Here is a 56483-nt window from a genome sequence, read left to right as displayed (position 1 = left end):
CACAAGCCGCACTTGAAAAAGCACAGCTTGATTTAGAGCGCACCCAAATTACTGCGCCTTACGCTGGGCGTGTGCTTAGTCGTAATGTAGACCTTGGTCAAGTGGTAAGCGAAAACACAGAACTTGCAACTATTTATGCCATAGACAGCGTTGAAGTGCGCTTACCAATTAAAAATAAAGACCTCTCGTATATTAGTTTGCCAGAGCAATACAGAGATGGCAGTAAAAACCAAGCCGGCTCAATCGTTAAGTTTAAATCTGACTTAGTGGGCGAGCAAACATGGCAAGGGCAAATAATACGTACTGAAGGCGCTATCGATGAAGGCGCACAGCAATTGTATATTGTTGCGCAGATAAATGACCCTTACAAAGCCACGGCTAATAACCAATACCCAATTAAAATTGGGCAATACATTACTGCGCAAATTAGCGGTAAAACAGTGCCTGGTGCGTTAATAATCCCTAATAGTACTATTTACCAAGGCAGCTACGTGTATGTGGTTGAAGAGGGGCTGTTAAAGCGTAAAAACATTACGCTTGCATGGCAAAATGCTACACAAGCTATGGTAAAAACAGGCCTTAATGCAGGCGATAAGTTAGTAATTACACCGCTTGGGCAAGTAAGTTCAGGCACAGCAGTAAGCATTTTAGGCGAAACCGATACGCAAAATATGCGAGCAAAAGGCCCAAATGGCGCAGGTAAAGGTAAGCGTCCATCGCGTGAGCAGCTAGAAAAAAAAGCGCAAGAAATGGGAATTAGTGTTGAAGAGCTAATACAAAAACGCCGCGCTGCACAAGGAGATAAGCCATGATTGCTTGGTTTACAAAAAACCATGTAGCAGCCAATTTATTGCTTATTACGTTACTGCTATCGGGTTTATTTAGTTTATCGAGTCAAATACCGCTTGAGGTGTTTCCATCGTTTGAAACAGATCGCATAAGTGTAAGCGTTACTTTGCGCGGCTCAACCCCTGAGGATGTAGAGCAAGGGGTTACCATTCGAATAGAAGAAGCCGTTCAAGATTTAGAAGGTATAGAGCAAATATCTAGCCGCTCATCAGAGGGCTCTGCGTCGGTAACCATAGAAGTAGAAAGTGGCTACGACCCGCGCGAGTTATTAGCCGATATAAAAAGCCGTGTAGATGCTATAAACACTTTTCCGGCCGATGCTGAAAAGCCCATTGTGGCGCTTGCCGAGCGAAAACGCGAAGTAATAGCTGTTACCGTAGCGAGCGATTACGGTGAAAAAGAAACCTTAGAATACGCCGAGCAAGTACGCGACGATATTTTACGCCTTCCGAATGTTACGCAGGTTGAGCTAAGTGGTGTACGCGATTACGAGCTCGCCATAGAAGTAAGCCAAGATACACTTCGCCAATACAACTTAACCCTTGCGCAAATATCTACCGCTGTGGCTAAGTCGAGCTCTGATATTTCGGCTGGTAATTTAAAAACAGAAGGGGGCGATGTACTTATAAGCTCAAAAGGGCAAGCTTACCGAAAAGATGAATTTGCAAACATTGTCGTTAAAAATCAGAGCGACGGTACAGTAATACGCTTAGGTGATATAGCAAGCATTAATGATGACTTTGAAGAGACCCCAGTACGTACACGCTTTAATGGTAAACAAGCCGCCTTTATAGATGTATACCGCATAGGGCCGCAAAGTGCGATAGATGTCGCAGATGATGTAAAAAACTACATAGAGTCCAAGCAAAGCTCCTTACCACAAGGTTTTGAATTAAGTTACTGGGATGACGACTCTCAAGTTGTAAAAAGCCGTATTGCTACGCTAACCAGCAGTGCCCTACAAGGGGGCATTTTAGTACTGGCTTTGCTAACCCTATTTTTACGCCCAGCCATCGCATTTTGGGTGTTTATTGGTATTCCGGTTTCGTTTATGGGGGCATTTATTGCGATGCCTATTTTTGGTGTAACCCTTAATATTATGAGCTTATTTGGCTTTATTTTAGTACTGGGTATTGTGGTGGATGACGCCATAGTAACGGGGGAGAACGTTTATACTCATTTAAAAACCGCAGAGTCGGGCGAACAAGCTGCCATTTTAGGCACGCAAGAAGTTGCAACACCAGTTACCTTTGGGGTACTAACAACCGTAGCGGCCTTTTTACCTTTAGCGTTTATTGAAGGCGCACGGGGTGCCTTATTTGCACAAATTCCGGTGGTGGTTATTCCGGTATTACTGTTCTCGTTAATTGAGTCTAAGTTTGTGCTGCCAGCTCATTTAAAGTACATAAAACTACGTAATCAAAAAACAAAATCATCAAAGCTTGAAGTACTTCAGCAGCGTTTTGCAGACGGATTTGAAAGCGCTATTTTAAAATACTATCAGCCTATTTTAGCTAAAGCATTGCGCTATAAATTAGCGACGGTGAGTTTGTTTGTTGGCGTGTTTTTTATAATTTTAACTTTAATAACTAGTGGTTGGACTAAGTTTGTATTTTTTCCGCGTATCCCAAGCGAAACCGTACGAGTAACATTAACCTTGCCAACAGGCACGCCGTTTGAAGTTACCAATAAGTATGTAATGGATATGTCGCAAAAAGCGCAGTTATTGCAAGACAAATACCGCGATGAAGATACCGGCGAAAGCGTTATATTAAATATTTTAGCCTCAACCGGTGGCCGTGGTGGCGTGTCTAACTCAGGCAGTGTGCGCTTTGAAATAACCCCTGCAGAGAGCCGCGACTCAGACATTGGCTCACGTGAGCTGGTAAGTGAGTGGCGCGATTTAATAGGGATTATTCCTGGCGCCGAAAGCGTAACCTTTAGGGCCGAAATAGGACGCAGCTCAGACCCTATAGATGTGCAGCTAAGTGGTACATCGCTCGATACGTTACAAAAAATTGCCGAAAGCGTTAAAGCGCGCTTAAGTACTTACCCAACCGTATTTGATATTGCCGATAGCATGTCTGATGGTAAAGAAGAGTTGCAAATAGAGCTTACCGAGCAAGGCTTTGCTTTGGGCTTAAACCGAGTTGATGTAGCAAACCAAGTACGTAACTCGTTTTTTGGCTCGCAGGTGCAGCGTATTCAACGCGGGCGTGACGATGTACGCGTTATGGTACGCCTACCTATTGAAGAGCGCCGCTCTGTAGCCGACTTACAAAATATACTTATTACTACGCCTACGGGCGGCTCGGTGCCACTTTCGCATGTAGCTACATTAATTGCAGGGCAAAGCCCATCTACGATTAACCGAATAGACCGCTACCGCACACTTAACGTGACTGCCGACATAGAAAAAAGCAATACCAACATGACCGCGCTGCAAGCCGACCTAACTGAGTATTTAGATGAATTAATGCAGCAATACCCAGGTGTTGATTACAAGCTAGAAGGTGAAGCTAAAGAGCAAAGAGAGTCGTTTGGCTCGCTCGCTTGGGCATTGTTATTTGTATTTTTTATTATTTACTCACTATTAGCGATACCGCTTAAATCGTACATGCAGCCAATTATTGTAATGAGCGTTATTCCGTTTGGCATGATAGGCGCTGTAATAGGGCACTGGGTTATGGGGATGGAGTTAACCATTATGAGCTTACTTGGTATGTTGGCACTTATTGGGGTGGTGGTTAACGATTCACTTGTGTTGGTTGACTTTATTAATAAAAAACGCAGTGAAGGCGGCAAGATTATTGATGCGGTTAAACTTGCAGGGGCTGCACGTTTTCGCCCAGTAATGCTAACAAGTTTAACCACCTTTATTGGTTTAATGCCGCTACTATTTGAAAAGGCGACACAAGCACAGTTTTTAATTCCAATGGCAGTAAGCCTTGGCTTTGGTATTGTGTTTGCTACGTTTATTACGCTTATATTAGTGCCAGTAAACTATATGCTGATGGAGCGTTTTCAAAGCTGGTTTAGATAAATAACGAAATGTGTTCTAGGACTAAGCTGTGGTTGATTAATATCAATTGCAGCTTTTTTTTGCTAAAAATTTATAGAGTAATAAGCGGTATTAAAAACAGGAAAGTAGCAAAAAGATAGGTAAGAAAAGTGTTCCCCAAGCGTGCGGTGTCCGGCGTCAGTCCTGAAACCAGAAGGTTTCAGGGCGGAAAGCTGCGGTCTACCGTAGGCTTCTCGGTACATGCCGAGCTTGCACAATAGTAGACGAACAGAAATCCTGGTATAAAATTTATCGGCTCAGGGACTTAACCAAACTCCGGCACCCCAGGGAACAAGTTCAGTATATAAGACATAATCCATTCCTTAAACCCCAAACGTAAAAAATTGAACCGTTCGAGCAGTTTTTGCCCGCTGGTAACTCGCTATTTACTTATCATGCTACTTTTTGAGCAGGATCATACAATTAATTGGAGTTGCTTTTTATCGAGTGGTAGCATTGCCTTAACTAGCAAAGCGAAGATATAAACATGAGCGACTTACCAGATTACCAAAAAGCCCAGCTGCTTTTAGAAAAAAACGAAATTTTTGTCTCACCGGCAGAAGCGCACGGCGTAATTAGTGGATTACTAGCGTGTGGTTTAAGTATTGATGACAAAGAATACTTAGGCCTATTAAGTGATGTATTTAATGATGGCCAAGCGTTTAGCAACGACCTAAAGCAGTTTTTTGGCACCATTTATAAGCAAGTGGTAGCAAGTTTTAACGATGAAGCTTTTGCGTTCGATTTATTTTTACCAAGCGATGATGAAACACTCATCGATCAAGCCAATGGCCTCGTATCATGGGTTGCAGGGTTTATGCTTGGATTTGGTTTAAAGCAAAAAGATTACGGTAAGTTATCGGCAGATGTAAAAGAAGTTATTAGCGATTTTAGCGAAATTACACGCCTAGATACCATGTTTGACGAAACCGAAGAAGACAGCCAAGCCCTACATGAAGTGATTGAATATGTACGTGTATCAGCATTACTTTGTTTTGCCGAGCTTGGCAAAGAAAAAGCACCTAAAAAAACACTACATTAATCTAAATAAAACGGGTTGTTAAAGCATGGTTGAAATACAAAAGTCAGAATTTAAAGCACGCCGTGAGCGTTTACTTGCGAAAATGGATGCAAATAGTGTGGCCATTATTCCTGCGGCCAGTGAAGTAACTCGTAGCCGCGATACGGAATATGCATTTAGACAAGACAGCGACTTTTATTACTTAACCGGCTTTAACGAACCCGATGCCGTTTTAGTGCTGTGTAATAACAGCGATACGCCAAGTACGTTATTTTGTCTTGATAAAGATAAACTGGCCGAAATTTGGCACGGCCGCAGAATTGGCTTCGAAAAAGCTAAAAATGAGTACTTATTCGACGAAACTTACGCATTAAGTGAGCTAACTGAACAATTATTAGATTTGGTTAACGGTCAGCAGATTTTATTTTATGCACAAGGCGCTTACCCAAGTTTTGATACCAAAGTATTTACCTTGTTAAACACACTTCGCAGCGCGCCTAAAAAAGGCTATCAGGCACCGAGTACGATAAAAGATGTGCGTGGTCTTATTCACGAAATGCGCTTGTTTAAATCGCCAAGCGAAGTAAACATTATGCGTGAAGGCTGCGAAATAAGTGCCCGTGGGCATATGCGCGCAATGCGTTATTCGCACCCTGGTGCTACAGAGTTTCAGCTAGAGGCAGAGCTGCATCATCATTATGCAATGAACGGAGCCCCGCACCCAGCGTACGGCACCATTGTTGGTAGTGGCGATAACGCTAATATTTTGCACTACACGCAAAATAGCGATGTGCTAAAAGATGGCGACCTAGTATTAATTGACTCAGGGTGTGAGCTACAAGGTTACGCTGCCGATATTACGCGTACCTTTGCGGTTAATGGCAAGTTTAGCGAACCTCAAGCTGCGCTTTATAACATTGTACTTAAAGCGCAAGAAGTGGCCTTGGAAGAAGTTAAACCCAGCGGGTTTATGTCGCATGCCAATAAACGTGCAATGGAAGTAATGACTCAAGGATTACTTGATTTAGGTATTTTAACCGGCGACTTTGATGAGTTAATGGCAAAAGGTGCCTGTAAAGAATATTACATGCACGGCCTTGGCCACTGGTTAGGCCTTGATGTTCATGATGTAGGCGATTACAAACAAAACAACGTTGAGCGCGCATTTGAGCCAGGCATGGTGTTAACCATAGAGCCTGGGCTTTACATTAGTGAAGATTCAAACGCACCGCAGCAATATAAAGGCATTGGTATTCGTATCGAAGATAATTTACTTATTACTGAGTCAGGGCATGAAAACCTCACCCTGAGTGTGCCTAAAACCATAAACGATATAGAAGCACTTATGCAAAGTGCAAAAAGCGCATAAGCTTGGAGAGATAAAGTGGCTAAGCAGTTTGATGTCGTTGTTATTGGGGGCGGGCTTGCAGGGGCAAGTTGTGCGTTAAGCATTGCTAAAACAAACCCTTCACTCGCTATTGCGGTAGTAGAGGCAAACCAAGTAACGGGTGATTACCACCCAAGTTTTGACGACAGAAGTATTGCCCTTGCACAGCAGTCGGTTGAGTATTTACAGCAGTTAAATTTATTCGAGCCACGTGCGCCATACACAGCAGCAATAAAAAAAGTAAGCGTGTCGGATCGTGGTCACTTTGGTAAAGCGCATATTAGTTGCGACGAGTTTGCTAAACCTTCATTAGGTTACGTGGTTGAGGTAAACCCGTTTGGCCGCGCACTGTATCAGCGTTTAACGCAAGCGAGTATTGCACTTTATTGCCCCGATAGCGTAAGCGCTATAAAGCAAAGCCTAAACAGTAATGAGGTTACTTTACAAAGCGGCGAGCAACTTAATACTAAGCTACTGGTTATTGCCGATGGTGCGCAATCTCCAACCCGTAACTTACTGGGTTTAGGCTTTAATACTCAGCCCTATGAGCAAGGCGCTATTATAGCCAATGTTGAAGTAGCAGGCGGGCATAACAACCATGCGTATGAGCGCTTTACCGAGCACGGCCCGATGGCACTTTTACCAATGAGCAATAGCCGTTATTCGTTAGTGTGGTGCATGAAGCAACAGCACGTTGAGCAGCATACAGCCTTAAACGAAAATGATTTTTTAAACGCACTGCAAAGTGCATTTGGTTACCGGGCAGGGCAATTTACAAAAGTGGGCACACGCACAAGCTACCCGCTAGTATATGGCCAAGCTGAATCATTAACAGCGCATCGTACGGTAGTCATTGGTAACGCTGCTCATGCTATTCATCCCATTGCAGGGCAGGGCTTTAATTTGGGCCTGCGTGATGTACAAGTACTTAGTAATTTAATTGCAACAAGTAAAAACGAGTTAGGCAGTTATGCGTTTACCCGTGAGTATTCACTAAAGCGTAGCAACGATATAAATACCGTAATGAGTTTAACCGATGCACTGGTTAGGCTTTTTTCAAACTCGTCACGGGTATTAGCGCTTGGGCGCAGCATTGGGCTTTTCTCAATGGATTTATTTCCCGCATTAAAAGCACCGTTGGCCAAGCAGCTAATGGGGCAAGTTAAACAAGGTACACGTTTATGAAGCAAGCACAGGTTTGTATAGTGGGTGGTGGCTGCGTAGGCTTAACCCTCGCGTTAGGACTCGCTAAAGCCAATGTAAGTGTTGTGGTGCTAGACGCCGCGCCAAAGCAATTACCGCCAAGTGATGAATATGCCTTGCGCGTAAGTGCGCTGAGTATTGCAAGCCAAAACCTGTTTGAGCAATTAAACGTATGGCCACACATAATGGCAGAGCGAGCGTGCGCATATACGCATATGGACGTACGCGACGCCGACAGCTTTGGTAAAATAGCCTTTAATAACGAGCAACTTGAGCTTGAACACTTAGGCCATATAGTTGAAAACGATATTATTCGTTTTGCACTTATAAAAGAGCTAGAGCAACAACCAAGTGCCACACTGATGTTTGATACCGAGTATCAACAAGTACACCAAAGTGAGTCTGATGTATTTATAACCCTTAAAAGCGGCGAGCCTATTATTGCTAAGCTGCTGGTGGCGGCCGATGGCGCAAATTCGGCTATTCGTAAACAATTTAATATGGCGCTAAGCTTTAAAGATTACGACCATCATGCATTGGTTGCTACGGTTAAAACCAAAGAGCCACACGCAAACACCGCACGCCAAGTGTTTTTACCAACTGGGCCACTGGCATTTTTACCCCTTAGCGATGACAACACCCATTCTATTGTGTGGTCTACCAGCCCTAATCATTGCGATGAATTGCTAGCAATGGACGACACTACTTTTAATAAAGCTGTAATGGCAGCCATAGATGGCCAATGCGGGCTTTGTGAAGTGCAAAGTAAACGCGCAGCATTTCCACTTAAAATGCGCTACGCCCAGCAATGGGTGAGCGGCAAAGTGGTATTAATGGGCGATGCAGCCCACACCATTCACCCACTTGCAGGGCTTGGTATGAACCTAGGCCTAAAAGACGCCGCGTATTTAATTGAGCTACTGACAAGTGATAGTAAAGAGTTTGCGAGCACCCGTACCCTTCGCGATTACGAGCGCACCCGTAAGCTCGACGCGCAAAAGCACATAGCCATGATGCAAGGGCTTAAAGAGTTATTTGAAGGGGCCAACCCGGTTAAAAAGCTGATACGTGGAGTAGGGCTATCATTCGTTGATAACCTAGGCCCAATAAAACACCTATTCGCCAAAGAAGCGATAGGCAAATAACGTAGGTTGGGAAGAGCGAAGCGACACCCAACGTATAAAGTAAAGTGGTTAGTTTTTAGCTATCAGCTTTCAGTAAAGAAAAACCGATGTTTAGTTTAAACATCGGTTTTTTGTTTTTAAGTGGCTTTAAACAGATTAAAAGCTGCGCTTTTCACGCGAGCAAGCTTTGCGTCTACATGCAAAGTTTAACACTGAGCTTAATTTTACCTGTAGGCGTTTAGCTTGCTGACGCGACGAGCGTAGCTCGTAATTACTATCGTTAGTTAAAAAGCGCTTTGCGTTAAATCAGTTACAAATTGGCTTGGGCTTCATTCACCATATCTTGTAGTGCATCAATTAACAGTGGGTCGCGCGAGTTTTGTTTAGCAAGTTTTAGTGCGTGTTTCATACTGGTAACAGCCTTCTTAAATTGTTTGTCAGCCGTGTACCCTTGCGATAACCGCATGTGGGAGTAAGCAGCATTAGGGTAATCACGAGTAAAGTGTTTAAGTGTAGTTATCGCTTTTTTAGTGTTATCAAACTTTTGCTGCCTGTGGGCAAACTCTACGTACACATCTTGTGGAATTTTAAGCTCAAATCCGTACTTATCGCTCAGTGCTTGGTAGTAACCTGTGATAAGTGATACATCGGCAAACTTTCCGTGCTCGTCAGTCACTTTAAAAATTAGGTCACTAAATAAGTGAATTAGGCTATCGCTAAGGGCTGGCAGTATAGTGCCCATATGAGTAAAAGTAGGGTAATGCTTATATTCCCATTTTAGCTGTGTGGGCATTTGTTGTTCTAAATTTACTAACGTATTTAATGCGCCTGTATAAAAACGTGCGCCTTCACTCGCTACACTTATAAATAACTCTTGAGTGCCTTTAGGGTTTTTAGTGTATTTAACAATATTATTTTTTAACTCTTCATCACTCCACCAACTATTTGGGCTTATAGCTATGTAGTTGTTAAATAATTCCGGCTGATTAACTAAAGTGTAAAGCGCTAATGTACCAGCATTAGAGTGACCAATTAAGGTGTTGTAGCCGTTAGTTGAGTAATTGCTGTTTATATAGGGCATGAGCTCGTCAGACACAAATTTTAAAAAGCTGTCGGTTTGCCCAGCATCGGGCCATTTATTTTTTACAAAGGTTTGAAACTCAGTTTTCGGCTCACCTTGTACTTTAGGTAAGTAATCACGCACGCGGTTTGTTGTATCAATACCAACAAGCATGGCATTAGGTATTTGTTCGTAATCAACTAAGGATTTTATAACACCTGACGCCGTATGAAAGTGCTCAACACCATCAAGTAAATAAATAACATAAAGCGGCTGATCGTCTTTTACAGTGTCAGGTATGAAAATTCTGATAGGCCTGTCTTCGTTAAGTATTTTTGATTGTAAAATGACTTTTTTACCAACGGTTATGTCGGTTGTAGCAGTGTCTGCGTGGCATAAAAAAGAGGTACTAAAAGCAAATGCAAATACAAGTGATAGTAAGAGCTTCATAAATATCCTTATTAAATAATGTGTTGCTTAATAATTGCACGGCTTTAGGTTTGAGTAAATGTTTATATTTTAGGCGCAAATGGAGGGGGTAAGTAATTAAAAGCTGCGCTTTTTACGCAAGCAAGCTTTGCGTTTACACACAAACCCAACGCACTTATCGTAATTCTGCTTGTTGATATAAAGCGGACGCATATTAATATCCCCCTGATAGCTGATAGCTGATAGCTGATAGCTGATAGCTGATAGCTGATAGCTGATAGCTGATAGCTGATAGCTGATAGCTGATAGCTGATAGCTGATAGCTGATAGCTGATAGCTGATAGCTGATAGCTGATAGCTGATAGCTGATAGCTTTAACACTTATCTATCAAAGCTTAAAAAACCTGCTTGCTTAATTATCCATCTAAGCGTAAAATGCGCGCTCATTTCGGCTTTTACACTATTAATTCCTTGCCTTAAACCGACCGGCCGAAACGGTAGAAGGCTCTATTAACCGTAAGGAATATCCATGCGTCATTACGAAATCGTATTCATGGTTCACCCTGATCAGAGTGAGCAAGTATCTGGTATGATCGAACGTTATACTGGTTCTATCACTGAAGCTGGTGGTACTATCCACCGTCTTGAAGACTGGGGCCGTCGTCAACTGGCTTACCCAATCAACAAGCTTCACAAAGCTCATTATGTTCTTATGAACGTTGAAGCACCTACTGAAGTAATCAGCGAGCTAGAAACTACTTTCCGCTACAACGATGCAGTGCTTCGTAACTTAGTTATGCGTACTAAAAATGCAGTAACTGAAGCGTCTCCTCTTGCAAGAGAAGAGAAGAAAGAAGCACCAGCTGCTTAATTGTTTTGAGTCCTAGCATGGCACGTAGTCAGCAGTTAATGTAATGGTTAGCCCATATATGAATCAGCTGGTTATATCGGGGGTTGTTTGTAAAACACCCAAGTTTAGCCAAAGCCCTGCAGGCATACCGCATTGTATTTTTGTTGTAGAACATAAATCGATGCAAACCGAAGCAGATCTTAACCGTAATAGTTACGTTAGGCTTCAGGTTGTTGCCAGTGGTAAGCAAATGCAACAACAGACTCAACATTTGCACGTTGGGCAGGCATTGCAAGTGAGTGGTTTTTTAAATCGCCACGAAGGTCGTAACGGCCTTAGCCAATTGGTTTTGCATGCTCAGCATATAGAAAGAATTATTTGAGGAATTAATCTCATGGCACGTTATTTCAGACGTCGTAAGTTCTGCCGCTTTAAAGCGGAAGGCGTACAACAAATCGATTACAAAGATCTAGCTACTCTTAGAAACTATGTTACAGAAAGTGGCAAAATCGTACCTAGCCGTATTACAGGTACTAGCGCTAAATACCAGCGCCAGCTAGCAACTGCTATTAAGCGTGCTCGCTACTTAGCCCTTCTTCCATACACTGACTTACATAAGTAAGCAGCGGATTAACAGTTTTTAAAAGGTGTAGAAACATGCAAGTTATTCTACTAGATAAGATCGCTAACCTAGGTGGCCTAGGTGACCAGGTTGTTGTTAAATCTGGCTTCGCACGTAACTTCCTTTTCCCGCAAGGTAAGGCAGTTCCTGCAACTAAAGCAAACATTGAAACGTTTGATGCTCGTCGCGCAGACTTAGAAGCGAAAATCGCTGAACAGTTAACTGCAGCACAAGCACGCGCTGATAAACTAGAAGCATTAGCAGAAGTTACTTTAGTATCTAAAGCTGGTGACGAAGGTAAGCTATTCGGTTCAATCGGTACTCGTGACATCGCTGACGCTATCTCAGCTGTTGGTGTTGAAGTTGCTAAATCAGAAGTTCGTTTACCTCACGGTACTATCCGTGAAACTGGCGAATTCGACGTTGCAATCGCAGTACACTCAGACGTAACAGCTACTATTAAAGTAATCGTTATTGCTGAAGCTTAATTTTTAATTAAGCCCAAAAAGCCGTGCTTTTAGCGCGGCTTTTTTGTATCTAAAATTCCTCTTTAATACCCATCTAATAGCTCTATATAAAATTATTTAACTATTTTTATTATTAGTTTAAACCTTTCTTGTCTGTCTTTGCGTCTTAGTAATCAATACACTCATTAATACACGTTTTTAAATAAAAATAATTAAAAGGCGACATCACGGATGTTACACACAAAACCCGAGCACACGCCCCTATGCGACCTTGCACTCATTGAGCGTGTTAAAGCGGGGGATCAAAATGCTTATAAGGCATTATATGAGCTGCATATAAAGCGTGTTTACGGTTTATGTTTGCGCTTATTGGCCGATGAAGCGCACGCTGAAGATGCCGCCCAAGAGGTGTTTGTGCAGGTGTGGCATAAAATAGCGCAGTTTGACGGGCGCTCACAATTTTCTACTTGGCTATATAGCGTAGCAAGCAACATTGCGATTAGTTATGTACGCAAGCATAAAAGCTGGTTAAACAAAGTTGTGAGCATAGAACAAAGCGGTATGGATGAGCAAAGCGCGCAAAGTTGTAAGGGATTAAACGGGTTAGATAAATTAATTGTTCGCCTACCAGAGCGCGCCCGCATGGTGTTTGTTTTATATGCCATTGAAGGCTACCGCCACGAAGAAATAGCCCAGCAATTGGGAATGGCAGTGGGGTCGAGTAAGTCGCAATATCATCGTGCAAGGCAGTTATTACAAGAGTGGTACGAGTATGAGTAAACAAAATTTTGATGACTACTTAAACGAGTCTTTAAACAATTTAAATAAAGACATAGCGCCCAATAAAGCACTTTGGCAGGGCATTGAACACGCCATAGTGACAGCTAAGCCACCAGCTGTTAAAGCGCCATTATGGCCTAAATTAAGCGCTATTGCTGCGTGCAGTGCAGCGGCGTTATTAGCAATAAATATATTTATGAGCAATAACGAGCCAAGCCAAGTGGTTGCTATGAGCGATTATTTTAAAGCGCAAAAGCAAAGTTTATTAGTGCAGTACAAAAACCAGGATGCACTTACCAATAACTGGCAAGCACAGTTACAAGAGCTTGAAGAAGCAGAGCAAGCAATTAAACAGGCACTTGAAAACGAGCCGCAAAATCAGGCATTACTGACCATGTTGGCGCAAGTTTACCAGCAACAACTCGACTTAATTAACAAGGTGCATGCACCGCGTTGGCAGCAAATATAGGGGAATAACATGAAAGCAATTTTACTTGGGCTAAGCCTATTACCACTGAGCGTTTTAGCGGGCGAAAAAATAGATAAGCAAATAGAGGTGCCAAGCGGCGGCACTATTTTTATTGAAAACCAACGCGGCGATGTAAACATAACCGGCTGGGATAAAAACGAATTTAAAGTCTCCGGCGAGCTTGATGATAAAGCACAAGGGTTTGATCTTAAAACGACAGGCGATAAAACCGAATTTATAGTAAAAATGCCACGCAATTTGGGATGGGGTAACAATGGAGATGGCTCTAACTTAACGGTATTTATGCCAAAAAGCAGTCGCTTAGAATTTGCTGGCGTAAATGTGTCAGTGACTGCAAAAACACTTAAAAAAGGCGCTGAGGTTGATGTTGTTAATGGTGAAATTACGGTAGATGACATTAGCGGCACTGTTAAATTAAGCACCGTAAATGGCGATGTAAACGCACAGAACTTAAGCGGCAATATTCAATTTGAAACCGTAAACGGTGAAATAAACGATAAGCAATCAAGCGGAGAGCTGCGTTTTAGTGCCGTAAATGGCGATATTAAATCAAGCACAACCGCAAACGACGTACGATTAGAAAACGTAAATGGCGATATCGATTTTACATTATCGAGCATAAAAAGCTTACGTATTAATACTGTAAACGGTGAAGCTGAAATACACATCAGCGAACTGCTAAAAGGGGCTGATGTTCGCTATGAGTCGGTAAGTGGTGATGCTGATTTTTACTTCCCGCAAAGCGTGTCGGCTCAGTTTGAGATTAAAGCGCACGCCAACGGTAAAATTATTAATAAAGTTACCAGCGATAAAGTTACTAAAGCTAAATATGGCCCTTCTAGTGATTTAGAGTTTAGTGCCAATGGTGGCAACGCAAGTGTTGAAATGGATACTATAAGCGGGCGAATTGAGCTGCGAACTAAATAACGCTAATGATTACAAAAAGCAGGAAAAGATTTCCTGCTTTGCTATTTGCACAGCCCCGCCAAGTCGATAGAATAGAGCCATTCAATTTTAGTACTGTGAAGTTATGGCCAAACCAGATAAGCAAGTCGATACCCTTAAAGTTCCTCCCCATTCAATAGAAGCTGAACAATCTGTTTTAGGTGGCTTAATGCTTGATAACCAAGCTTTTGACCGCGTAGCAGAGCTGGTTGTTGCGCAGGACTTTTATACCCGCACCCATAAGCTTATTTTTGAAGCCATGACCGCGCTTGCTGAAGTGGGCGATCCGATAGATTTAATCACAATTTCAGAAAGTCTTGAAAAAAATAACCAACTAGCAGGCATTGGTGGTTTTGCGTATTTGGCCGAAATAGCTAAAAACACCCCAAGTGCTGCGAATATCGATGCATACGCCAATATTGTGCGTGAGCGTGCGGTAGTACGCGAAATGATTGGCGTAGCTAATGAAATAGCCGAAGCTGGTTTTAACCCAGAAGGGCGCACCAGCCACGACTTATTAGACTTTGCCGAGAGTAAAGTATTTAAAATTGCTGAGCAACGTACAAAAAGTACCGAAGGCCCGCAAAGCATTCATAACATTCTTGAAAAAACCGTCGATAAAATCGAAGAGCTATACCAGTCGCCGCAAGACGGTGTAACCGGTGTAAGCACTGGGTATGCTGATTTAGATAAAATGACAGCAGGTATGCAGCCTTCTGATTTAATTATTGTTGCAGCACGTCCTTCAATGGGTAAAACCACCTTTGCGATGAACCTTGCTGAGCACGCCGCAATGACGCAAGACAAGCCTGTGCTTATTTACTCATTAGAGATGCCCTCTGAACAAATTATGATGAGGATGTTGGCATCACTTGGTCGTATTAACCAAACTAAGGTACGTACTGGCCAGCTAGATGATGACGATTGGGCACGCCTTTCATCAACTATGGGGCTGTTGATGGAAAAAGGCAAAATGTATGTTGATGATGCATCGGGGCTTACACCTACCGATGTGCGTTCACGTGCAAGACGTATAGCGCGCGACCACGGTGGTATTAGTATGATCATGGTCGATTACCTTCAGTTAATGCGCGTACCTAGTTTATCAGATAATCGTACTTTAGAGATTGCCGAAATATCGCGTTCATTAAAAGCGCTCGCTAAAGAGTTACAGTGCCCGGTTATTGCGCTTTCGCAGCTAAACCGTACGCTAGAGCAACGTGCCGATAAACGCCCAATTAACTCAGATTTACGTGAGTCGGGTTCAATAGAGCAAGATGCCGATTTAATCATGTTTATATACCGTGATGAGGTATACAACGAAGACAGCACTGAAAAAGGCATCGCCGAAATCATCATAGGTAAACAGCGTAATGGCCCAATTGGTAAAGTGCGCTTAACCTTCCAAGGGCAATTTTCTCGCTTTGATAATTACGCGGGGCCAGCAGTTGATGATGAATACTAATGCGCCTAGCCACTGCCGAAATTAACCTAACCGCCCTTGCGCATAACTTATCGCAGGTAAAACGTTTTGCGCCAAATAGCAAAATAATGGCGGTATTAAAAGCCAATGCGTATGGGCATGGTTTAGTAAAAATTGCCCAGTACTTAAATAGTGCTGATGCATTTGCTGTTGCCCGAATTGATGAAGCCCTCGCACTGCGCGCCGGTGGTTTAACAAAGCCAATAGTACTGCTTGAAGGTTTTTTTAATAAAGCCGACTTACCTATTTTATTGGCTAATAATTTTCAAACTATTGTGCACGACGAAAACCAGCTTGCAGCAATAGAAAATGCCACCTTAGATGCGCCAATTACTTGCTGGCTAAAAATAAACACCGGCATGCACCGATTAGGCATAGCACCGGAGCAGTTTGACGCGTTTTATAGCCGCTTGCAGCGCACACCCAATGCTAAAAGCACCATTAATTTGATGACCCATTTTTCGTGTGCCGATGATACGCACAATACTAAAACGGCGCAGCAAATTAGCTTATTTGATACGCTTGTAAAGGGCATAGACCAAGCACATTGTTTATCAAACTCGGCCGGTATTATAGCTTGGCCTGCAGGACACGGTGATTGGATACGCCCAGGACTTATGCTTTATGGGGTGTCGCCAATGGCAAACTGCACAGGGCAAGAACACAATTTAAAGCCGGTCATGCGTTTAACCACAAAGGTGATTGCAGTGCGTGATGTTGCCGCACACGAGCGTGTAGGGTACGGAGGCCGTTGGCAAAGTGATAAACCGACCCAATTAGCCGTAGTGGCTATGGGTTATGGCGATGGCTATCCGCGTCATGCCAAAGAAGGCACACCGGTTATGATTGCAGGGCAGCGTTACGGTATTGTAGGCAGTGTGTCTATGGATATGATAAGCATTGATATAGGCGAAAACGAGCACAATGTTAAAGTAGGCGACAGCGTTACAATGTGGGGGCCGGAGCTTCCTGTTGAAGAAATAGCCCACTGCGCCGATACTATCCCTTACGAATTACTGTGTAATATTACACCGCGCGTAAGTTACGAGTACCAGCGATAGTTAATAAGTGATATTTATTCTTTAATAAAGTAAATATCACTAAAGCCCATACGGGCAAATTCTTGGTCACGAAAGTTACGTACAGCCGAAGAGCCTTTTGAGGTCATTTCTATTTGGCGTACCATGTTTAAGTAGTTGGTTAAATCAATACCTTCGGCAGCGGCAATAGCTTGATACATGTCGTGGTATTTGTCTTTTGCGAAGTTAATTTCGCGCGGTTGGTTTTTAAATGTATAGGTTATTCTGCGTGCCATAATAAGCTCAGCTAATTGAGTGTGAGTGTAATTTTACACTGTATTGAACTGGCATTGAACGATTTGTTGAAATCAAATAATTAAAAGTAGAGTTTAAAATGAAATTATCAGTAGAGATCAGTAAATACCCACTTCATCAAGATTACATCCCGTTTATTAAGGGCTTTATTGACCGTTTAAACGAATACGACAACTTAAAAGTGATCACCAATACGCTTTCTACGCAAATTTTTGGCGATTATGATTTAGTAATGCAAGTGCTAAACACCGAGATTAAACGCTCGTACGAAGAGTTTGGTAAGGCTATTTTTGTTTGTAAGTTTTTATCTGGCGATTTATCTCCAGAGTAATCGCCTTTATTTAACGTGTATTAAAAACGGTAACCGCACACATGGATTTTTTAACACAAACCTTAAGTGGTTTTACAGCAATGTCGCATTGGGAATATATTGCGGTAGGGTTGTCTATTGCTTATTTATTACTGGCAATAAAAGAAAGCCTATGGTGTTGGCCTGCCGCTTTTTTTAGCACGCTTATTTACACCATAATGTACTGGAATGGCGCGCTGCTTATGGAGTCGCTACTCAATTTTTATTACATGTACATGGCTGTATTTGGCTGGATGGTATGGCGCAAAGGCAAAGCAGATAATATTAGTATTACCTCATGGTCTACACAACGCCACGCCATTCTTATAGGCGCTACGAGCTTAGCGGCCATTGTTATTGGCTATGTAATGCAAAACTACACCCACGCCGATTTTGCCTACCTAGATAGCTTTACAACCTGTTTTGCGGTGGTAACCACGTATTTGGTTGCTAAAAAAGTACTCGAAAACTGGCTGTATTGGATTGTTATTGATGCGGCCTCTATGTATTTGTATTACGAAAAAGGCTATTACCCAACGCTCGCGCTATTTATTTTTTACACTATTATGGCCGCGTGGGGATTTAAAACCTGGTACGAAGAGTACGAGCAAAGCCAAGCTAAGCCATTAGCGCAATTATAACGCATGCACCGTAACCCAAATATTGCCGCGTTATGTAGTGAGTTTATGGCACCTGAGCACGTGCTACAAACCACTAAATTAGTGAATGGTTTAAGTAACGACAATTACCTAATAAAAACTGCACAGCAAAACTACTTATTAAAATGCTATAAATCGCATTGGCCTAAAATAGGGCTACAAGCCCAAACTGCACTTAGCCAGCATAACGTTTGCCCTAAACCCATTTGGCTCGATAAGGCTAACAGGCGAGCTGCATTTCGCTATATTTGTGGTGATATTGCTACTAATAATTACAGTATTGACCTAGTTGAGAAGTTGGCACGCGTTCATAGTTACCCTCTAGCTACACAGCCAATGGATATTGCAAAAGAGCTTGCGTATTACGCTACTAGCAATATATATCAACAGCACAGCCGCTTAATTGAAGATACGCTAAGCGCCATTAGTGACATGCCCTACAACAGTGGCTTTTGTCATAACGATTTAGTTAAAGATAACCTAATAGTAAATTCAAGTGGCATGTATTTAATTGACTTTGAATATGCGCAAACAAACGACGTGTATTTTGATTTAGCGGCACTTGCGGTTAGCTTAGAGCTAAATGCGCACGCAGAGCACACTTTGCTTGAGCAATACAGTGCCCAGCAAGCAATACCCAGTGAGTTTTATTGCGCTTATGACAAGCTACGTTACTTTAAAGTGGTGTTTTTGGTGTTATGTATAGGGTGGTATGAGCAGCGCGACATAAATAATAAGGCAAGCACATTACGCGCGCAGCTAAATAAGTTATTAAGCGAGATAAAAGATTAAAGCCCGCCAAAACGTGCGGCAAGCTCTTTGTACTTTGCTACTTCGTCAGCATCAAATTGGGGCTCACCGTTTTCATCTTCAGACTTGGCAATAAGCAAGCTCTCACGAGCAAGGCGTTTTACCCGCTCGGCTTTTACACCTAAAAACTCAGCCACTTGCTCAGTCGACATTAAACTCATAATTACATCCTCTATATAATCCGTAAGCATTCAGAACATGTTGCCAAACGGTTACTATTTTTTTATCGAATACCAATAAATAGCTTGTTTTTGGCAAGTTGTGAAGTGTTTTATCAAAAACAGTTTGATTTATAGGCATATAACTCAATGATGCTGGTATTTATTTAAAGATCTCTTTATTATTGCCAGTGCTAAAGCATTGATATCGCGAGTTAGTGTTTTGGCAACAAATGTGCTCTTGTGGTGAAATGGATATCACGTGGCCCTCCGGAGGCTGAGTTCTAGGTTCGATTCCTAGCAAGAGCGCCATTTGCTTTTTATTGTTTTCCTGTTTACGTCTACCTTCATTTTAGTAGTCCTTTATAGTTATATGGTATTGCCCTCAACTCAAAAAGTAGACTTTTAGGGTTAAATAATGCTATTTAGTAGGCATATTTAATTGTAGAAAACGCTTCTGCCATGCTCATCGCGTTACCCATTTCAGAGCTCACCCCAGGTATGTTTGTTGACAGTGTTACCAAACAGCATGAAGGGCTCAACAGTATAAAAATAAAAACCAGTGGCTTAGTGCGAAACCAGGCAATTATAAAACGCTTAGTAACCGAAGGCGTTTTAGAACTGCTTATCGACTTTACCAAAGGCGATGCCGCCATACCCGATAAGTACAAACCTAAGAGTGCGCCCCCACAAAAGAGCACCACTTCAAGCAGCAAAACAAAGCCACCCGCGGTAAAACCTGCGATTACCCTTGAGCAAGAATTTGCCAAAGCCAGCATCAACTTTGAGCAGCATAATCGCAAGCTGCAAGCTTTGTATGGCGATGTAACCACAGGGTTGTCGGTTAATTTAAAGGTGATTGATGAAATGGCTAACGATATAGTCAGCTCGGTATTTAGAAATACCAGCGCAATGACCATTTTAACCCGCATAAAAGACAAACATAGCTACAATTGGCGCCACATGATTAACTGCGCTATTTTCACCGCCGTATTTGCTAAATATTTAGGATATAAAGAAGAAGCCGTGCAGCAGCTTGCTATGGGCGCATTACTTCACGACTTAGGGCAAGCTAAACTCCCGCAGGGGATTATTTCTAGGCCAAGTAAACTCACTAGCAGCGAAATGGATATTATTAAACGCCATGTGGCTCAAGGTTTAGGTTTGGTTAAAGGTGAAAAAGGCATTACCCCCCTAATACTCGACATGATAGTTAACCACCATGAACGATTAGATGGCTCAGGCTATCCGCGTGGTATAACAGCTGCAAAGCTTAGTCGCCCAGCGCGCATAATGGCAATTGTTGATGTGTACGATGCGCTAACAGCCGATAGGCCCCATCAAGAAGGGGATGAACCCATTAATGCGCTGCGTTATTTGTTGGCTAACAAAGAGCTATTTGATGCAGAGCTAGTACAGCACTTTATTAAATGTTTAGGTGTGCACCCAGTAGGCACTATTGTTAAATTAACTAATGAGCGATTAGCTCTCGTGCTCGAGGGCAATAAATCAAATCCCATCAAGCCTAAAGTTAAGCTATTTTATAATGCTAAACACGGGCACCACGTCACTCTTAAAGACTTAGACTTAAATGAGCCTGATCAAAGTATTAAAATAGTGTCGAGTATCAAGCCACTCGACTATCAAATTAATTTGGCTCGTTTGTTAAAAGAGCACTTGTTGAATTAGCTTTTTTACAGCGCTTAAGTTTTTCGCGTTTAGCAGAAATATAAGCGCCTAAAAAACAACTCGCCATTAACGTTAGCCATAATAATGTTCCTTGCTGTACATGCAGTGCAATACAGCAAAAAGCTAACGACACTAATGCATTTAGCATGGCCCCTAACCAGTAATGGTTTACGGGGTTATCGCATTGGCCGGCTTGTGTGCAGGCACAATAGTTTGCTTTATAAAAACAAAACACACTGGCGCCACAAAAAATGAGCCCTGCAATAATAAGTAAAATGATCACCTATTTGCTTCCTTTGTGATTTTGTAATGAGTTTAAAATGCAGGGAATTACAAGTCAATCTAAATGATAATTAATTACAGTTAGAGTATAAGCTCTAATAACACATTTCTGCTCCGATGAGTTTTAAATAGTTGTTAAAATGCAGTTAAAAAACGTGTTTTTTGGTGTTTTTTGTCGCTTTGTTACAGTTTTTTATAAAAAATTAAGGTAGTGTAGCCAAGTTTAAAATCCTAATAACAACACATAGATACCCAAACGCTTGTTTGGTTAAGGACACAACAATGAAATTTTCTAAAACTCTTATTGCAGCTTCGCTTGCATTTGTTTCGGCTGATAGTTTTGCAGCCGCGTTTCAATTAGCAGAGCAAAACGCGTCAGGTTTAGGCCGTGCATACGCAGGTGAAGCATCTATCGCAGATGATGCGTCTGTTGTTGCTCGCAATCCTGCATTAATGACTTTATTTAAAGATAAGCAACTTAGTGTTGCTGCTATTGGTGTAATTCCAGATGTGAGCTTAGAAGGGACGCAAACCAATAACGGTATTGATTCAAGTGCCCTAGATGATGACAGCATAGCACCAAGCGCAGTTGTACCTGCCGCTTACTTTACTATGCCGTATAACGATAAAGTATCACTAGGTTTTGGCGCGTTTTCTAACTTTGGTTTATCTACAGAGTTTAACGATGACTACGTAGCGGGCCAAATTGCAGGCGAGACAGAAATTTTCACCGTTAACCTTAATGCAAGCGTTGCTTATAAAGTAACTGAGCAATTTAGCTTTGGTATTGGCTTAAACTACATTTATGCAGATGCAACCGTAATCCGTAAAGTAGGCGCTAATACAAGCGGCTTTGATTTTGGTGCTGATGCAGTAAACCTTCAAGGTGACGACACAGGCCTAGGTTTAAACGTTGGTTTAATGTACCAACTAGACGAAAATAGCCGTTTTGGTTTTAACTACCGCAGCGAAACAGACATCACATTTGAAGGTGATTTCTCAAATGACTTACCAGTAGCTGTAGGCGGCACTGGTGGTGCACAACTACCGGGTTCTGTAGAGCTAACGTTACCAGCTATTGCTGAGTTTTCTGGTTCTCACCAGTTAGATGAAAAACTTGGCTTACACTACAGCGTATTATGGACAGGTTGGAGCAGCTTTGAGTCACTAGAAGCGCAAGTAACTGCACCAACAGGCGACAAGTTTGTTGCTTTTGAAAAGCAAGAGCAGTTTGACGATGCGTTTCGTTACTCTATCGGCACAGATTATCAATACAACGAAGACTTACTACTTCGTGCAGGTGTAGCGTTTGATGAGTCGCCAGTATCGCAAACTCACCTTTCTATCTCTATCCCTGATACAGACCGTTTTTGGTTCTCGTTTGGTGGTAACTACACTATCGACACGCAATCAAATGTTGATTTAGGTGTGAGTATTATTCGTGGTAAAACACAAACATTTACTGAAGCTGATGAGTCAGGCAGTGAGTGGGGCTTTGAGTCTAAAGGTCACGCTGTACTTGTTGGCGCTCAGTACAACTACAAGTTCTAATGTAGCTGTGCCTTGTGGTTAATCGCAGGGCACAAAAAAGCCGCTCACTTTAACAGTGAGCGGCTTTTTTAATGCCTGCTAAATTGCTTTAGCAGGCAACTAAAATTATAAGCTTTCTATTTTAGTTTTTTGCTCAAGTAGCTTGGTTTTGGCATCAGTGAATTCAGCTAATTTAGCATTTTCTTTTGCAAGTACGGCTTCTGGTGCGTTATTTACAAACTTTTCGTTAGCCAGCTTGTTTTGCACTTGGGCTAGGCCTTTTTCTGCTTTTTCGAGTTGCTTGTTAATACGTGCAAGCTCTGCTTCAACGTCAATTAAGCCCGCCATAGGGATCATAATTTCAAGGTTGCCAACATAGGATGTTGCACACGCCGGTGCATCGTCTTTGTTTTCAAGCAGGGTGAACGATTCAAGTTTAGCAAGCGAGGCAATAAATGACTCGTTCTCGTTAATACGGCGCACATCATCGCTCGATGCGTTAGCTAGCAACACGTTAAGTGGTTTACTAGGGCTAATGTCCATCTCACCACGAATAACACGAATTGCTAAAATAAACTGTTTAACCCACTCTAAGTCGTCCATAGCTTGGGCATCAACGTTTGCTTCATTATAAACAGGGAAACCCTGTACCATGATGCTGGTGCCTTTAGTTTCAAGCCCTGCCAGTGGTGCAACGCGCTGCCAAATAGTTTCGGTAATGTATGGCATCATTGGGTGCATTAAGCGCAGTAGGCTTTCTAGTACCGTAATGAGTGTATTACGTGTACCACGTTGCTGTGCTTCATTGCCTTTAAATAATACCGGCTTAGTCAGCTCTAAGTACCAATCACAGAACTGGTTCCAAGTGAATTCGTAAAGTGTATTAGCCGCTAAATCAAATCGGTAGTTATCAAGGTGCTCAGTGTAGGTTTTAACCGTTGCTTCAAATTGACCTAATATCCAACGATCGGCTAACGAGAACTCTTTTTGTGCATCGTTGAAGCCACAATCTTGCTCTTCTGTGTTCATTAATACGTAACGGCTTGCGTTCCATAGTTTATTACAGAAGTTACGGTAACCTTCTAGGCGGTTCATATCCCAGTTGATATCACGACCGGTTGATGCCATTGCTGCAAGGGTAAAGCGAAGCGCATCGGTACCGTGTGCTTCAATACCATTTGCAAATACTTTGCGCGTGTCTTTTTCAATTTTAGCGGCAAGTTTAGGCTGCATCATGTTGCCAGTACGCTTTTGTACTAAATCTTCAAGCTCGATGCCGTCAATCATATCTAGTGGGTCAAGTACGTTACCTTTTGACTTAGACATTTTATCGCCGTTGTCATCACGTATTAGGCCAGTAACATACACTGTTTTAAACGGCACTTGTGGCTTACCATTTTCATCTTTTATAAAGTGCAGCGTCATCATGATCATACGCGCAACCCAGAAGAAAATAATATCAAAGCCCGTTACTAACACGTCAGACGGGTGGAAGGTTTTTAAATCATCCGTGTTCTCTGGCCAACCTTGCGTTGAGAACGTCCACAGCGCAGATGAGAACCAGGTATCAAGTACGTCTTCGTCTTGGCTTAGCGTAACATCATCGGCAATGTTGTTGTCGCGGCGTACTTCAGCTTCATCGCGGCCAACGTAAACGTTGCCTTCGCTGTCGTACCAAGCTGGAATACGGTGACCCCACCAAAGCTGGCGTGAAATACACCAATCTTGTACGTCGTTCATCCACGAGAAGTACATGTTCTCGTACTGTTTAGGCACAAACTGAATGTCGCCATTTTTAACGGCATCTTTTGCAGGTTCTGCAAGTGGCGCAACACGTACATACCATTGGTCGGTAAGGAGTGGCTCAATGACCACACCAGAGCGGTCGCCGTAAGGTACAGTTAACGCATGGTCTTCGATTTTTTCGAGTAAACCAAGTTCTTCAAATTCTGCGATAATCGCTTTACGTGCAGCAAAACGGTCTAGGCCGTGTAAGCGCTCAGGAATTGGCGCATCAAACTCAAGTTCTTTACCGTCAAAGGTGTATGTTTCACCTTGGCTTAGAATAGCAGCGTTTTTATCGAAAATATTGATCATTGGCATTTTATGACGCTTGCCAACTTCGTTATCGTTAAAGTCGTGTGCAGGGGTGATTTTTACACAACCCGTGCCTTTGTCTTTATCAGCGTGTTCATCTGCAACAATTGTGATACGACGATTTACGATAGGCAGTAAAATCTCTTTACCAATTAAATCTGTGTAGCGCTCGTCTTCTGGATTAACCGCAACACCTGAGTCACCTAGCATGGTTTCTGGACGTGTTGTTGCTACGACAATGTAATCTTTGCCGTCTTGTGTTTTAACGCCATCAGCAAGAGGGTAGCGCAAATTCCACATGTGGCCTTGTTTGTCTTTGTTTTCAACTTCAAGGTCTGAAATAGCTGTGTGTAATTTTGGATCCCAGTTTACTAGGCGCTTACCGCGGTAAATTAGGTTTTCTTTGTGAAGACGTACAAAGACTTCTTTAACCGCTTCAGATAAGCCATCGTCCATCGTAAAGCGTTCACGGTCCCAATCAACCGATGCGCCAAGACGGCGAAGCTGTTTAGTGATAGTACCGCCAGATTCGTTTTTCCATTCCCAAATTTTATTAATAAAATCTTCGCGGCCTAAATCGTGACGTGTTTTACCTTCTTCAGCGTGTAGTTTACGCTCAACCAACATTTGCGTTGCAATACCCGCGTGGTCAGTACCTACTTGCCATAATGTGTTGTTACCTTGCATACGCTTAAAACGCGTAAGGGTATCCATTATTGTATCTTGGAAGGCGTGGCCCATGTGCAAGCTACCGGTGACATTTGGCGGCGGGATCATGATCGAATACGGTACGCCTTGGCCAGATGGCTTAAAGTAGCCTTTTTGTTCCCAGTCTTGGTATAGCGACTGTTCAATATCTTGCGGATTGTAGGTTTTATCCATTACACAGAACCTTAAATAAGTACTTAAATTAGTTGGTTAGCTTTATCCTAAACGGCTAGCTATTAATCTCTTGCGTGCTGATATTGGCACCAAGTTGGCGCAGCTTTTTAAAGCGCTCACGAGCGGCTTGTTTAGCTACAGACTCTACTGGTACAAAATCAAAAACTTGGCTAAAACGCCTAATAAAATCAGGCAGGTTATTAGCTAAGTTAATTAAAACGTTACGTTTGCCAACAGGAGGCGTGGTGCCTATTTCTACTGGTGCGCCGGCTTTAGGGCCTTCGCCTTGCAGGTTATGCGGCACAAAACTGTCGGGATCAAATGCCCAAATGGTTTCGTCAATGGCATAGGCGGTGTGTTCGTTATCTACAAAAATAAATACACGATGCCCTAATCGATACTGCTCTGCGGCAATTTGAGCTGCTAAAGCAAAATGATCATCAGCCTGCGCTTTAGATTCATCTTGTTGCTTTAGAACGAAAAATTGAGCATTCATGTTCATTGTATCGGGGTTTCCCATGACATTGAATGTGCACATAGTTGATACACATAAATTAAGAGGCAGATTTTGCCATATAACGGGGTTTGCTTCAATTAATACACAGATAATTACAGCAATAAAAAAGGCGCCAAATGGCGCCTTAATACAAGTTAAATAACCTAAGCTCTGGTTAAATATATTTGGCCTATGGCAAATAAATTTAACGCTGTTAGTGCTAAAAATACCTACTGAGTGGCTTTTCTAAATAAGGCTCAGGTTAATTAGGTTATTAGTCGTGCGTAGCTTCGCTTACACCCGCTCGGTTTAATAAATACTGAGTAAGCATAGGAACAGGGCGACCCGTTGCACCTTTTTTAGCGCCACTGCGCCACGCGGTACCGGCTACGTCTAAGTGAGCCCAGTTATACTTTTTAGTAAACTTAGATAAGAAACACGCTGCGGTAATAGTACCAGCAGAGCGCCCACCTAAGTTTGTAAAATCGGCAAATGGGCTATCGAGTTGATCTTGATAGTCATCCCACAGTGGTAACTGCCATGCACGGTCGCCACTTTGCTCAGACGCTTTTAATAAATCATGCGCAAGTGGGTTGTGGTTTGACAGTAAACCTGTTGCGTGTGCACCAAGGGCAACAATACATGCGCCTGTTAGTGTTGCTACGTCAATTACTGTATCTGGGTCAAAACGCTCAACGTAAGTTAACGCATCACATAATACTAATCGGCCTTCAGCATCAGTATTAAGCACTTCTACGGTTTGCCCCGACATGGTTGTTAAAATATCGCCAGGGCGATACGCGTTAGAGCTTGGCATGTTTTCACAGCCGGCTAAAACGCCAATTACGTTAATAGGCAGCTGCATTTGTGCCAGTGCGCGCATAGCGCCAATTACACCGGCTGCGCCGCCCATGTCGTATTTCATTTCATCCATGGCTTCGCCTGGCTTAATTGAAATACCGCCTGAGTCAAACGTTAAGCCTTTACCTACTAGCACAATAGGCGCTTGCTCATCGCTTGCACCTTTGTAGTTAATAACCGACATAACCGATTCGTTATCACTGCCGCGACCAACCGCTAAGTACGAGTTCATACCTAGTTCGGCCATTTTTTCTTCGCCAATAATATCAACGGTGATGTTGTCAAAATTGCTAGCCAGCTCTTGCGCTTGTTCGCCTAAATAAGCAGGGTTACAAATATTAGGTGGCATGTTGGCTACGTCTTTACATAGCTTACTACCTGCGGCAATGGCTAAGCCATGCTCAATAGCGCTTTCACCAATGGTCAGCTCGCGACGCGTTGGTACGTTAAACACAATTTTACGAAGTGGACGACGAGGGTCTACTTTTTTGCTTTTTAGCTGATTAAATGTGTATAGGCAATCTTGTGTTGTTTCTACCGCTTGGCGAACCTTCCAGTAGGTATCACGACCTTTAACGTGTTGCTCTGTTAAAAAGCACACCGCTTCCATTGAGCCGGTTTCGTTTAAGGTATTAATTGTTTTAGAAATTATTTGCTTATATTGCTTATCATCAAGCTCGCGCTCTTTACCACAGCCAACAAGCAATACGCGCTCGCTTAAAACGTTAGGTACATGATGCAATAATAACACTTGCCCCGGCTTACCTTCTAGGTCGCCACGGCGTAGTAAATTTGAGATATAACCATCGCTGATTTTATCGAGTTGTTCACCAATGGGGGATAACCTACGTGGTTCGTAAACGCCAACGACAATACACGCGCTGCGTTGTTTTTCTGGGCTACCACTTTTTACGTTAAATTCCATTGTTACTCCTGGTTGTGAGTCATATACGTTATTAATTGGGGCTAAAAAAATAAAATCTAGTCTTCGCTACGTAACTTATGTAGAGATAATCTTAATTTTAGCTGATTTTTTCTGACTCTTACTGTGTAATTGAACTTTATATGTTTAAGGGCTACTAATGCAACAATATATCGTGCACTTAGGTAGGATAATTAATTTTGTTAGCTTATAATAACGACTTATTTACCAGATAAAACTGGGTAAAATAGCTACTTTATTATCAAATTATCACTATTGTAGTGAAATTCTATGTTTAACAGGGGCGAGCATTGCTTATTTTTCGTTATTTGACCGCTGAGGTTTTAAAATCGCAGGTCGCCGTATTTTTAACTTTAATGACCATTTTTGTGTCACAAAAGTTTGTGGTTATTTTAGGAGATGCTTCTGAAGGGAGCATTCCTGCCAAGTTAGTATTATCGATGATTGCGCTTAAACTGCCGCAATTAGCTTCGCTGATCCTGCCATTGAGTATATTTTTGGGTATTATTTTAGCCTACAGCCGTATTTACGCCGACAGCGAAATGACCGTTCTTAAAGCCTGTGGGGTGAGTGAATGGTATGTGGTACGCGTTACTTTAATTTCGAGTGTGGGTTTGGCTATATTAGCAGCCTCTCTCACCATGTACCTTGCGCCGTGGGCGAGTGAGCAAGAGTACCAATTAAAAGAGCAAGCCAAAGCCGATGCGGGTTTATCTGCGTTAAGGGCTGGGCGGTTTCAACAAACCGGTAATGAAAAAGCCGTAGTGTTTATTCATAACATTGAAAACGGTGGTAAAGAGCTAAACAAAGTATTTGTAGCGCAGCTGCCGGATACCGAAAAAGATGACCTTGCACGTTTAGTGTATGCCGAACAAGGCGTGGTGGTAGAGGCAATAAATGGCGAGCAACAATTAGTGCTAACCGATGGCAAACGCTACGAAACCGATGGCAAAACACCGGCCCTTAATTTAACGCAGTTTGATGGCTACAGCGTACAAATACGCGAGCAAGAAATAGAGCATCAGCGCCGTAAATTAGAAGCAATACCTACTAATCAACTATTGCCACTCAATACCTCTGAATCTATAGCCCAGTGGCAGTGGCGTATTGCAATACCGCTTTCTATTCCGTTACTAACGTTAATAGCAGTACCGCTAAGTGTGGTTAATCCGCGCCAAGGTAAGTTTGCTAAATTAGTGCCAGCCATTAGCTTGTACTTAGGTTATTTTATCTTACTCAATGCTGCAAAATTTGCCGTAGAAGATGGCAAAATACCGCCTTCAATTGGTTTGTGGTGGATTCACTTAAGCGCTTTATTTATAGGTAGTTTATTAATTATAAAAGGTCGCCCATTGGGCGCCTGGCTTAAAGCCGTTGTAACAAAACGGGAGTTAAGCGCATGATGAAAACACTCGATTGGTACTTAGGCCGCAGCATTTTACAAACCACCGGATTTGCTTTGTTGGTGCTAGTAGGGATTAGTACATTAATTAAGTTTATTGATCAGCTAAAGTCGGTTGGTCGTGGCAGTTACGATTTAATGACCGCAACGCTTTACACCTTTTACAGTATGCCGGGCGATTTAGTTATATTCTTCCCGATGGCCGCGCTTATTGGTGGCTTAACAGGCTTAGGTGCATTGGCTTCAAACAGTGAGCTGGTGGTAATGCAAGCTGCGGGTATGTCGCGCTTGCAAATTATAGGCTCGGTAATGAAAACCGCCGTGTTTATGGCTGTGTGTATGATGGCTCTTGGTGAGTGGGGCGCACCAGAGGCGCAACAACACGCCAAAGAAATGCGTAATCAGGCAATTTATGGCGGCGATGTATTCAATGCACAAAAAGGCGTATGGGCTAAAGATGGCAACAACTTTATTAATATTGAAGATGTAGATCAAAACGGCCGTTTAAACGGTGTGCACATGTATCAATTTGATAAGTCACTCGATTTAACTCAAATAACCAAAGCTAAAGTGGCCATTGGTCGTGATGAAGGTTGGCTATTACGCGATGTAAATAAGGTTCATATTAGTGATGAGAAAATAAGCAGTGAACACATTGATGAAGAGTTTTACCCTTCGCAATTAACGGGCGAAAAGCTTGGTGTTGTATCGGTAAAGCCTGAGTCGCTTTCCTTTACAGGGCTTTGGTCTTACTTAGGGTACTTACAGCAAAATGAGCAAGATACCAGCACCTATGAGCTGGCCTTGTGGCGTAAGCTAATGCAGCCTGTGTCTGTTGCCGTAATGCTACTGGTTGCACTGTCGTTTATATTTGGCCCGTTACGTACCGTTACTATGGGTGCGCGTATCATTATGGGTGTAGTAACGGGAATTGTATTTCACTTAATAAATGAGATATTTGGCCCTGTGGTAATGGTTTATCAAATACCCGCTATTATAGGCGCGGTACTGCCAAGTATACTATTTATAGGCTTTGCTACGTACATGATGAATAAGCGGGTATAGCCGTTATAAGCGCTTATTTAATACTAAAAAAGGTGACCTATGGTCACCTTTTTTGTTTCTATAACGCGTTATTTAAAAACTATTACCAATCAGCTTAATTAAGTGATCAAGTTGAGGCTGGAAAAACGTGTTGATAGCTAGGCAAAAAATCGCTATTTAGTTGCCTTGGCAATTGCTCCTGCATTGCTCTACCTTCTGCATCCATGCAGTCGTAAATGAGAATTTTTTACGCAGGTAGCGACAAGTTAGCCCCGCAAAATGATTAAGTATTATTGCGCATTGGTATAAATAGGTATTAATCTAGCTCGCGGTAAATACGTTTGTTTTCTTCTTTTGTAAGAGTAATTACCTCAGTTTTTGAGATATAGTCTTGCAGCGCTTTTTTGTTTTTAAAATCAATTAATACCACAAGGTTACCTAAGCCAAGCAGGGCACTTAGGCTGCGAACAATAGACTGCGGCCAACTAATTAAGCTTCCTTCATTAGTTTGTACTTTTAAACGCCATGCGCGCATGCCAATAGTTTGCCCGCTTTTAGTCCAAAAATAGCCAAAAAATACGAAAGTAACAATAACAAGTAAGGCACTTCGAATACTCGACAGCAGCAGTGACTCTTGAATAAGTGCCGATACATCTTCAGCACCATTTAAACTAATAACATCAAGTGAAATAAGCCCTTGTACGGCAAACAAATAGAGCACAACCGTTAACATAGCAAACGCAATAATAGCTATCGTATCATAAACTAACGACGCAAAACGACGCCAAAAACCAGCTCGTGGAAACTCACCCGACATAAATACACTCTCACTGTTAATATGCGCGCTAGTTTAGCAAAAAAGCTCACAAATACTAAGCGCTATAGTTCAGTGATATACCTTGGCGTTATTATTAGCTGTATTTAATACTTCAACCAGTAAACGACATTTTGCACAGGCTGTCTAAATGTTAAGCGGTTGATCAGGCTAATGTCATAAAACGCTTGCTGCCACCCCTATTGTTTGTATAATGCTTGGCATAGAGACGAAGGCACATAAATAATCCTGAGCTCTAAAGTGGTTTTTCTTTATCTTCTCGTGTTTAGAAGGTTAAAGAAAAATGACGCCAGCGTGATGAAATTGGTATACATGGGGGATTCAAAATCCCCTGCCGAAAGGCGTGCCGGTTCGAGCCCGGCCGCTGGTACCACTTTTTATGACCCTAACCAAATTGGTTAGGGTTTTTTTATGCCTAAAATTTGTGTCGGGGCGCGCTCGAGGCCACTCAGACTGGCGATAATATCAGTGGTAGTCCGCCCGCTAGGTAAGAGTGAACCGAAACGAAGTTCCGCAGTTACTCGAAGTGAGTTAATGGATTAACGATGGATACTGCATCAAGGATGAGCTAATTACGCTTACTACATTTAAATGGGCTTATATGAGCTTTACTTAGCACTGCGCACGCTTATTTAGCTTCTAAAAACGCGATGAACTCTCCAGCCGATACATACCAAATATCATCTTTATTTGAGATTGTTTGAACGAGCTTTTCGGCGTAATCCCAGTTATTATTTTTAGTGTTTTTGTCATATTCCCACGAATGACCCCAAATCATCATTACAGTGAGCTTATTGCTTTTAAGCGCAATATATTGCTCTATTAATGGCATTGCTTTTGAGTGGTGAACGGTTGGGTTCCATGCCATGTAGTTGGTAGGGAGCTCAAAATTAAGGGCGTCGTTTACTGTTCGGGCATTAGTAAAGCCCGCTTGCTTTACTAATTTCATAGCGGTTTTATCGTAAGACCCTAAAGGGTATGCAAAAGAGTGTAAGGAGCTGCTTTTTAAGGGCGATAAAATGTGCTTATCGCGGGCTAATTGTAATTTTAATTCTGCTGTATCTAAGCCCGCAAAGCCCGGATGTGAGTAACTGTGGCTTGCTATTTCATGGCCTTTATAAAGTGTTTTTACTTCACTTTGCTTTATATATTCGCCTTCTTTACCGGTAAAGGCTTTCATCCACGGTAGCTTTTTAGCAAATAAACCTGAGTTTAAGTTAAACGTACCAACAACCTGGTACTTATTAAATAGTTCCACAAGCTTTCTGTCTTGTATAACGCCATCGTCGTAGCTAAAAATAACAGCTTTAGTCGCGCCGGTAGGGTAGCTTTTTAAAGGTGCTTTACTGGCTTCACACGTAAAGCTTGCCGCCATTAATATAGCAATTAATAAACTCTTCATTTTAAGGTTTTCATTATTGGTGCAAGCTGTTTAGCCCAAAGATCATAGCCTGCCTTGTTTAAATGGGTGCCATCGGTAGTGAGCGTTTCATTAAGCATGCCTTGAGGGCCTAAAAATGCGGGATGCAAGTCTATATAGGTAAAATTTGCGTGCTCAATTGCTTTAATTTGTTGGTTAACGGTTTGCGTCATTTGCGTTATAAAATCGCGATGAACGGGCAAAATACTTTGTACATAAATTTGTGTATTTGGGAGTGATTTATTGAGCTGAGTCACTATTTTTTCGATATTTTCACTCACCGACGCTAAGTCTTTAACTTGCTTTATATAATGGTAATTAAAAATATCGTTAACGCCAATTTTTAAAAATATAGCTTTAGGCGGGGCTGCTTTTAATTCGTTTAAACGCGCTAAAACACCGTAGGTCATATCGCCACTAATACCGCGGTTTCTTACGCGTAGGTCGTTAAACCGAATGCTCCAATTTAGCCCTTGCTCTGTAATGCTATCGCCAATAAATACAATATCGCCTTTGCGTAAAGGTTGTAGCTTAAAATGGGCTATACGCTCAGCATAGTGGTTTTTTAGCCATTGCGATTGAAAAGGAATTGCCTTTTCGGCATTAGCTTTAAAGCTTATTAATACAGCACCTATAATTAATGTGCCAAGTAGAAAAGTGATGTGTTGGAGTGTGTAATTACTTGGTTTATAACTCATAAAAACCTGCGCTTATAGACATACTAACTTAGCAATGTATCTATAAACGCCGGTTTTTGATACGTGTTGCATTCGTATTCAGACTTTGTTTTTAACCATCCTTTTTATTAAGCCTAATAGTTTAGCAATCCCTAAAGTAAGTAACATAGGTACGCCTATTAAAATAAGCTCTTTTACAAAGGGTAAAATGTACATCAAAATAGGGGCTATTTTCGGCTTTTCACACTCAGCTGTACCGTGGGAGTATCCCTGCTGATTTATTTGTGCGGCCCAGTCGGTGAGCTCTAAACTAACCAGTAAAAGGCTCACTAAAACAGATACAACTAACACAATGCTGGTGCGGGTTTTCCACTGTTGTTTTAGGTGCTTCATTATTTAGCCTCTTTGGCAAACATGCGTTTAGTCAGTTTTACTATCCAAGAAAAATTAAGCGCTAAATGCACACCTAGCATGGGCATAATAAAGGTGGCTGAATCGTGATGTATTTTCGACCAAAAGTCTTGAATGTTTAAACTAATATTAAGTGCAGGTAGTAGAGCCACCGACACTAAAAAGCCACTCACAAATACTAATAACATCATTATATAAAGTAGGTAATCCCACACTATATTAAAGCGCTCGCGTGCTGTTATATTGGCAAATAAACGGCTAAAGCTGCGTGTTACCCAATCCCAGTGCAGTAGTAAGTGAATAACAAAAGGGATAATAAAAAATAGGCTAAACCATTCGTGTAAAGGGATGCCAGTGGCTTGAGGTGCACTTACTAGCATAAAGCTAATAAGCAGTAAGGTGTCCATTACATAACGGAACTTTTGTAAGTTTTGTTTCCAATCAGACATTATTGACCCTGAAATAATTTATTTATAATACCAATCCGCATAATTAAGTGAACTATTTTGAGGATGGAAAAACGTGTTGATAGCAAGGCAAAAAATTCGCTATTTAGTTGTTCTCGGCAATTGCTCCTGCAGTGCTCTATCTTCTGCATCCATGCAGTCGTAAATGAGAGTTTTTTAACGCAGATAGCGACACGTTTAGCCCCTAAAAATGATTAAGTATTATTGCGGATTGGTATGGTTGACGCTATTTAAGGTACGCCCCCCTTAAACAGCAAAAGGCTCAATAAAATATTGAGCCTTAAATCATGAGCAAGTTATTAAATTAAAAAACGTAAGACGCGCTTAATTTAACATTACGACCCGCTTCGTAATCTTGCACTGTGTCGCTTGAGTATGAAGCGTGAGAGTAATACGTTTTATCAAAAATATTCTCAACACCTAAGGTCATGCTTAGTGCTTCAAGCTGGCTTGGTAGCCACTGCATGCTGATGTTATGAACCTGATAACCCACTTTATGAATATCAGCACCGCTTGATACTGAGTCATCAGTTCTGTTAACTAGGCTGGTCCAGTTAAATTTTAAGTCGTATTTTGGTACTTCGTAGCCAAGGTTTAGTGAAATGCTATCACCTACTTCATAACGCAGTTGCTCGCCTGTCTCTAGTTGTTCAGAGTCTGACTTAGAGTAACTTAAACGTGCACTAAATAGCGCTTTACGCAGTGAAAGCGTTGATTCAAAACCATCTATATCGTAATCACCCGAGTTTTCATAGGTACCAATTGGGCGACCTTTACCAATTGCCCAGTTGTCTATGTAATCTTCAATACGGGTTTTAAACAGGTTTAATGAAAAACCAAATGAGTCTAAGCCCATAATGTTTTGATCTTTAAAGGCAAAACCAATGGCGTTATTAACACCGGTTTCTGCTTTTAGGTCTTTATCAAAGTTAGTGCTGTAATCAACATAGCTTTCGCGCAGGCCAGGACCTTGAAACAGCTCTGTTGAGCTTGCGTTAACACTCCAGTTATCGTTAATTAGGTATTTAGCCGCTAAACCAAACGTTAACTCGTTCCACGATTTATCTAACGAATCGTTAGTACCGGCTGAGTACATATCTACTTTAAAGTAGTTGTAACGCACGCCAGGGGTTACAAATAACTGATCGGTTACAGCGATTTCGTCTTCAATATAAATAGCGTGAGAGTCGGCAGTGTCTTCATTGGTTTGTACGTGGTTTTCGATACGTTTTGATACTTGCTCATACCCTTCGCCGCCGTAGCGTAATGTATGGTTAAACCCAGCAAGTGCAATTTTAGATGTTGCAAGGGCAGTGTAGCCCGTATGCTCAGAGTTACCCTCAGTTCCTAGTGCAATATAGCTTAGTTCGTTGCGATAAACGCTAGCGCGTAGGGTAATGGCATCGCCTTTATCTAGCTCGTAGGCAAGTGAAGTGCTGGTACGTGTGTAGTCAATATCTTCTGTTTGCGCGTCTGAATCTTCAGCAAAGCCAGCACCAAAGTTGGTTTTTACGTAGTAATCGCCTTCATCGTTATATCTGTCGTATGAGAACACTAAACGGTTACTCTCGTTTACATCCCAGCCGAGCTTGAAGATGCCATCTACCGTGCGGCCTTCGTTACCTGTAACTTCTTTACCATTGCCGTTTTCAAAGTTATTTCTGTCGGTGTAGGTGTAGTAGGCAAGGGCGTCTATGTTGTCGGTTAGCTGACCATATACCGCAGCAGAGCCACCTGCGTAATCATTGGTACCTAAGTTTGTGTATAAGCGTGCGCCAAAATCTTCACCTGGCTCTAGTAAATCTTTAGCATCTTTGGTTTCAAAGGCTACACCACCAGAAAGGCCGCCAGTTAGCACCGAGTTAGTGCCTACTTTTATATCTACTGCTTTTAAAATATCAGCATTAATAAGTAAGTTTCCTGAGTGGTGGAACATATTATTGTTTTGGCTAATACCATCAACAGTAATGTTGAGGTCTAAATCGTCAACACCACGAATATTAATACCTTGTACAATAGAGTGCGAGCCACCTACGTCAATACCAGCTTGGTCACGCAGTAAATCACTTAAATGGTTGGCTTGTTTTCTTTCAATATCGTCTTGTAGTAGCGAGTCATTAGTAATTGTTGTGCCCCATACTTCAATGGTTTCTGAGGTGTCGGGAGCTTGTTCCGCTAAGCTTATGAATGACATACCAGTACACAAAGTACCAATAACAACGTTAAGCGCGTGCTTATTAAATGGGAGCGTGTTTTTCATGGTGAGTATGTTTATCTAATTTTAATATTATTAAGAATGATTCGTATTAAACCGTTCGCCGCCTTAAATGGCAATTTAAAATACATACCCTACATGAATAACAGTTATTTAAACTTCAAATACTTTATTTTTTACAAGCTCTCTAAACCATTGACATACAGGGTCATTATGGTGGCGTTGATGCCAGTATAAAGCCACTTGTGCATACTCTGAGCTAAGCTCTGGGGGCGGGGTTCTGGCAACTACGTCATGCTGTTGGCACACATCTGCAGCAAAATGATTGGGCACATAAAATATTAAATCAGTGTTTTCAGCAATGCTGCCAATACTGTAAAAGTTTTTTAAGCGTATTGGCGTCGCTATATTATCAATGCCTAGCGCGGCAAAATTTTGTGCAATAGTTAATGCTTTTTCACCCTGAATTGATATTTGCCCAAAATTACAATCACGCAATAAATCAACGCTTAATTCTTGTTTAGCCAGCCTGTGGGAGCGAGCCATTACTAATTTAAACTCGCGCTCAAACAACGGTTGTTGATATAACTTACCCTCTGAATTAGCGGGCTTGTGGCCAGTAATCACAAAGTGAGTATCGCCTTTAAGCAAATCAGAAAACTGCGGCTTAGGCAGGGTGTCTATTTCAAGGGTGATATTAGGCGCTTGCTCGCGAACATCTTTAATTATTGTTTTTATAAATAAATGCATTTGCGGCGGTAGGCCAAACAGTTTAATGGTGGCTGTGCTGGTTTTAGGGTCGAAGGTTTGCTTATTAACCAGTGTTTCTACCATATTTAAAATAGAATTTAGGTCTTGCTGAATTGATTGCGCTTTTGGGGTTAGCTCATACCCTCCAGCCATTCTTATTAATAATTGATCGTCAAACAAGGAGCGCAATTTACTTAACGAGCGGCTTATAGAAGGTTGGCTCATGCCTAAAGTTAAGGCGGTATTGCTAATATGTTTTTCGTTTAAAAGCTGCTTTAAAATAATAAGAAGGTTTAGATCGAGCTGATTTAAATTCATAGTTAGGTTTGCAAGTTATCAGTATTTCAAGCCATTATCCTAGCACTTAATTAGTTAGGTAGGTAAAGATGTTTATTTTTCAGGTGCTGAAATAGGCTTAATTGTTTTAATATGATCTAAAAAATTTTAATTGCCTTATAAACACGGTTGTCGCTAACGCAAAGCGTTGGAGTTATAGGCTTGATGGTAAGAATACCATTGTAAAAGTATCAGGTAGTTTAGAGGTTAACGACTCGCAAAGTTTAAAAGCGTTTGCTTTAGCAAGCCAAGGTGTAGCGCAATTACCTAATTTTTACGTTAACCAAGCACTTAAAAGCGGTGAGCTGGTAGAGGTGCTAAGTGAATACGCGCCAAGCCCGCTGCCTATTAATTTACTTTATCCGTCTCAACGTTTGTTAAGCCCAACTGTTAAAGCTTTAGTCGATTATTTAGTAAACCACTTATCTCAATATAAAAGTAATTGGTAAGCTAGTTTCTAAACCAGTTGGTGGTAAATTTAATAAAATGGCTAATACGTGCTGATTCGTTAATTAGCTGAGGGTGAATTAAATACACATCAGATTGCGGATACTGTAACTGCGTTAATAGCGGCTTTAAAGTGTGCGCGTTAATTTCTAAATCTACTAAATACTCCGGGGTGTATATAATTCCTTGACCTTGCAGCGCAAGGTTTTTAAGCATGTGGTTATCGTTAATGCTTAGTTTTCCTTCAAGCTCAATGGCCCTATCGGAAAAATGCCACAGGCTAAATTGCGTGCTGGTTAAACAGCTATGCTTTAATAAATCTTCAACGTCGCTTGGCTCACCATTTTTAGCAATATAACTAGGCGAGGCACAGCACACCTGTTTATAACTAAATAGCTTTTTGGCAATCATGTTTTGGGGCGGATTAAGGGTTGATCTAAATGCAATATCGTAATTGCTTTGAATCAAATTGTGAGGGGTGTAGCTGCAGTCTATATTAAATTTAACATCAGGGTACTCTTGGTTAAATTGCTCGCAAATAGTTAGCAGGTATCTATTGGTAAATTGGCTCGGCGCGGTAATTCTAATGTTGCCGGCAATAGCCTCGTGTTCATGGGCTAAGGTTCGTTCAAGCTCTAATAATGTGTTTTTAATATTTCCCATACAACTAAGCACATGCTTTCCCTGCGGGGTGAGCTTTACACTGCGGGTTGTGCGAATAAGTAGGGCTCTTTGGTATTCTTTTTCGAGCGCTTTTATTTGCTCAGACAAATACCCTCGGGAGATCCCAAGCGCTAAAGCTGCCTTTGAAAAGCTTAAGTGTTTGGCTACTTCGTTAAACAAAAATAACCGTTCAAATTTTTTATGTTCTCTCAGCATTTAAATGAGCACTGTGTTTTTATTGTTTGTTATAGCAAATAATGAGTTTTATTTTTAGTATTTAGTTGAATAATTTAATCGGTAAACTACAAGTCACTCTTTTTTAATACCGATAACTCATGACCAATAAAACTATTTCTCAATTTATACCCAATGCTAGCGAACTTATTTATGGCTGTATGGGCTTGGGTGGTGGCTGGAATAACAACCCAATAACCAAAGCCGATATAAACCAAGCACATACAGTAGTAGAGGCAGCGCTTGAAAATAACATTAATTACTTTGACCATGCTGATATTTATACTTTTGGTAAAGCAGAGCAGGTATTTGGTGAAGTTTTAAAAACGCGCACCGACCGTGATAAGTTAATTATTCAATCTAAATGCGGTATTCGCTTTGAAGATGAGCATGGCCCAAAGCGTTATGACCTTTCAGGACAGTGGATAGAGCAAAGTGTAAATAAAAGTTTAGCGCAGCTAAAAACAGACTACTTAGATGTACTTATTCTGCACAGACCCGACCCACTCATGTGCCCTCAGGAAATTGCTAGCACTTATAAAAAACTAAAAAGCCAAGGCAAGGTACGTTTTTTAGGGGTGTCTAATATGCAGCAACATCAAATAAAAGCCATTCAACAAGCCCTGTCAGAGTCACTTATTTTGAATCAAGTAGAAATGAGCTTATTAAAAAATGACTGGGTTGAAGAGGGCATATATGCTGGTAACGCGAAAGGCGCAAATATTAACTTTACGCCGGGCTTAATCGAGTTTTGCCAGCACGAAAATATACAGCTGCAGGCGTGGGGAAGTTTATGCCAAGGGTTGTTTTCGGGTGCTGATATAACCGGCGCTGAAACCCGTATTAAAAACACGTACCAATTAGTACAAAGCTTAGCTGCGCAGTACGAAACAAGTGCAGAAGCCATTGTACTGGCATGGTTAAACAGGCACCCTGCAAACATTCAATCTGTTATTGGGACTACTAACACTGCGCGTATTAAAGCGTGTGCACAAGTAAACAAAATACAATTAACGGCCGCTCATTGGTATGCACTTTACGAAAGTGTAAAAGGTTGCGAGCTGCCATAGTTTAGTAAAGGAGCACTAAAATGATAAAAAACACACTAACAACATTTTTACTAAGCACTGTAGTGGCATTAACGGCCTGTAAAAGTAATCAGCCACCAGCGGCCGATAACGCAAACACTGCAAGCACTGATAATTATTTACAGCGCGATGTACGCGACGATATATTTTATTTTGTATTACCTGATCGTTTTAATAATGGCGATCCGCAAAACGATAATGGCAGCAATGAGCATGCTATTTCGGCTGGTGGGTTAAATTTAACAACCACCAGTGGTTTTCATGGTGGAGATATAACAGGCATTGAACAAAAGCTCGACTATTTAGAAGCGCTAGGGGTTACAGCAATTTGGATGACGCCTTTATTACGCAACCAAGCGATTCAATCAGATGGTGTTGCGCACCATGGTTATTGGATTGTCGATTTTAGCGAAATAGACCCGCACTTTGGTGGGAATGCTTCTTTAAAAAAGCTAATTGATGCAGCTCATAAAAAAGGCATTAAAGTATTTTTTGACATTATTACTAACCACACAGCCGATATTATTCGTTACGACGAATGCCACATGCCAAACGGTCAATTTAAAGCAGGTTTAACGCATTGTGAGTATAAAGCGCTAAATAACCCTAAGCCGTATAGCCCATTTATTCCTGAGCACTTAAAAAATGTTAAGTACCCACAGTGGCTAAACAATGTCGATTATTATCACAACCAAGGCGACAGCACCTTTAGTGGTGAAAGCTCACTTAATGGTGATTTTAACGGCCTAGACGATTTAAAAACAGAGCATCCGCAGGTGGTGAGCGGCATGGTCGATATTTATCAAAATTTAATAAAAGAGTTTAAGCCCGACGGCTTCAGAATCGATACCGTACGCCATGTTAATCTCGAGTTTTGGCAAACATTTACACCCGCTATTATTGATTACGCTAAAGCGCAAGGGATTCCAAATTTTCATGTGTTTGGTGAGGTGTACGACCCTAATCCTAAAAACCTAAGTGTATTTACTACAGAAGGTAAAATTCCATCGGTGCTTGATTTTGCATTTCAAAAAATAGCGGCCGATGTGTTTTTTAAAGGACAGAACCCAAGCGCCATTAGCGAGCTATTTGCACAAGACTCACTATACCAAGATGAAGACAGCCAAGCCGATTTACTTATGACCTTTTTAGGGAACCACGACATGGGCAGACCTGGCTTATTTATAAACCAAACATTTGATCACGAAAGTGATGAGCTTAAATTAAAGCGCAGCCAATTAGCGCATGCATTTATGTTTTTATCTCGCGGTATACCGGTTATTTATTATGGCGATGAACAAGGTTTTACAGGCGATGGCCACGATATTGATGCACGCGAAGATATGTTTGCATCAAATGTTGCAAGCTATAACGACAATAACCTTATAGGCACCACGCAAACAACGGCCGATAATAACTTTAACCAGCAGCACCCATTATTTAAAACTATTGCGCAATTAAGTAAGTTACGAAAAAATCACGAAGGGCTTCGCCGCGGTGAATACAACGACTTATTTTTTGCTAAAAACACTGGCATGTTTGCGTTTTCACGCACAGTAAAAGGTGCAGAGCAGGCGTATATTATTGTGTTTAATAGCGAAAAAACGCCACAAACAATAGAGTTTAATAGCCCGTATAAACACTTTTCGCCGCTTGTAGCTGCCGAGCAACTTGAGCAACAAAATGGCAAGTTAACGGTCACTTTAAAAGGGCTAAGCTATAGTGTGTATATTGCTAAATAATTAAGGGTTTAGGTTAAGTAAAAGCCAGCTGCTAAGCTGGCTTTTTTATGCCTTAAAGGTTATTGCTTTAAATCTATACTGTATAGCGCAAAACCATTTTCATCTGTTTTAAGTGGTGAGGTAGGCGCAACAGCAGGGAGTGTTTGTGCAATAGTAGCTACCTCATCAAGCGGTGATGTTCTAAACACAACGTTTAGCTCTGTGCTGGTGGTCACGGTGCTAAAGCGCCAGTTATTATCGGCCGAAGGGTCAATACTGCCTGTGCTACTTTTAGCGGCTTCGCTAATAATATAACTACGCAGCACACCGCGGTTTTCATCTGGGCCTTCAAATGTTTCACGGCTAGTACCGTCAATCGCTGGGAAATTACCGCCGCCCGATGCACGATAGTTATTAGTTACAATTAAAAACTCTGCCTCTAAATCTATCGCTTCACCTTGGTATTGCAAGTTAGTAATTCGCGAATTGTTTTCACTTATTAATACGCCATCGTTGTCGTATCGTTTTGGCTGAGTGACGTCAATTTCAAAGGTAACGCCGTCAATAATGTCAAAGTTAAAAGTAGGAAAGGTGGTATCGAGTAGGTTTTGCTCAGCGCTGCTGTTTACATCAATTTGATTAAACTGACCCGCAGAGCGTTCAAGCCACTCTTTAACATCGCTACCTGTTACTTTTACCATACGAATAGTGTTTGGAAACACATATAAACTAACGGTATCTAGTAAGGTAATATCGCCTGCTTTTACATTGGTGTAATCTTCAATACCATTGCGGCCAGCTCTAAAAGGGGCTGCTGCCGAAAGCACGGGTAAGCCATCAAGCTCAGTGCCTTGAATAAATGCTTTACCCCACGCTATTTGTGCATCTGATACTATTTGAATTGACGGGTCGTCTTGCACCAAAGCAAAAAAGCTATAAATTGGATTTGAAATTTCAGCAAATGGTTCGCTCACCCAATCAATCGTTGCTTGGTGTTCAAGCTCAATTGCGGCAGCTACATCGGTATCTACAGCAGCTAAATCAACAAAGTCGCCGTTTTCATCTGTACCACTAATGGCGCGGGTTTCTACTTTTGAGCTGGTTACTTCCCAGCCGCCTTCATCGTTTGGCTCAACAATTAAATCAATAACCCCTAAGTTATTGCCAAAAAAGCCAGGCATAACAGCCGGTACGCCATTAAGTTTACCGTTTACGTTATCAATACCCGCCGATTCATAGCCATCGTACGACGAATCACCCGGAAACAAACGGTGGTTATGACCAAACAATATGGCATCTACGTCATCTACTTTAGACAGGTAAAGGGCCGTATTTTCAGCAAGGTCTTCTTGGGCGCTGGCTGTTAACCCAGAGTGAGGAATGGCAATAATAATATCGGCGCCTTGTGCTTTCATTTGTGGAATGAACTTTTCAGCAGTAGCAACAATATCTTTAGCAATTACCTTACCTTGTAAGTGAGCGCTATCCCATTGCATAATTTGCGGTGGGGTAAGGCCTAAGTAACCAATTTTAATTGTTTGTTCGTTGCCGTTTATATCGAATACAGTTTTATCTTGAAGGTAGTACGGTGTGTAACGGTTTTCATCGTTGCTGTCGTCATCATCCCCATCATCAACGTATACATTGGCATTAATATACGGGAAGTCGGCACCACTTAATGTGGCATCTAAAAACTCTAAGCCAAAGTTAAATTCATGGTTTCCTAAGTTAGCAACATCGTAATCAAGCAAGTTCATTGCTTTAAAGGCCACATGGGTTGCGCCATTTAAAATATCGTCTTTACGTACAATCGCTTCGTAATCGCCAAGCGGGCTGTTTTGAATTAAATCACCATTATCAACAAGTACACTGTTTTGCACTTCATTGCGGGCTTCTTTTATAAGGGTAGCGGTATTAACAAACCCTAAGGTTTCTGAGGGGGCTTGTGCAAAGTAATCGTAGTTAGATAAATACATGTGTATGTCGGTTGTTTCCATCACGCGCAAAGTAACCGGTGCAGGCTCTGGTGTTTCTACAACGACAGGGTCGTTATTATCGTCATCATCAATGTCGCAGCCACTCAATGCGAGTGCAATAGTCAGTGCCAATGTTGATTTTAAAACGTGCTTTTTAGCGATTCGATTTTTCATAGTCATTCCGTGTAATTTAAAAAGAGTACAGTAAAAAAGATTTATTAAAGTATGATGAATTAAAATGTGAATCCTGATTTACATTTTTAGGTGGTGCATTTATAGTAATGTCTTCTACCAAGATGAGCACACACTATGAGTATATCTATGTACGCATTTAAAAAAATTAAAAAATCTTTATTATTAATTACTTGCGCTTTAACTAGCTTTACAAGTTATGCAGTTGATGAGCAATTTGTACGTTATCAAGCGGGGCGTTATGCAATTAAAAATATCACGTTAATTGATGGCACCGGCAAACCGGCACAAACTAATCAAACGGTTGTAATAAATAGAAATAAAATTGTGAATATAGGCGCCACAGCAGAAGTAGGCGTCGCTAAAGGTGTGAATATTATTGACGGTAGTGGAAAAACATTAATTCCGGGATTGGTGATGATGCATGAGCACATGTTTTATCCAACTGGCAAGGCTCATTACACCGAAATGCTTTACAGCTTTCCTCGCCTTTATTTAGCAGGCGGTGCAACCACAATTCGTACTGCAGGCACCACTGCACCATATGCTGATTTAAAATTAAGAGATGATATAAACGCAGGTAAAAGTTTAGGCCCAGATATAGATGTAACGGCGCCGTATTTAAATGGCCCCGGTTTACCTATTTTAAAAATAAAGTCGCTACGCGATGCAGACGATGCTAAAAAAATGATGGACTACTGGGGCTTAGAGGGGGTTACCTCATATAAAGCGTATATGCATATTAATCAAAATGAGCTTGATGTTGTTATTAAAAAAGCGCACGAGCAAAATAACAAAGTAACGGCTCATTTATGTTCAGTTACATACCGCGAAGCAGCCGCTTTAGGTATTGATAACCTAGAACATGGCTTTTTTGCCGCCACCGACTTTGTTAAAAACAAACAAAAAGATGTATGCCCAAGTAATAAAGACGTACAGCAATCGTTTGTTGAGTTAGATATAAACTCGCCAGAAGTAACGAGTCTAATAAATTACTTAGTGGCTAAAAATGTAGTACTTACCTCTACACTTACTGTATTTGAAACCTTTACTAAAGGTCGCCCTAAAGCCTACCCAAAAGCACTTGATGCATTAATACCGCAAGTACGTGCTCAATACGAGTCGCGCTTTGAAAAAATAGCAAAGCAGAGCGAATCTAGTTGGCCTTTAGTATTTAAAAAAATGATGCAGCTAGAAAAAATGTTTGTAGCCGCTGGTGGTAAATTAATGGTGGGCACTGACCCAACAGGTTATGGCGGCGTTATTGCTGGCTTTTCCAACCAGCGTGCAATTGAATTACTCGTAGAGGCTGGGTTTATGCAGCCACAAGCAATAAAAATAGCTACGTTAAATGCAGCGCAGTATTTAAATAAGCAAAATACAATAGGTAGTATTGAAGTAGGTAAACATGCCGACTTGGTTATTGTTAATGGCGACTTTGCTAAAGATGCGTCGGCTATCCGTAATATGGAAACTGTATTTAAAAATGGTGTAGGCTATAACTCAACAGCACTTTTCGATAACACTAAATCGGTTGTTGGGCTTCATTAAAATAATAAAGGAAATCAGGATGAAAAAATCACTACTTTCGGTGGCATTAGGTTTTGCTGCACTTGGTGCGTTTAACGCGCAGGCAAACCTTGATCAACACGTTAAAAATGTAGAGCAGCAGGTAATTGAATGGCGACGCGACTTTCACCAAAATCCTGAGCTTGGTAATCGCGAAACGCGTACCGCAGGCATTGTGGCTAAACACTTAAAGTCGTTAGGTATGCAAGTACAAACCGATATTGCTTACACAGGGGTTGTTGGTATTTTAAAAGGCACAAAGCCTGGCCCTACAGTAATGCTACGCGCCGATATGGATGCACTACCGGTAACAGAAAAAACAGATGTGCCATTTAAATCAACCAAAACCACAAATTTCCGTGGCGTTGATGTAGGCATAATGCACGCTTGTGGCCACGACACGCACGTAGCTATGCTAATGGGCGCAGCCGAAGTATTAGCAAATATGAAAGATGAATTGCATGGCAACATCATGTTTGTGTTTCAGCCTGCTGAAGAGGGCGCACCTTTAGGCGAAGAGGGCGGTGCAGAGCTAATGCTTAAAGAAGGTATATTTAAAAAATACAAACCTGACGTAGCCTTTGGCCTGCATATTACATCGAGCCTACATACGGGTAAAATTGGCTATCGAAGTGGGCCGTTTATGGCCAGTGCCGATCGCTTTGAAATAACCGTACACGGTCGCCAAGCACATGGCTCAGCACCGTGGACAGGCGTTGACCCTATTGCTGCCGCAGCGCAAATTGTAACGGGCGTTAACCATATTGTGAGCCGCCAAGTAAATATAACCAAAGAGCCTGCTATTGTGTCGTTTGGTAAAATAGCGGGTGGTGTGCGTAATAATATTATTCCTGAAGAAGTTGAAATGGTTGGCACTATTCGTAATTTTGATATGGATAACCGCGCGCAAATCTTTGAAAATATTAAAACAACCGCTACACATATTGCTAAATCGTCGGGGGCTACGGCCGATGTGCATATTCACGAAGGTTACCCGGTAACGGTTAATAACCCTGAACTTACTGCGCAAATGTTACCTAGCCTTGAAAAAGCAGCCGGTAAACAAAACGTGCAAGAAATGGGTAAAATAACCGGCGCAGAAGACTTTTCGTTTTATGCCCTAGAAATACCCAGTGTATTTGTGTTTTTAGGTGGTACGCCTGACGATCAAGACTTGAAAACGGTAGCAAGTAACCACTCACCTTATTTTTACGCCGATGAGTCATCGTTTAAAGTGGGTACCAAAGCGCTTAGCCAATTAGCGGTAGATTACTTAAATAGCCACAAATAATGCCGTAGTTACCCAGCGAGTAAAGTAATTGCTAGCTGGGTATTGTTGTTTATATTAACAAGCTGCACTATGTGTGCACTTTAACCTAACACGTTTAAATTTATGTCTGATCAACCCTTTTTGGCACCTAAGCAACAACGCAGTCAACAAACCCAAGAAAAACTATTAAAAGCGCTGCATCACAGTTTAAAAAGTAAGTTTTTTGAGCACATAAGTATAAAAGAGCTGGCCGATTACGCCGAGGTGTCGGTAGGTACGTTTTACCGTCGCTTTAAAAATAAAGAGTCGCTGCTGCCTATGCTGTATCAAGACTTTGGTATTGCATTAGATAACTGGGTAACAGAGCTTGAGGCGCAGCACTATAAAAACTTAGACGATGTAGTTAACACTTTATGCCATAAAACCTATGTGTTTTTATCATCACAGCAGGGGGTATTTAGAACGCTACATTTAAATTCGCGTTTGCACAGCGAGTTATTAGGCAGTGATAAACACATAAACAGACGAGTAATTTATCAGCGTTTAGCGCAATTAATTAGCCAAACAGATACCAAAGTGAGCGAGGCGGCGGCAGGTACTGCAGTATTTTTAATTGTCAGCTCATTGCTTGATAAAGTGCTGTATCACGATTTAACCCCTGCGATAGCCTGTGATTTATCGGCGCAGCAATACGCGCAAGAACTACCTAAAATTATTTTAGCTTATTTAGGTTAAACACCTTTAAACATACTCAAGGAGAGTAAAATGAAAATTACTGGAAGCTGCTATTGTGGTGAAATTAAATACCAAGCTCAGTCGCAAAATAATAACGTACTTGTATGTCATTGTAGCGATTGCCAACGCATGTCGAGTGGGCCATTTAGAGCGGTAATTATGGCTGAGCTAAACTCGGTGGTATTTACTAAAGGCGAGCCAAAAGAGTATGTTAAAACAGCACAAAGCGGCAATAAACGCGCACAAGGTTTTTGTGGTACGTGCGGCACTACACTTTACGCAACCAACGAAGCAAAAGCCGATAGAGTGTACGGCCTGCGCATAGGTGCTGTTGATCAGCGTGATGAGTTTACCCCAGCTGCGCAAATTTGGTCGCAGTCAACGCTTACATGGCTAAACGATTTACACCAAGTGCCGGCTTTTGAAACTACACCTAAATAAACAGGTAGGCTATTAATGAAAACACTGACAAAAACAGCCTTATTAGCAAGTGTACTACTGACGAGTTTTGCCCAGGCAAAACCCAGTAATGTCGACTTTTTAAATACAGGCAAAGCTAATCCTAACTTACCATTTTCGCAAATAGTAAAAGCCGGTAATACGCTTTATATGTCGGGGCAAATAGGGATTAACCCTGCAACCGGTAAGTTAGCAGCGGGTGGTTTTGAAGGTGAAGCTAAGCAAACCCTTGAAAACATTAAGCGCACTTTAGAGCAGCATAACTACAGCATGAGCAATATTGTAAAGTGCACTGTTATGCTTACCAATATTAACGATTTTAAAGCGTTTAACGCTATTTATACGCAATATTTTAGTGCGCCGTATCCTGCACGTAGTGCATTTGCAGTAAACGCGTTAGCCCTTGATTCGTTAGTAGAAGTAGAGTGTATTGGTGCTGTATAACACCAATCGACTTAAATATTTAATCATTCTAACGTGCTAAATAGAGCGCTAACAGCGTTGTAAATTTCTTATGTAGAACAACTGCATGTCGATATTCATGCCTTGTTATCACGCTATTTATCTGTCGCTATAAATGCCTAATAACTTAACACGATTGGTGTAAGTAATTTTAGGTTGCGTAATTTTATAAAGATAACGTTGCGCTTTAAATTTTTGTGAAATTTTTTTAAACAAATGACTGTCTATTTATAAGACAGTCATTTGGAGAAAAATATGTGCAGTTCACCGAAAAGTAGCCGAGCAGTTAAAAAGTCAGCCATTAACTTTAATGACGAACTGACCCAAGAGCAGCGTTTGCGTTTTGCTGCAAAAGCTAATTTAGCACAGCTGCGCCGTGAGCAACGTCAAGCCGCTAATAAGCGCTTTGAGCAAAAGCATCGCCCCGCTAAAAAGCCAGCAACGGGCTTGTTTTCATGGTTACAGCAGCTAGTAAGTTAACTATTATTAAGCGTGGTGTTTTTGCCGCTAAACCATCCACATGTAGCACATAACACACCTGCACCTGCACATAACCAAAGCGGCGCACTCCAGCTGCCGGTACTTGTATGTAGCGCCCCAGCTACCATAGGGCCAATAGCCGCCAACAAATAGCCAATACTTTGTGACATACCCGAAAGCGAAGCCGCTTGCGTGGAGTTATCGGTACGTAGGCTAATAAACGACAGCCCTAAAATAAAGCACGCCCCCGAGCTAAAGCCAAGTAGTAGCGTCCACACTAATGCAAAGCTTGGCATATAAAGTAGCCCTAGCGCACAGCACGCACTCAGTGATGCAAGTATAAAGCTAAGCGCACTTTGATCTTTTAATTTTCCTAGCAAAGGTATAAGCACAAGCCCAGGTATGGCGGTCGCAATTTGAAAAGCACCATGATACGCGCCTGCTTGCGTTGCGCTTTGGCCCGCTTCGGTGAGTATGCTAGGCAGCCAAGTAATAATGATGTAATTTAAAAATGAATTTAGCCCCAGTAACAAGGTAATTTGCCAAGCAAGTAGGTAGCGCCATACGCTTTTATTAAGTGTTGAGGCCTGTGCTGTTTGTGCCGGTTTTGTGTGTTTATTTAATTGCGCCATCCACACAATTAAAGTGGTAATTGTAATGAGTGCACTTGCCCCTAATGCAAACTGCCAGCCTAACCCTTCATATTGGCTAAGCGGATAAACTAATGCTGAAAAGCCACCCGAGGCAATGCCCATAGTGAGTACATAAGCAGAGGTCATTACCGCAACTTTTGCCGCAAAGTCGCGTTTTATTATACTTGGTAGCAATACGTTAGCTATGGCAATACCTGCGCCTATTATGGCTGTGCCTACAAATAGCATAATGGATGAATTAACCACCCGTGCGGCAATGCCCAGTAATATTAAAAATACAGCAAAAAACAATGTGCGCTCAAGCCCTTGGCGTTTAGCCAGGCTTGCAGCCATAGGCGATATAATGGCAAAGGCAATTAGCGGTAACGTGGTAATAAAGCCTGCTTGCGAAGCGGTTAAATTAAAATGCGTAATTATTTGTTCAAGCACAGGGGCAACCCCTGTAAAAGGCGCACGTAAATTAGCAGCAATAAGTAAAATACCTATTACAAGCAATACGCTTGAAAAGCGCGACATACCAGCATTACTGTGAGGTGTTTGAGTCATTATTACAAAATAAGTTAGCTAATTATTGGCGCTAGTATAAACAAATCAGCAGTATTATAATTTAGCTATACTGACATTAAATAACTAAAAACTGACAAAATATGTTTGAGCCTAAAGGGTGGGGATACCTACAAAACTACGAGCACATGGTACAGCCTATAATTGCCAAAGTAGATACCGCACAAGGCAGCAAAGAATACCCGTTACACACTCACCCTAAGGGGCAGCTAATTTTAGCGCTTGATGGTTATGTAACCTGTGAAGCGGCTAACAAAATGTGGATGGTGCCAACGCACAGCGCTATTTGGGTACCTGCAAACACCTTACACAGCAATCGCGCATCTGATAACGCCAAATTATGTTTTGTATTTATTGATGCCAATAAGCACGGTATGCCACAGCATACCTGTACATTAGCAATAACGGGGCTGGTAAAAAGTTTAATGCTAAAACTAGCAAGCGAACACCAAGCCTATAATGAAGACACTAAAACAGCACGTTTAGCTCAGGTACTGTTTGATTTATTAATTGAAATGCCCGCCCAGCCGCTCGACTTTGTGTTATCTAAGCATACGGTTATTCAAGCAATGGGGCAGCAGTTACTCGCACAGCCAAATAATCGTAAAACCCTTGCGCAATGGGCACACGATTTTGCTTTAACCGAACGTACGTTGGCACGGCTTATAAAAAAGCAAACCGGTATGACCTTTGGTAAGTGGCGAATGCAATTACATATAATTACAGCGCTGCAGGCTCTATCAGATGGGCAAACTGTACAGCAAGTGTCGGCGTTATTGGGGTACGAATCGGTGAGTGCGTTTATAACTATGTTTAAAAAGGTAATGGGAAAATCGCCCACTAAATATATGGGCGATTTAAATTAACCTTTATACATGGTTTTACCACGTGTACGTAGCCGAAAGCATGGCGTTACGCGGTTTACCCGGGAAGTACCTATCGCCAGTAAAGCTGGTGTAATCAGCACGCTCTGCATAAGCTTCATCGGTAAGGTTAATTATACGTGCAAGCACTTCTAAATTATTGGTAACTTGCCACTTTGCACGCAAGCTTAAAATATCATGCCCCTCGTAGCTATGTAGGTTTTCTGGGTCGGTATAGTAACTACTTACGCTATGCCATTGCAGTGCAAGCGCTAGGTTATTAAAGGCTTGCCAAGTTAAATCAAGGTTAGCCACATTGCGAGGCGCGGTGTCTACGTTGTTACCGTTTATATTTAGCCCATTAATTAACTGATTATTGGTATACGTGTGCTTTGCATGTGTACCTGCAAATTGTAAGTTAAGCGTTTTGCTTAATGCATAATCTACTTCAAGCTCAATACCTCTGTGACGTGAACTGCCATCGTTAACGTTAAAGAAGTCGCTATCGCGATAAATAGTATTGTGTTTGCTCATAGCATACACAGCCAATGCGTAACTTATATTGCTGTAATATCCTTTTAAGCCAAGCTCGGCATTATTGGCTATTTCGGGGCTTAAATCGGCGGTGGTTTGTTCGCGTTGTAATTGGTAAAGCTCTGCCGCTTGCGGCGCTCGGTAGCCACGCGAAAAGTTAGCGTATAGCGTATTGTTATTGTTGACCTTGTAGCTCACACCAAATTTAGGTGAGGTATTGCTAAAGCTATTTTTACCACTGGCTGGGCGGCTATAACGGCAGCCGCCAAAACCACATTCTGTGCCGTCTTCTGTTGTGCGCCCTGTGAGCATATTATTAGTGTAATCGTACTGCATATGCTCATACCTGAGGCCGGCGCTAATAAACCATTTACTTAATTGCCACTCAACTGATGCAAACGGCGCATACAGGGTTGCGTTTACATCGTAATCGTAGTGTTTGCCTTGCGGTACTGTGGCTACTAAAAATGCAGAGCCTTGAGTTGGCTCGTTTTGGCTTTGAGTAAAGTCGCTGCGAGTGTATTCGCCATCAAGCCCTAGGTTTACTTTTACATTACTTTGCAAGTTATGTTGATACAGCGATTGCACACCTATGCCTGTTTGACTGTTGGTTTCAAGCGGGGTGCCCGGTAAAAAATGCTTAAAAAAGTCCATGCTTTGGTCGCGCACATAAGGCGTAATAGAAAGCACATTGCCGTTTTTTAATTGCCACTGGGCGTTGCTCCACGCTCTAAATGAGCGGGCTTTTCTAAATGCATCGGGGTCAAAGTTTTGCTGTGCTATGTCTTCGTTTTTATAGCTTTCAAAACCCGTAATAAAGCCCGCAGTGTGCTGATCTAAATTTGTGTATGTAAGGCCAGAGGTAAGCAATAGGTTTGAGCGCTCAAAACGATGACGAATATTTATTTTTTGCTGTTTAACGCTTTCATCATCACGGTAACCGGTATCGTCGGTAACACTGGCGTTTATGCCAATACCACTGTTGCCGTAGTCTTGCCCAGCACGAAGCTTATAACGGGCATATCCGTATGAGCCATAATCAAGCCCGACTAATCCACCGCCTTGGGTTGTATCAGGCGTTATTACGTTAATTACACCGTGTACGGAGTTTGAGCCATAAAGTGCAGAGCCCGGCCCTTTTAATACTTCAATACGCTGTGCCATTTCGCTATGCGCTTCAAAAAGCTCGTTAATATTACAAAAGCCTGCAGCACGCAGTGGAATGCCATCTTCAAGGGTTAGTATGCCGCCACAGGCTGCCGCGCCCGAGAGCACCGGCGAGCGAAGTGCCGGTAGGTATTCTTGCCCATTTCCGCGCTGTACGTTAGCACCTGCAATACGTTGTAACGACTCTTCAACATGAGTAGGTGCAATGCTATTTAACTGCGCTTCAGATAAGGTACTAATAGTGAGCGGATAGAGTGTAGCCAGTGCTTCTGTACGTGATGCGGTGGTTGTTATGGTTTCTATTGCATCATCGTTTTTATTATCAGCAAGTGCAACGTGGCTGAGAGGCAATAACAGCGGCAAAATATAAGGTTTCATACATTCCTTTAAGGTGAGTAACGCTTTATTAACGCCATGGTAAGGTGTTTTAAACGGTTTTTAAACCGCTTGCGTTAAAGTGCGCGTATTCTATATACCCGATAAGTTAGCGATAATATAAAGCAAGCCGCAGCGGGCACGGTTAAAGCAAGTAGGGCTAAGTGCTCATAAAGCATAAACCCGCACACTCCACCTAGTAAAAAGCCGGCAATAATAAGCATAAATATTACGCCTTTGCGGGTATCAAAGGGTTCACCTTTTAGCGCTTTGCCTATCATTAAACCTAGGTCGGTAAAAATACCGGTTAAATGAGTGGTGCGCACTACTGCGCCGCTGTAGTTAGTGGCAAGGGCATTTTGTAAACCACAGGCGGCAGAGGCAAGCGTAATGCCATAAACATGGGCGCGGCTGAGTAAATAGGCGCTTAAAAGCAGTAATAGGCCTTCAATAAATAATAGGGTGTCGTAATGGCGCCCCAGCTTTAACGAGCCGCCGGTAAGTAAAAAACCAGAAAGGGCAGAGCCAAGCATAAAGCTTAAAATTATACTCATTAGTAGTAACGCAGCAGAGGTACTGCTCATTAGTTTTATACCAAGTAAAGTAACACTACCGGAAAGGTGAGAAATAGCCTGATGCTCAAACCCTAATAACCCAATAGTGTTAACAATGCCTGCAATAAAGGCGAGTGTAAACGCGCCGTACTCAACCCATTTTGGTAATTTAGTTAACATTGCCTACCTTATTAATGCACACCGAATTGTGCTTTATAGCGCTTTATTTGCTCATCAACGAGTGCGGTGTCGACCATGCCGTGCTTAAAAGCAATATAAACAGGTAGGGCGTAGCCTTCAAGCTGCTTAGCATGAATGTTTTTATAGCCTTTTGAGTACCATAAACCGGCTTGATAATTAGTAATTGCGTAGTCAACACGCTGTTTATCAAGCAAATCAAACGTGGCTTTCGTTGAGAGTGAATGCATAAAGTTGCTTTGTTTAATATTATATTCTTTTGCCAGTACACTGGGTAATTTAACGCCTCTTAGCATAGCAATGCGTGAATTTGATAAGTCATTATTAAGGTTCGCTTTTTGTGTGCTAAATAAACCAAATTGAGTGGTGTGTAGCGGCTCAGTGGTAAATTCTAAATATTGCGCACGCTCGGTATTATTAGCCAACGCAAAGTAACAATCGTAGTAACCTAACGTCATTTCTTTTTTAATGCGTGCCCACGGTAAATGCACCACCTCAATGTTTAAATTTAAATTACGCTCTATAAAAGCTAAATAGTCTATGTCTATGCCCGTAAAGGTATGTGTTTCATCGTCATAAATTGTAAAAGGCGGGTAATGGGTAGTTGCACAGCGCAGCGTTTTATTAGGCGCGGCTAATAATAGCGAAGAAAAACTAAAAGCTAAAAGCAGCAATAATGTGCGCATAAATGTAAATCCGATTTTTTCTTATGTTAGTGTGTTTATTATACAGCGATATTCGGTTTTGAGGGGATGATCTATGTATTTTTTCTTCTCGTATAAGTTTAAATTTTAAGAGATAACCATGTTTAACGCAGAGCAGCAATCGCGAATTATAGAAATGGCGTGGGAAGACAGAACCCCCTTTGAGGCTATAGAGCAGTTATACGGGCTTAATTATTCACAGCTGGTCGTGTTTATGCGAGAGCATATTTCAAAGGGTAGTTTTAAAGTGTGGCGCAAACGCCACGCAGGGCGTAAAACTAAGCATTTAAAACTGCGAGACCCAGCCATAATGCGCAGCCATTGCAAAACACAGTACAAGCCGAGATAAATAGCTGCTTGCAGTTTCATATGATGTTCAGGCGTGTTTGATAATCTTTAGCTATTAACATTATTAGAGATTATTTATGAAAGCGTTTTTATATACGGTTTTTTTAGCGGGTGCCTTGGTTAGCGTTAATGTACAGGCAAAGCCCGACAAAGGCAATCACGGCCATAAAAATGGCCACCATAAACATCAGCAGCACAACTATAAAAGCAGTAAGAAACTATCTAAAAAGCAGCAAAAAAAGTTAGTGCGTGCTGGGTGGACGCCACCAGGGTTAAGTAAGCGTTACCATAGAGGCGATTACCTAGACCGCAACGTATATAAACAAGGCCGCGTTATTGAACGATCTAGAGATAATGGTACAGTAAGTATAAAAATAGACAGTACAGTTATACACATGGTGCACGATACCCGAGAAATACTTTCAATTTTAACTCGTTAAGTACAATTTATAAGGATATTTCAATGCTCATTGCACTGGCTATAATCATTGGCTTTTTTTTATTAGTGACCTTGTTACCTATGTCGTACAGTCAGCACTACTTAGTGCGCAGCTGCGACTTTGTTCGACTACAGGTATTTTATATAGCCAGCGCTGTTGCAATTATATCGTTTTATTTACTGTGGCAAAGCGGCAATAGCGGGTATTTGTATACTGCTTTAACCGCATTACTAACCATGGCATTACAAGGTAAGTGGATATTTCCTTACACTTGGCTTGCTAAAAAAGAAGTTAAAACGGCCTCAGTGAGCGAAGATCACAGTGTTAGAATCATGTCGGCTAATGTGCTTATGTCAAACCACAATAGTGAGCAATTAATCTCACTGGTTGATAAACACCAGCCCGACTTATTAATTACCCTTGAAAGCGACAGCTGGTGGGAAAATAAATTAGCTGTTCTTAAAAAAAACTACCCCTATTATATTGAATGCCCTAAAGACAACCGCTACGGCATGCATTTATACAGTAAATTTAAAATTCTTGATGCGCAAATATGTGAGCTCATTGAAGATGATATTCCTTCAATTCATATCCTGTTCGAAAACAATGAAGGCCTTGAAATGCAAGGGCACTTTATACACCCCGCGCCACCAAGTCCCACTGAAGAAGACTCATCGCGCCCACGCGACTCAGAGCTAATAATGGTCGCTAAAGCACTTAAAAAGCCAACACGCCCGACCATTGTAGCCGGTGATTTAAACGATGTGGCATGGTCGCGCAGCACCCGTTTATTTATGCAAATAAGTGGTTTTTTAGACCCACGTAAAGGTCGTGGCTTTTATAACACCTTTCACGCAAGTTACTTTTTTATGCGCTGGCCGCTCGATCATTTATTTCACAGCCCAGGGTTTAAAGTAAAGCGCATTAAGCGCCTTGCTAAATATGGCTCCGACCACTTTGCACTGCTTACCGAGCTGGTGTATGAAAACGCCAAGCAGCATTCATTAGAAGATAAACCAAAAGAGCTAAAGCAAGAAGAGATACAAGAGCTTGCTATGAGCAAAGCCGATAAACGAAAGGTTCCAAGGTTTGAGAAGAGCTAGCTATTAGTTTTTAGCTATTAGCTGTTAGTTGAATATGTTTTAACTTGAACGCTCAGGTTTAACTCATGATATTTCATCATACTGTTAACTTAATCAGCCAGTGTAGGTCGGATAAGCGAAGCGCCATCCGACACAGTAAAATACCTTACCAATTATAATCAATATTTATATTGTCGAGTGGCTGGAGAGTGCCAATTGCAAACAGTGGTAACGCCGCCATAAGCGGAACCGAGCAAGCTGTTACGTGTCCGTTCTTAATGACCTTG

The 56483-nt window shown here is 41.7% G+C and carries 55 protein-coding genes, 2 tRNA genes, 1 other RNA gene and 1 pseudogene (1 of these 59 cut by a window edge); 37 read left to right on the top strand and 22 right to left on the bottom strand.

Annotated elements, in window-relative coordinates; genetic code table 11:
- Both SJY38_RS11400 and SJY38_RS11395 read left to right on the top strand, forming a co-directional pair.
- Positions 1–812, top strand: the 3' portion of a protein-coding gene (locus SJY38_RS11400) for an efflux RND transporter periplasmic adaptor subunit (protein WP_377109785.1). 505 nt of this gene lie to the left of the window's left edge; the window shows 812 of its 1317 coding nt (coding positions 506–1317); its start codon lies off the left edge, out of view; it ends in the stop codon at positions 810–812.
- Entirely contained in the window at positions 809–3892 is a 3084-nt protein-coding gene (locus SJY38_RS11395) for an efflux RND transporter permease subunit (protein WP_054983838.1), read from the top strand. The genes SJY38_RS11400 and SJY38_RS11395 overlap by 4 nt, the downstream gene beginning before the upstream one ends.
- A gap of 128 nt (positions 3893–4020) precedes the next feature.
- Here the strand turns inward: SJY38_RS11395 and ssrS are convergent.
- Positions 4021–4204, bottom strand: a non-coding RNA gene (ssrS, locus tag SJY38_RS11390) — 6S RNA.
- Between the two features lie 193 nt (positions 4205–4397).
- On the opposite strand from ssrS, the gene SJY38_RS11385 reads away from it, so the two are divergent.
- Genes SJY38_RS11385 through SJY38_RS11370 form a run of 4 tightly spaced genes read left to right on the top strand, consistent with a single transcriptional unit; the run spans position 4398 to position 8666 of the window.
- Positions 4398–4952 (top strand): UPF0149 family protein, encoded by a 555-nt coding sequence (locus SJY38_RS11385; RefSeq protein WP_004589599.1) that lies wholly within the window; start codon positions 4398–4400, stop codon positions 4950–4952.
- Between the two features lie 25 nt (positions 4953–4977).
- Positions 4978–6300 (top strand): Xaa-Pro aminopeptidase, encoded by a 1323-nt coding sequence (gene pepP, locus SJY38_RS11380; RefSeq protein ID WP_377109784.1) that lies wholly within the window; start codon positions 4978–4980, stop codon positions 6298–6300.
- A gap of 15 nt (positions 6301–6315) precedes the next feature.
- Complete coding sequence (gene ubiH, locus SJY38_RS11375) at positions 6316–7503, top strand: 2-octaprenyl-6-methoxyphenyl hydroxylase (RefSeq protein ID WP_377109783.1); 1188 nt, start codon at positions 6316–6318, stop codon at positions 7501–7503.
- Positions 7500–8666, top strand: coding sequence for an FAD-dependent monooxygenase (locus SJY38_RS11370; RefSeq protein ID WP_377109782.1), 1167 nt, complete (start codon positions 7500–7502; stop codon positions 8664–8666). Before ubiH ends, SJY38_RS11370 begins: the two co-directional genes overlap by 4 nt.
- A gap of 289 nt (positions 8667–8955) precedes the next feature.
- On the opposite strand, the gene SJY38_RS11365 is transcribed toward SJY38_RS11370, so the two are convergent.
- Both SJY38_RS11365 and SJY38_RS11360 read right to left on the bottom strand, forming a co-directional pair.
- Complete coding sequence (locus SJY38_RS11365; RefSeq protein WP_377109781.1) at positions 8956–10155, bottom strand: alpha/beta hydrolase-fold protein; 1200 nt, start codon at positions 10153–10155, stop codon at positions 8956–8958.
- Between the two features lie 96 nt (positions 10156–10251).
- On the bottom strand, positions 10252–10515 hold the full coding sequence (locus tag SJY38_RS11360) for a hypothetical protein (RefSeq protein ID WP_377109780.1): 264 nt from the start codon (positions 10513–10515) through the stop codon (positions 10252–10254).
- A 148-nt stretch (positions 10516–10663) separates the two neighbouring features.
- Between SJY38_RS11360 and rpsF the strand changes: the two genes are divergently transcribed.
- The 9 genes from rpsF to alr all read left to right on the top strand — a co-directional run bounded on the left by rpsF (position 10664) and on the right by alr (position 16832).
- Complete coding sequence (gene rpsF, locus SJY38_RS11355) at positions 10664–11005, top strand: 30S ribosomal protein S6 (protein ID WP_004588455.1); 342 nt, start codon at positions 10664–10666, stop codon at positions 11003–11005.
- Positions 11006–11048: 43 nt separating this feature from the next.
- The gene (priB, locus tag SJY38_RS11350; protein ID WP_004588456.1) at positions 11049–11366 is read left to right on the top strand and encodes a primosomal replication protein N; all 318 of its coding nucleotides are present in this window, start codon (positions 11049–11051) and stop codon (positions 11364–11366) included.
- Between the two features lie 12 nt (positions 11367–11378).
- Positions 11379–11606, top strand: coding sequence for a 30S ribosomal protein S18 (gene rpsR, locus SJY38_RS11345; RefSeq protein ID WP_002962753.1), 228 nt, complete (start codon positions 11379–11381; stop codon positions 11604–11606).
- A 35-nt stretch (positions 11607–11641) separates the two neighbouring features.
- Positions 11642–12094 carry a 50S ribosomal protein L9 gene (gene rplI / locus SJY38_RS11340; RefSeq protein ID WP_004588457.1) on the top strand — a complete coding sequence of 151 codons (453 nt, stop codon included), beginning with the start codon at positions 11642–11644 and terminating at the stop codon, positions 12092–12094.
- Positions 12095–12304: 210 nt separating this feature from the next.
- On the top strand, positions 12305–12853 hold the full coding sequence (locus SJY38_RS11335; protein WP_004588458.1) for an RNA polymerase sigma factor: 549 nt from the start codon (positions 12305–12307) through the stop codon (positions 12851–12853).
- A complete protein-coding gene (locus tag SJY38_RS11330) occupies positions 12846–13322 on the top strand; it encodes a hypothetical protein (protein WP_004588459.1) in 477 nt (158 codons plus the stop codon). Before SJY38_RS11335 ends, SJY38_RS11330 begins: the two co-directional genes overlap by 8 nt.
- A gap of 9 nt (positions 13323–13331) precedes the next feature.
- Positions 13332–14270, top strand: a complete 939-nt coding sequence (locus SJY38_RS11325) for a DUF4097 domain-containing protein (protein ID WP_377109779.1) — start codon at positions 13332–13334, stop codon at positions 14268–14270.
- Between the two features lie 103 nt (positions 14271–14373).
- Positions 14374–15753 (top strand): replicative DNA helicase, encoded by a 1380-nt coding sequence (gene dnaB, locus SJY38_RS11320; RefSeq protein ID WP_004588461.1) that lies wholly within the window; start codon positions 14374–14376, stop codon positions 15751–15753.
- On the top strand, positions 15753–16832 hold the full coding sequence (gene alr, locus SJY38_RS11315) for an alanine racemase (protein ID WP_377109778.1): 1080 nt from the start codon (positions 15753–15755) through the stop codon (positions 16830–16832). Before dnaB ends, alr begins: the two co-directional genes overlap by 1 nt.
- 14 nt (positions 16833–16846) lie before the next feature.
- On the opposite strand, the gene SJY38_RS11310 is transcribed toward alr, so the two are convergent.
- Positions 16847–17086, bottom strand: coding sequence for a DUF2960 domain-containing protein (locus tag SJY38_RS11310; RefSeq protein ID WP_004588463.1), 240 nt, complete (start codon positions 17084–17086; stop codon positions 16847–16849).
- Between the two features lie 98 nt (positions 17087–17184).
- On the opposite strand from SJY38_RS11310, the gene SJY38_RS11305 reads away from it, so the two are divergent.
- Genes SJY38_RS11305 through SJY38_RS11295 form a run of 3 tightly spaced genes read left to right on the top strand, consistent with a single transcriptional unit; the run spans position 17185 to position 18905 of the window.
- Complete coding sequence (locus SJY38_RS11305) at positions 17185–17436, top strand: hypothetical protein (protein WP_004588464.1); 252 nt, start codon at positions 17185–17187, stop codon at positions 17434–17436.
- Positions 17437–17477: 41 nt separating this feature from the next.
- A complete protein-coding gene (pnuC, locus tag SJY38_RS11300; RefSeq protein WP_377109777.1) occupies positions 17478–18095 on the top strand; it encodes a nicotinamide riboside transporter PnuC in 618 nt (205 codons plus the stop codon).
- 3 nt (positions 18096–18098) lie between these two features.
- A complete protein-coding gene (locus SJY38_RS11295) occupies positions 18099–18905 on the top strand; it encodes a phosphotransferase (protein WP_377109776.1) in 807 nt (268 codons plus the stop codon).
- Here the strand turns inward: SJY38_RS11295 and SJY38_RS11290 are convergent.
- On the bottom strand, positions 18902–19084 hold the full coding sequence (locus SJY38_RS11290) for a hypothetical protein (RefSeq protein ID WP_024031630.1): 183 nt from the start codon (positions 19082–19084) through the stop codon (positions 18902–18904). The two genes, SJY38_RS11295 and SJY38_RS11290, sit on opposite strands and share 4 nt — an antisense overlap.
- Positions 19085–19318: 234 nt before the next feature.
- Between SJY38_RS11290 and SJY38_RS11285 the strand changes: the two genes are divergently transcribed.
- A tRNA-Arg gene (locus SJY38_RS11285) sits at positions 19319–19393 on the top strand.
- Positions 19394–19543: 150 nt separating this feature from the next.
- Entirely contained in the window at positions 19544–20770 is a 1227-nt protein-coding gene (locus SJY38_RS11280; protein WP_377109775.1) for an HD-GYP domain-containing protein, read from the top strand.
- On the opposite strand, the gene SJY38_RS11275 is transcribed toward SJY38_RS11280, so the two are convergent.
- Entirely contained in the window at positions 20730–21053 is a 324-nt protein-coding gene (locus SJY38_RS11275) for a hypothetical protein (protein WP_029772472.1), read from the bottom strand. The two genes, SJY38_RS11280 and SJY38_RS11275, sit on opposite strands and share 41 nt — an antisense overlap.
- A gap of 281 nt (positions 21054–21334) precedes the next feature.
- Here SJY38_RS11275 and SJY38_RS11270 point away from each other — a divergent pair, with 281 nt between their 5' ends.
- Positions 21335–22603, top strand: a complete 1269-nt coding sequence (locus SJY38_RS11270) for an outer membrane protein transport protein (protein WP_377109774.1) — start codon at positions 21335–21337, stop codon at positions 22601–22603.
- 105 nt (positions 22604–22708) lie between these two features.
- On the opposite strand, the gene SJY38_RS11265 is transcribed toward SJY38_RS11270, so the two are convergent.
- From SJY38_RS11265 to pepA, 3 genes are all read right to left on the bottom strand, one after another.
- Positions 22709–25561: a valine--tRNA ligase gene (locus SJY38_RS11265; RefSeq protein ID WP_377109773.1), complete on the bottom strand. Its 2853-nt coding sequence runs from the start codon at positions 25559–25561 to the stop codon at positions 22709–22711.
- A gap of 55 nt (positions 25562–25616) precedes the next feature.
- Positions 25617–26063, bottom strand: coding sequence for a DNA polymerase III subunit chi (locus tag SJY38_RS11260; protein ID WP_024031635.1), 447 nt, complete (start codon positions 26061–26063; stop codon positions 25617–25619).
- Positions 26064–26331: 268 nt separating this feature from the next.
- Positions 26332–27843, bottom strand: a complete 1512-nt coding sequence (pepA, locus tag SJY38_RS11255; protein WP_029772475.1) for a leucyl aminopeptidase — start codon at positions 27841–27843, stop codon at positions 26332–26334.
- Between the two features lie 308 nt (positions 27844–28151).
- Between pepA and lptF the strand changes: the two genes are divergently transcribed.
- Both lptF and lptG read left to right on the top strand, forming a co-directional pair.
- Entirely contained in the window at positions 28152–29264 is a 1113-nt protein-coding gene (gene lptF, locus SJY38_RS11250; RefSeq protein ID WP_024031637.1) for an LPS export ABC transporter permease LptF, read from the top strand.
- The gene (gene lptG / locus SJY38_RS11245; RefSeq protein WP_004588475.1) at positions 29261–30328 is read left to right on the top strand and encodes an LPS export ABC transporter permease LptG; all 1068 of its coding nucleotides are present in this window, start codon (positions 29261–29263) and stop codon (positions 30326–30328) included. The genes lptF and lptG overlap by 4 nt, the downstream gene beginning before the upstream one ends.
- A 295-nt stretch (positions 30329–30623) precedes the next feature.
- On the opposite strand, the gene SJY38_RS11240 is transcribed toward lptG, so the two are convergent.
- Positions 30624–31124 (bottom strand): RDD family protein, encoded by a 501-nt coding sequence (locus SJY38_RS11240; protein WP_377109772.1) that lies wholly within the window; start codon positions 31122–31124, stop codon positions 30624–30626.
- Positions 31125–31430: 306 nt separating this feature from the next.
- Between SJY38_RS11240 and SJY38_RS11235 the strand changes: the two genes are divergently transcribed.
- Positions 31431–31515 (top strand) — tRNA-Leu (locus tag SJY38_RS11235).
- 255 nt (positions 31516–31770) lie between these two features.
- On the opposite strand, the gene SJY38_RS11230 is transcribed toward SJY38_RS11235, so the two are convergent.
- The 6 genes from SJY38_RS11230 to SJY38_RS11205 form a co-directional block, all read right to left on the bottom strand.
- Positions 31771–32544, bottom strand: a complete 774-nt coding sequence (locus SJY38_RS11230; RefSeq protein ID WP_377109771.1) for a polysaccharide deacetylase family protein — start codon at positions 32542–32544, stop codon at positions 31771–31773.
- Positions 32541–33260: a GDSL-type esterase/lipase family protein gene (locus tag SJY38_RS11225; RefSeq protein ID WP_377109770.1), complete on the bottom strand. Its 720-nt coding sequence runs from the start codon at positions 33258–33260 to the stop codon at positions 32541–32543. Before SJY38_RS11225 ends, SJY38_RS11230 begins: the two co-directional genes overlap by 4 nt.
- Positions 33261–33338: 78 nt before the next feature.
- The gene (locus SJY38_RS11220) at positions 33339–33632 is read right to left on the bottom strand and encodes a hypothetical protein (protein ID WP_054983533.1); all 294 of its coding nucleotides are present in this window, start codon (positions 33630–33632) and stop codon (positions 33339–33341) included.
- Entirely contained in the window at positions 33632–34099 is a 468-nt protein-coding gene (locus SJY38_RS11215; RefSeq protein WP_024031643.1) for a DUF4405 domain-containing protein, read from the bottom strand. Before SJY38_RS11215 ends, SJY38_RS11220 begins: the two co-directional genes overlap by 1 nt.
- A gap of 322 nt (positions 34100–34421) precedes the next feature.
- Complete coding sequence (locus SJY38_RS11210; protein ID WP_377109769.1) at positions 34422–36377, bottom strand: TonB-dependent receptor domain-containing protein; 1956 nt, start codon at positions 36375–36377, stop codon at positions 34422–34424.
- Positions 36378–36485: 108 nt separating this feature from the next.
- Positions 36486–37400 carry a LysR family transcriptional regulator gene (locus SJY38_RS11205; RefSeq protein ID WP_024031645.1) on the bottom strand — a complete coding sequence of 305 codons (915 nt, stop codon included), beginning with the start codon at positions 37398–37400 and terminating at the stop codon, positions 36486–36488.
- A gap of 125 nt (positions 37401–37525) precedes the next feature.
- On the opposite strand from SJY38_RS11205, the pseudogene SJY38_RS11200 reads away from it, so the two are divergent.
- A pseudogene (locus tag SJY38_RS11200) lies at positions 37526–37867 on the top strand (LysR substrate-binding domain-containing protein); the annotation flags it as partial.
- A 1-nt stretch (position 37868) separates the two neighbouring features.
- Here the strand turns inward: SJY38_RS11200 and SJY38_RS11195 are convergent.
- Positions 37869–38744, bottom strand: coding sequence for a LysR family transcriptional regulator (locus tag SJY38_RS11195; protein ID WP_029772681.1), 876 nt, complete (start codon positions 38742–38744; stop codon positions 37869–37871).
- A 119-nt stretch (positions 38745–38863) separates the two neighbouring features.
- On the opposite strand from SJY38_RS11195, the gene SJY38_RS11190 reads away from it, so the two are divergent.
- Together SJY38_RS11190 and SJY38_RS11185 are read left to right on the top strand one after the other, a co-directional pair.
- Positions 38864–39832, top strand: coding sequence for an aldo/keto reductase family oxidoreductase (locus tag SJY38_RS11190; RefSeq protein WP_377109768.1), 969 nt, complete (start codon positions 38864–38866; stop codon positions 39830–39832).
- 20 nt (positions 39833–39852) lie between these two features.
- Entirely contained in the window at positions 39853–41592 is a 1740-nt protein-coding gene (locus SJY38_RS11185; protein ID WP_096740078.1) for an alpha-amylase family glycosyl hydrolase, read from the top strand.
- Positions 41593–41651: 59 nt separating this feature from the next.
- Here the strand turns inward: SJY38_RS11185 and SJY38_RS11180 are convergent, their stop codons facing one another.
- Positions 41652–43721, bottom strand: a complete 2070-nt coding sequence (locus SJY38_RS11180) for a bifunctional 2',3'-cyclic-nucleotide 2'-phosphodiesterase/3'-nucleotidase (protein ID WP_377109767.1) — start codon at positions 43719–43721, stop codon at positions 41652–41654.
- A 135-nt stretch (positions 43722–43856) separates the two neighbouring features.
- Between SJY38_RS11180 and SJY38_RS11175 the strand changes: the two genes are divergently transcribed.
- The 6 genes from SJY38_RS11175 (at position 43857) to SJY38_RS11150 (ending at position 48714) form a co-directional block, all read left to right on the top strand.
- Positions 43857–45290 (top strand): amidohydrolase family protein, encoded by a 1434-nt coding sequence (locus tag SJY38_RS11175; protein ID WP_377109766.1) that lies wholly within the window; start codon positions 43857–43859, stop codon positions 45288–45290.
- Positions 45291–45309: 19 nt separating this feature from the next.
- Positions 45310–46599 carry a M20 family metallopeptidase gene (locus SJY38_RS11170; RefSeq protein ID WP_377109765.1) on the top strand — a complete coding sequence of 430 codons (1290 nt, stop codon included), beginning with the start codon at positions 45310–45312 and terminating at the stop codon, positions 46597–46599.
- Positions 46600–46701: 102 nt separating this feature from the next.
- Positions 46702–47313, top strand: coding sequence for a TetR/AcrR family transcriptional regulator (locus SJY38_RS11165; RefSeq protein WP_029771731.1), 612 nt, complete (start codon positions 46702–46704; stop codon positions 47311–47313).
- A 30-nt stretch (positions 47314–47343) separates the two neighbouring features.
- Positions 47344–47754 carry a GFA family protein gene (locus SJY38_RS11160; RefSeq protein ID WP_377109763.1) on the top strand — a complete coding sequence of 137 codons (411 nt, stop codon included), beginning with the start codon at positions 47344–47346 and terminating at the stop codon, positions 47752–47754.
- Positions 47755–47769: 15 nt separating this feature from the next.
- The gene (locus tag SJY38_RS11155; protein ID WP_064386364.1) at positions 47770–48216 is read left to right on the top strand and encodes a RidA family protein; all 447 of its coding nucleotides are present in this window, start codon (positions 47770–47772) and stop codon (positions 48214–48216) included.
- A gap of 273 nt (positions 48217–48489) precedes the next feature.
- Positions 48490–48714 carry a hypothetical protein gene (locus tag SJY38_RS11150; RefSeq protein WP_004588490.1) on the top strand — a complete coding sequence of 75 codons (225 nt, stop codon included), beginning with the start codon at positions 48490–48492 and terminating at the stop codon, positions 48712–48714.
- On the opposite strand, the gene SJY38_RS11145 is transcribed toward SJY38_RS11150, so the two are convergent.
- Positions 48711–49913 carry an MFS transporter gene (locus tag SJY38_RS11145; RefSeq protein ID WP_377109762.1) on the bottom strand — a complete coding sequence of 401 codons (1203 nt, stop codon included), beginning with the start codon at positions 49911–49913 and terminating at the stop codon, positions 48711–48713. The two genes, SJY38_RS11150 and SJY38_RS11145, sit on opposite strands and share 4 nt — an antisense overlap.
- Positions 49914–50014: 101 nt before the next feature.
- Between SJY38_RS11145 and SJY38_RS11140 the strand changes: the two genes are divergently transcribed.
- Complete coding sequence (locus tag SJY38_RS11140; protein ID WP_377109761.1) at positions 50015–50797, top strand: AraC family transcriptional regulator; 783 nt, start codon at positions 50015–50017, stop codon at positions 50795–50797.
- A 15-nt stretch (positions 50798–50812) separates the two neighbouring features.
- Here the strand turns inward: SJY38_RS11140 and SJY38_RS11135 are convergent, their stop codons facing one another.
- The 3 genes from SJY38_RS11135 to SJY38_RS11125 all read right to left on the bottom strand — a co-directional run bounded on the left by SJY38_RS11135 (position 50813) and on the right by SJY38_RS11125 (position 54308).
- Positions 50813–52873, bottom strand: a complete 2061-nt coding sequence (locus SJY38_RS11135; protein ID WP_377109760.1) for a TonB-dependent receptor — start codon at positions 52871–52873, stop codon at positions 50813–50815.
- 74 nt (positions 52874–52947) lie between these two features.
- Complete coding sequence (locus tag SJY38_RS11130; RefSeq protein WP_377109759.1) at positions 52948–53604, bottom strand: YoaK family protein; 657 nt, start codon at positions 53602–53604, stop codon at positions 52948–52950.
- A gap of 11 nt (positions 53605–53615) precedes the next feature.
- Entirely contained in the window at positions 53616–54308 is a 693-nt protein-coding gene (locus tag SJY38_RS11125) for an ABC transporter substrate-binding protein (protein WP_286741324.1), read from the bottom strand.
- A 118-nt stretch (positions 54309–54426) separates the two neighbouring features.
- Between SJY38_RS11125 and SJY38_RS11120 the strand changes: the two genes are divergently transcribed.
- From SJY38_RS11120 to SJY38_RS11110, 3 genes are all read left to right on the top strand, one after another.
- A complete protein-coding gene (locus SJY38_RS11120; RefSeq protein WP_054983514.1) occupies positions 54427–54675 on the top strand; it encodes a TIGR03643 family protein in 249 nt (82 codons plus the stop codon).
- 76 nt (positions 54676–54751) lie between these two features.
- Complete coding sequence (locus SJY38_RS11115) at positions 54752–55114, top strand: hypothetical protein (protein ID WP_377109758.1); 363 nt, start codon at positions 54752–54754, stop codon at positions 55112–55114.
- 23 nt (positions 55115–55137) lie between these two features.
- The gene (locus tag SJY38_RS11110; protein ID WP_054983512.1) at positions 55138–56217 is read left to right on the top strand and encodes an endonuclease/exonuclease/phosphatase family protein; all 1080 of its coding nucleotides are present in this window, start codon (positions 55138–55140) and stop codon (positions 56215–56217) included.
- Positions 56218–56483 lie beyond the last annotated feature (266 nt).

Origin of the sequence: Pseudoalteromonas sp. R86517 (assembly GCF_042466295.1) — a bacterium.
GTDB lineage: Bacteria > Pseudomonadota > Gammaproteobacteria > Enterobacterales > Alteromonadaceae > Pseudoalteromonas > Pseudoalteromonas atlantica.
Note: the sequence above shows the minus strand (reverse complement) of the source record. Positions and strands in the feature narration are given on the sequence as shown.

What these genes read in the sequence shown, in the direction of transcription:
- SJY38_RS11395 (WP_054983838.1), top strand. Translation starts at nt 809, where the DNA reads ATGATTGCTTGGTTTACAAAAAACCATGTAGCAGCCAATTTATTGCTT.
- SJY38_RS11385 (WP_004589599.1), top strand. Translation starts at nt 4,398, where the DNA reads ATGAGCGACTTACCAGATTACCAAAAAGCCCAGCTGCTTTTAGAAAAA.
- pepP (WP_377109784.1), top strand. Translation starts at nt 4,978, where the DNA reads ATGGTTGAAATACAAAAGTCAGAATTTAAAGCACGCCGTGAGCGTTTA.
- SJY38_RS11370 (WP_377109782.1), top strand. Translation starts at nt 7,500, where the DNA reads ATGAAGCAAGCACAGGTTTGTATAGTGGGTGGTGGCTGCGTAGGCTTA.
- SJY38_RS11365 (WP_377109781.1), bottom strand. Translation starts at nt 10,155, where the DNA reads ATGAAGCTCTTACTATCACTTGTATTTGCATTTGCTTTTAGTACCTCT.
- rpsF (WP_004588455.1), top strand. Translation starts at nt 10,664, where the DNA reads ATGCGTCATTACGAAATCGTATTCATGGTTCACCCTGATCAGAGTGAG.
- priB (WP_004588456.1), top strand. Translation starts at nt 11,049, where the DNA reads ATGGTTAGCCCATATATGAATCAGCTGGTTATATCGGGGGTTGTTTGT.
- rpsR (WP_002962753.1), top strand. Translation starts at nt 11,379, where the DNA reads ATGGCACGTTATTTCAGACGTCGTAAGTTCTGCCGCTTTAAAGCGGAA.
- rplI (WP_004588457.1), top strand. Translation starts at nt 11,642, where the DNA reads ATGCAAGTTATTCTACTAGATAAGATCGCTAACCTAGGTGGCCTAGGT.
- SJY38_RS11335 (WP_004588458.1), top strand. Translation starts at nt 12,305, where the DNA reads ATGTTACACACAAAACCCGAGCACACGCCCCTATGCGACCTTGCACTC.
- SJY38_RS11330 (WP_004588459.1), top strand. Translation starts at nt 12,846, where the DNA reads ATGAGTAAACAAAATTTTGATGACTACTTAAACGAGTCTTTAAACAAT.
- SJY38_RS11325 (WP_377109779.1), top strand. Translation starts at nt 13,332, where the DNA reads ATGAAAGCAATTTTACTTGGGCTAAGCCTATTACCACTGAGCGTTTTA.
- dnaB (WP_004588461.1), top strand. Translation starts at nt 14,374, where the DNA reads ATGGCCAAACCAGATAAGCAAGTCGATACCCTTAAAGTTCCTCCCCAT.
- alr (WP_377109778.1), top strand. Translation starts at nt 15,753, where the DNA reads ATGCGCCTAGCCACTGCCGAAATTAACCTAACCGCCCTTGCGCATAAC.
- SJY38_RS11310 (WP_004588463.1), bottom strand. Translation starts at nt 17,086, where the DNA reads ATGGCACGCAGAATAACCTATACATTTAAAAACCAACCGCGCGAAATT.
- SJY38_RS11305 (WP_004588464.1), top strand. Translation starts at nt 17,185, where the DNA reads ATGAAATTATCAGTAGAGATCAGTAAATACCCACTTCATCAAGATTAC.
- pnuC (WP_377109777.1), top strand. Translation starts at nt 17,478, where the DNA reads ATGGATTTTTTAACACAAACCTTAAGTGGTTTTACAGCAATGTCGCAT.
- SJY38_RS11295 (WP_377109776.1), top strand. Translation starts at nt 18,099, where the DNA reads ATGCACCGTAACCCAAATATTGCCGCGTTATGTAGTGAGTTTATGGCA.
- SJY38_RS11290 (WP_024031630.1), bottom strand. Translation starts at nt 19,084, where the DNA reads ATGAGTTTAATGTCGACTGAGCAAGTGGCTGAGTTTTTAGGTGTAAAA.
- SJY38_RS11280 (WP_377109775.1), top strand. Translation starts at nt 19,544, where the DNA reads ATGCTCATCGCGTTACCCATTTCAGAGCTCACCCCAGGTATGTTTGTT.
- SJY38_RS11270 (WP_377109774.1), top strand. Translation starts at nt 21,335, where the DNA reads ATGAAATTTTCTAAAACTCTTATTGCAGCTTCGCTTGCATTTGTTTCG.
- SJY38_RS11265 (WP_377109773.1), bottom strand. Translation starts at nt 25,561, where the DNA reads ATGGATAAAACCTACAATCCGCAAGATATTGAACAGTCGCTATACCAA.
- SJY38_RS11260 (WP_024031635.1), bottom strand. Translation starts at nt 26,063, where the DNA reads ATGAACATGAATGCTCAATTTTTCGTTCTAAAGCAACAAGATGAATCT.
- pepA (WP_029772475.1), bottom strand. Translation starts at nt 27,843, where the DNA reads ATGGAATTTAACGTAAAAAGTGGTAGCCCAGAAAAACAACGCAGCGCG.
- lptG (WP_004588475.1), top strand. Translation starts at nt 29,261, where the DNA reads ATGATGAAAACACTCGATTGGTACTTAGGCCGCAGCATTTTACAAACC.
- SJY38_RS11240 (WP_377109772.1), bottom strand. Translation starts at nt 31,124, where the DNA reads ATGTCGGGTGAGTTTCCACGAGCTGGTTTTTGGCGTCGTTTTGCGTCG.
- SJY38_RS11230 (WP_377109771.1), bottom strand. Translation starts at nt 32,544, where the DNA reads ATGAAGAGTTTATTAATTGCTATATTAATGGCGGCAAGCTTTACGTGT.
- SJY38_RS11225 (WP_377109770.1), bottom strand. Translation starts at nt 33,260, where the DNA reads ATGAGTTATAAACCAAGTAATTACACACTCCAACACATCACTTTTCTA.
- SJY38_RS11220 (WP_054983533.1), bottom strand. Translation starts at nt 33,632, where the DNA reads ATGAAGCACCTAAAACAACAGTGGAAAACCCGCACCAGCATTGTGTTA.
- SJY38_RS11215 (WP_024031643.1), bottom strand. Translation starts at nt 34,099, where the DNA reads ATGTCTGATTGGAAACAAAACTTACAAAAGTTCCGTTATGTAATGGAC.
- SJY38_RS11210 (WP_377109769.1), bottom strand. Translation starts at nt 36,377, where the DNA reads ATGAAAAACACGCTCCCATTTAATAAGCACGCGCTTAACGTTGTTATT.
- SJY38_RS11205 (WP_024031645.1), bottom strand. Translation starts at nt 37,400, where the DNA reads ATGAATTTAAATCAGCTCGATCTAAACCTTCTTATTATTTTAAAGCAG.
- SJY38_RS11195 (WP_029772681.1), bottom strand. Translation starts at nt 38,744, where the DNA reads ATGCTGAGAGAACATAAAAAATTTGAACGGTTATTTTTGTTTAACGAA.
- SJY38_RS11190 (WP_377109768.1), top strand. Translation starts at nt 38,864, where the DNA reads ATGACCAATAAAACTATTTCTCAATTTATACCCAATGCTAGCGAACTT.
- SJY38_RS11185 (WP_096740078.1), top strand. Translation starts at nt 39,853, where the DNA reads ATGATAAAAAACACACTAACAACATTTTTACTAAGCACTGTAGTGGCA.
- SJY38_RS11180 (WP_377109767.1), bottom strand. Translation starts at nt 43,721, where the DNA reads ATGAAAAATCGAATCGCTAAAAAGCACGTTTTAAAATCAACATTGGCA.
- SJY38_RS11175 (WP_377109766.1), top strand. Translation starts at nt 43,857, where the DNA reads ATGAGTATATCTATGTACGCATTTAAAAAAATTAAAAAATCTTTATTA.
- SJY38_RS11170 (WP_377109765.1), top strand. Translation starts at nt 45,310, where the DNA reads ATGAAAAAATCACTACTTTCGGTGGCATTAGGTTTTGCTGCACTTGGT.
- SJY38_RS11165 (WP_029771731.1), top strand. Translation starts at nt 46,702, where the DNA reads ATGTCTGATCAACCCTTTTTGGCACCTAAGCAACAACGCAGTCAACAA.
- SJY38_RS11160 (WP_377109763.1), top strand. Translation starts at nt 47,344, where the DNA reads ATGAAAATTACTGGAAGCTGCTATTGTGGTGAAATTAAATACCAAGCT.
- SJY38_RS11155 (WP_064386364.1), top strand. Translation starts at nt 47,770, where the DNA reads ATGAAAACACTGACAAAAACAGCCTTATTAGCAAGTGTACTACTGACG.
- SJY38_RS11150 (WP_004588490.1), top strand. Translation starts at nt 48,490, where the DNA reads ATGTGCAGTTCACCGAAAAGTAGCCGAGCAGTTAAAAAGTCAGCCATT.
- SJY38_RS11145 (WP_377109762.1), bottom strand. Translation starts at nt 49,913, where the DNA reads ATGACTCAAACACCTCACAGTAATGCTGGTATGTCGCGCTTTTCAAGC.
- SJY38_RS11140 (WP_377109761.1), top strand. Translation starts at nt 50,015, where the DNA reads ATGTTTGAGCCTAAAGGGTGGGGATACCTACAAAACTACGAGCACATG.
- SJY38_RS11135 (WP_377109760.1), bottom strand. Translation starts at nt 52,873, where the DNA reads ATGAAACCTTATATTTTGCCGCTGTTATTGCCTCTCAGCCACGTTGCA.
- SJY38_RS11130 (WP_377109759.1), bottom strand. Translation starts at nt 53,604, where the DNA reads ATGTTAACTAAATTACCAAAATGGGTTGAGTACGGCGCGTTTACACTC.
- SJY38_RS11125 (WP_286741324.1), bottom strand. Translation starts at nt 54,308, where the DNA reads ATGCGCACATTATTGCTGCTTTTAGCTTTTAGTTTTTCTTCGCTATTA.
- SJY38_RS11120 (WP_054983514.1), top strand. Translation starts at nt 54,427, where the DNA reads ATGTTTAACGCAGAGCAGCAATCGCGAATTATAGAAATGGCGTGGGAA.
- SJY38_RS11115 (WP_377109758.1), top strand. Translation starts at nt 54,752, where the DNA reads ATGAAAGCGTTTTTATATACGGTTTTTTTAGCGGGTGCCTTGGTTAGC.
- SJY38_RS11110 (WP_054983512.1), top strand. Translation starts at nt 55,138, where the DNA reads ATGCTCATTGCACTGGCTATAATCATTGGCTTTTTTTTATTAGTGACC.